We start from the raw sequence: 57160 nt of genomic DNA on the forward strand, positions 1-57160 counted from the left end.
TGCAGGATAAGGCTTGCGTGGGGGGCTTTAGCACCTTTTTTGTTACTTATGCCGAAAAATTAGAGGTGCTGATTTGTGGGCTGTGCAGAGATCGTGTGCATTACATTTTAAGGAGGCATAATGAAGAAGGTAATTTGTATGTTGGCGTTATTGGTAGTAAATGGTTTTGCTTGGGCGGATGGATGGATAAGTGAGGAGGTTTCAACAGCAAGCGGAAACTCGGGCGTGGTTATGTTGCAGCAACAGGCTGAGCGAAGCGATATGAATGCCCAATTTACTTTGGGTATGGCTTATGAGCATGGGTTGGGTGTGGAGCGGAATGCTGCGTTGGCGCGGAAATGGTATGAGGCAGCATCATCGCAGGGGCATATAGTTGCACCATATCATTTGGGGTTAATGTATTACCAGCCTGAATCTGGCAGGCCGGATTATGTTCGGGCTAGGCAGTGGTTTGAAAAGGCTGTCATGCGCGGGATGCCGCCAGCTATGATGTTTCTGGCAGGTATGTACCGGCATGGGTTGGGGGGAGAGCGGGATGATCGGCGTTCGGTAGAGCTGGATGAACAGGCGGCACTACGAGGTTATCCGGTGTCACAAAATAGTTTAGGTTTGATGTATTTGGAGGGAGTGGGGAAGCCTCAAAATTATGCACTGGCCAAACAATGGTTTGAGCGGGCGGAGGCGCAGGGTGAAAGTGCAGGGGCGTTTAATCTCGGCAGAATGTACCTCGAAGGATTGGGTGTGCGGTCGGATATCCATACAGCCATGCGCTGGTTCGAGCAAGCGGCGGCACAGGGGAACCAAGATGCACAAGTGATGTTAGGCAAGATTTATTATCGGGGAGTGGAGGGTGTGTTGCCTAACCGTGCGGTAGCTATTGGATGGTTTGAAAAAGCTGTGACCCAAGGAGATGATGAAGCAAGGCGGATCTTGCAAGATATTCGTGCTGGTGGGGAGTGAAAGATTTAGCTGAGGCAATCTGTTAGAGTTAAAGCAACTATTTCTTCCTGCTATCTTGGCTTGCCTTGCTGTGTTGCTTGCTGATGAAACGTTAAAGGCTACCTGAAAAATATTTTCAGGTAGCCTTCCGTCTCTAAGCAGGGAACTATTCGTCTTCCTCATCCTCGTCTTCTTCATCACCCAAATCCACTTCTTCCAGCGGAATCAGCCGAGTGCGATAGCGCAGTTTGTGATAGAGGTAGAAACCGAAGAACACGGGCAGGCCCATATAGGTTACTACAATTCGTTCCCAATCCACGTCGCCATGCATCACCAGCTGAGTATCCTGACCCAAAATCACCAACACACACAGCACCAGCGCAATCAGCGGACCGAAGGGGAACCATTTGGCACGGTAATCCAAGTCTTTCAACTCGAAGCCTTGGGCGATATAGGCGCGGCGGAAACGGTAGTGGCTGATGGCGATGCCCAACCAGGCAATGAAGCCAGTGAGGCCGGAGGCCGCCACAATATACTGATACGCGCCGTCGTTAAAAATCTCGATGAGAAACAGCGCCATCACCACCACCGCGGTGGCCAACACCGCCCGCATCGGCACGCCGAAACGGTTTACCTTGCGAAAACCTTTAAACGCCATACCGCTTTTGCCCATGGCATACAGCATACGAGCCGAAGCATACATGCCTGAATTGCCGGCAGAGAGAATAGAAGTGAGGATGACCGCATTCATCACCGCTGCCGCCATGGCCAAGCCGGCGCGTTCAAATACTAGTGTAAACGGCGATTTGGCAATTTCTTCCACGCTTTCCGCGCCCAACAACTCCGGGCTGGTATAGGGAATCAGCAGGCCGATCACCAAAATAGCCAGAATGTAGAAAATCAGGATACGCCAAAACACCTGCTTCACGGCTTTCGGGATGCTCTCTTTCGGGTTTTCCGATTCACCGGCAGTGATGCCGATCAGCTCGGTGCCCTGAAACGAGAAACCGGCAATCAGGAACACGCCCAGCATGGTTAAGAAGCTACCTGAAAAACCATCGCCCAAAAACGGCGCGTCGCCCACGGTAAAGTTGGTCACCCCCACATAGTCGCCACCAAGAATACCGAAAATCGTCAGCATGCCCACCCCGAGGAAGACGACAACCGTAATCACCTTAACCAGCGAAAACCAATATTCCGATTCGCCGAAAGCTTCTACTGATAATAAATTCAGCAGCACAATCAACCCGAAAAACAGCAGGCTCCAGCCCCAAGGCGGCATAAAGCGCATCGGTTCCCAATACGTGATTACCAAGGCTGAAATAGAAATGTCTACTGCTACGGTGATGACCCAGCTAAACCAATAATTCCAGCCCAAAGCATAACCCAACGAGGGATCAACAAACTTGGCGGCATAAGTGGAAAACGAGCCGGACACCGGCAGATGGGTCGCCATTTCGCCCAAGGAAGTCATCAGGAAATACACCATCAGGCCGATGGCGGCATAAGCCACCAATGCGCCGCCCGGGCCCGCCATATGGATGGCGCTGCCGCTGGCCATAAACAGGCCGGTGCCGATGCTGCCACCGATGGCGATCATCGAGAGATGACGGGTTTTCAGGTTGCGGCGGATTTTGTTTTTGTTGGCCTGCGTGGCAGCAGGAGTGGCCGCGGTTGAAGGGTTTGGATTCGGTGTACTCATGCTCTATTTCTCCCAACCAGGCTGCCTGGCGGCAACCAAACCGAAACGGAAACCTTAGCAAAACTGTAGAATTTGCGAAGATCTCAACCTTAATTTTTGGTGCATTATAGGCATAATCGCCACCTGGTAAAACCACTAAAACCAGCAGTTAAATCAAATGAGCAAAAGATACGTTTTTTTTAATAGAAACACTGCTCTAAATAAGATATTCCAATTTGTCTGAAAATGGCTTAATACAAAGCTTTCCGTGAAATTTTTGATCTGTCGAACTTGGCTGCAATAACGTGTCATAAACACCACATCCACAAGGTGTAGGAAATCGTCGCGTTGCTTACACTTTTTCTACGGCGGATAGCTTTTGTTTTTGCTTGAATGATTCTTAGGCAGATATCCGTCATTATCAAGAACAGAGCGGTTTTCCCGTGTCTATCGACATTCTTGACGATGCCGGATAGATGCTCAACCAGGTCTTCAAGCAAAAGCCGAAAGTGTAAACAACGCTGTTGATTTCCACATTTAGGCTACCTGAAAACTGTCTATTTTCGATATTTCGTTTTCAGGTAGCCTTTGGCTCTAGCGATTACGCCAATCCACGCCGCAGGCGGCAGCCATTTCGATGGCGGCTTCGGGAGCATGGCTGCCGGCGGAGTAGGACTGAGGCTCGGGCTGGCGTGTCGCCCAGTCGTCGAGCACGGGTTGGAGCCAGTGCCAGGCGGCTTCGAGTTCGTCGCTGCGCATGAAGAGGGCGAGTTTGCCGTCTATCGCGTCGAGCAGCAGGCGCTCATAAGCGTCGGCACGACGTTCGGGGAAGATTTTGAGCAAGTCCAAATCCAGTGCGGCTTCGTGCACGCACAGGCTGGTGCCGGGGGCTTTCATTTGCAGGAACAGCTTCACGGATTCCTGCGGCTGCAGACGCACGCTGATGCGGTTGGGCGAGCCGCCGCAGCCGAATACGGGATGGGCCTCCGGCCAGAAATGGAGCACGATTTCGGCCAGCCGCCCGGCCATGCGTTTGCCGCTGCGCAGTAGGAACGGCACGCCGCGCCAGCGCGGGTTGTCGATTTCGGCGCGCAGGGCGATGAAGGTTTCGGTAAGGCTTTGCGGGGATACATTGGCTTCTTCGCGGTAGCCGCACACGTTTTCGCCCCGGATTTGGCCGGCGGTGTATTGGCCGCGCACCACGTCGGCGCGCACGCTGTAGGCGTTGAAGGGCTTGAGTGCGCGCAAGACGTTGAGCTTGGCGTTGCGCACGTCGCTGTCGCCGAGTGAGAGCGGTGGCTCCATGGCGGTGAAACACAAAAGCTGCAACAGGTGGTTTTGCAGCATATCGCGCAGGGCGCCGGTTTGGTCGTAGAACTCGCCGCGTTTTTCCACGCCGAGCTCTTCGGCAATGGTGATTTCCACGGCGCGGATTTGGGCGGCACACCACAATGGCTCGAACAGGCGGTTGGCAAAGCGCAGGGCGAGCAGGTTTTGCACGGGCTCTTTGCCTAGATAATGATCGATGCGGTAGATCTGCTCTTCGCGGAAGAAGGCGGCCACGGCGGTGTTGATGCTTTGCGCGGAGGCCAGGTCGTGGCCGAGCGGTTTTTCCAGCACGATGCGGGTTGCGGGGCGGTTCAGCCCGGCGGCGGCCAGATGGCGGCAGATGGGCATGAAATAGTGCGGCGCGGTAGAAAGGTAAATCACCAGGACGCGGCTGTTTTGCCCGGCTTCGGCGCCGAGCAGGGCGGCGAGGTGGTGGAATTGTTCGGCGTTTTCGGCGTCTACGGGCAGATAGTTGATGCGTTGGCAGAAGGTGTGCCACGTTTCAGCTTCGAGGTTGGGAATATGCGGCCGGGCAGATTTCTCTACTTTTTTCAGGTAGCCTTCCCGCCCTAAATCGCGGCGGCCGAGGCCGATAATGCGGCCGCCCGGGTGCAGCGTGCCGGCGGCGTGGGCTTGATAGAGGGCGGGCAGCAGCTTGCGCATCACGAGGTCGCCGGTGCCGCCGAAGAAGACTATATCGAAAGGAGTGGGCATGGTTGGATAGGCCGTTAAGAAAAAACAGGCGCATTATAGCCCCGCCGTCAGGCTACCTGAAAATTTAGCATCGGCTCAGGTACAATACGGCGTTTTCATTTGATACGGGCACACCACCATGTTTAACCACAGCGAGCAAACCCTGCGCGATGTTTGCGCCCAAGCCATCGAGCTGGCCAAAGCCGGCGGCGCCACCGCGGCCGAAGCCGATGTGAGCGAATCCATCGGCCAATCCGTGCAGGTGCGGCTGCAGGAAATCGAGCACATCGAATACCAGCAAGACAAATCGCTCGACCTCACCGTGTATGTGGGCCGTCGCAAAGGCCGCGCCAGCACCGCCGATTTCTCCCCAGCCGCCATTGCCGATACCGTGCGCGCCGCGCTCGATATTGCCCGCTACACCGCCGAAGACCCCTGCGCCGGCCTGGCCGAAGCCTCCCTGATGGCTACCGAATTTCCCGATTTGCAAAGCTACCACGAATGGCCGCTGAGCACCGCCGAAGCCGCCGAGCTCGCCCGCCGCAGCGAAGCCGCCGCCCGCGCCGCCGATTCCCGCATCACCAATTCCGAAGGCGCCCACATCCAAACCGGCCATTATCAATATGTGTACGGCAACAGCCACGGCTTTATGCAACACCAACGCAGCAGCCGCCACAGCCTGTCTTGCAGCGTGGTAGCCGGCAGCGGCAGCGGCATGCAGCGCGATTATTGGTACGATCTCGCCCGCAGCAGCGCCGATTTGGACTCGCCCGAACACATCGGCCAAACCGCCGCCCGCCGCGCCGTGCAGCGCCTCGGTGCCAAAAGCCTGCCCACCGGCAGCTACCCCGTGCTGTTCGATGCCACCGTTTCAGGTAGCCTTATCGGCCACCTCGCCGGCGCACTCAGCGGCGGCGCGCTCTACCGCCAAACCAGCTTCCTGCAAGACAGCATCGGCCGCCAAATTCTCCCCGCCGCCCTCAGCCTGCGCGAAGAGCCGCACCTGCCCAAAGCGCTGGCCAGCACCGCCTTCGATGCCGAAGGTGTCGCTACCCGCCCCCGCTTCGTGATTGAAAACGGCATCATCCAAGGCTACTTCCTCAGCAGCTACAGCGCCCGCAAACTCGACCTGCCCACCACCGCCAACGCCGGCGGCGCCCACAACCTCATCCTCAGCCACACCCACCAAAGCCAGGCCGAGCTCCTGCGCGAAATGGGCAGCGGCCTGCTCGTTACCGAGCTCATGGGCCAAGGCGTCAACACCCTCACCGGCGACTACTCGCGCGGCGCTGCCGGCTTCTGGGTGGAAAACGGCCAAATCGCCTATCCCGTGCAGGAAATCACCATCGCCAGCCGCCTGCAAGACATGCTGCCCAACATCGCCGGCGCCGCCAACGACGCCCTCAAACGCAGCGCCCACAAAACCGGCTCCCTGCTGCTCGAACAGATGACCGTAGCTGGGCATTGAGCGGGCGTGTGCCGGATGCGGTGAAAGAGGCTACCTGAAAATACAAAACCCGATCTTCCAAGGCCGCGGGCGTGAGTATCCACCACAACGGTATAGACCCGTCCGTTGCGTTTCAGAATGCCGAAGACAACCACTTTTCCTGCCGCACCGCGACCACGTCTGCCTTTACGCCGTCCGCCGAAATAGCTTTCGTCCAACTCGACAGAGCCCTCAAAAACCTCATCGGCAGCCAAGGCCAAGTGATAGTTGATAACCGTGCGGATTTTACGGTAGAACAGTGCTGCCGAATTGGGATGGATACCCAAAATATCGGCAGCGGAACGGGCGGTAACTTGGAGCACAAAAAATTCAAGTAGTTTCTTTTGAACTCTCTTGCCTAATTTACAATTGGTTATCTGCATTTTCGTAGCCTAGCATAACTGCTAATCTAGTACAGCCCCTTTTGAATTATGTGATGGTGATGATACCGGAGTTTGTGGGGGTGAAATATACGTCGGCAGCCAGCGCCACCACGATTATCGGTTTGAGCCCGATTTTAACGGTGTTTATCGGCCACTTCTTTTTCCGCGACCGGGCGCATTGGTTTGTGTGGCTGTGCGGGGTGGCGGCGTTTGCCGGGGTGGCGCTGCTGATTGCGGGCGGCAAGAGCAGCGGGGAAATCAGCCTTTGGGGCTGCACGCTGGTGATGCTGGGCAATACGGTATTTTTTGCGGTATTGCGCCCTTCGCAGAAGATGATTGAAAAGGTGGGTGTGCAGGCGTTTACTTCGATAACGATGGCGGTAGCGCCGCTGCTGTGCCTGCCGGCCAGTTTGACGCTGGCCGACAGCCTGCATATCGATTGGAATTGGCGCGGCACGCTGGGGCTGGTGTATTTGGGGGTGTGCTGCAGCTGGCTGGCCTACAATTTGTGGAATATCGGGATGAAAACAGTATCGGCAAACTTTTCAGGCATTTTGTCGGCACTGGGGCCGATTTTCGGGGCGTGGCTGGCGGTGCTGATTTTGGGCGGGCAGATTTCGGCGCTGTCGTGGTTGGGGATTGTGCTGGTGGTGGCGGCTACTTTGGCGGCGGTGTTTGTGCCGAAGTGGTTGAGGCGTAGGGAAGCGGCGCAAGGGGTGCACTATGTGGAATAAATAGGCCAAGGAAAAGGCTACCTGAAAACGTGTGCGACAACGAAGTTTAAACGCAGCACAGCAAGCTCCAAGGTTTCAGGTAGCCTCATCCGCAAAACAGGCCGCTCCGATTAGGAGCGGCCTGTTTGTTTACAGCCTAAGGCTTAGTGATGGCAACCGCAAGCTTTCATGTCGATAACCATACGGCCTTGGATTTTGCCGTCGCGCATTTCTTGGAAAATGGTGTTGGCTTCGTCCAGTTGGCGCAGCTGCACCACGGGCACCACGATGCCTTCGGCGCCGAATTGGAAGGCTTCTTCCAAGTCTTTGCGTGTGCCCACCAGAGAGCCGACCACTTCGATGCCGTCCAGCACTAGGCGCGGAATCGACAAATCCATGGTTTCGGGCGGCAGGCCAACAGCTACCACGCGGCCGCAAGCGCGCACGCAATCCACGGCGGAATTGAATGCAGCGCGGGAAACGGCAGTTACCACGGCAGAGTGTGCGCCGCCGGTTTTCTCTTGAATGAACTTAGCGGCGTCTTCTTTGGCCGGATTCACGATCAAATCAGCGCCGGATTCTTTGGCCAGTGCCAGTTTGTCGTCGTTGATGTCCACGGCGATCACGTGTGCGCCGAATACTTTCTTGGCGTATTGCACGGCCAGGTTGCCCAAACCGCCGGCGCCGTAGATGGCAATCCACTGACCGGGCGCAGCGCCGGCCACTTTGATGGCTTTATAGGTGGTTACGCCGGCGCAGGTGATGCTACTGGCCTGGGCGGGATCGAGGCCTTCCGGCACTTTCACCGCATAATCGGCTTTCACCACGCAGTGGGTGGCCATGCCGCCGTCGGCAGTGTAGCCGGCGTTCAGCACGCTGCGGCAGAAGGTTTCGCGGCCGGTGATGCAGTATTCGCAGTGGCCGCAGCTGGCAAACAGCCAGGCAATGCTCACGCGGTCGCCCACTTTCAGGGTGGTTACATCGGGGGCAATCTGCTTCACGATGCCGATGCCTTCGTGGCCGAGCACGCGGCCGGGTTTTTTACCGTAGTCGCCGGCAGCCACGTGCAAGTCGGTGTGGCACACGCCGCAGTATTCCACTTCCACCAGCGCTTCGCCCGCGCCCACGGCAGGGATGTCGCGCTCAACGATTTCTACGTTACCGTCGCATTGGGGGGTAACAACTGCTGCTTTCATTTTCATGGCTATGATCCTTGTGCTAATTAGTTGATTAGGGGGACTACTCAATCGTGAGTGTGCACTTTTTTCAAGCTGGTAGTCAAGGCTTAAAGGCAAAATAACTTATTGATTTAAATAATATTACATTATAACTCTCACTTAGATTGGCTTGCTTAAACAGAGGCTACCTGAAAGCAGCGTGGGCAGGGTGGATGGCGTAGTTTGGCAGCGCCGGGTTTCGCTTGTTTTACGGCTGGCGGCTAGCAATTATTGCGATATTATTTTTGCCGAAGCATACGGTTTTTGACGGATGGCGAAGCTTGCGCTTTCAGGTAGCCTGCCTGCTGTTTCATTTGCTAGAATGCCCATTCCTCAACCACTTTGCCGCGATGCCCGCCATGTCTGTTTACACCAGCGTTTCCGATCAAGAAATCCGCCAGTTTTTAGAAGACTACGATTTAGGGAGCTTCGTGTCGCTGCAAGGCATTGCCCAAGGCGTGACCAACAGCAACTACTTCCTCGACACCGACCGCGGCCGCTATGTGCTCACCATCTTTGAAGTGCTCACCCGCGAAGAGCTGCCCTTTTTCATGGATCTGAGCCAGCACCTCAGCCGCAACGGCGTGGCCTGCCCTGCGCCCATTCCCCGCCGCGACGGGCGCTTCGACAGTACGCTTGCCGGCAAACCCGCCTGCCTCGCCACCTTCCTCAACGGCCGCGACACCGCCGTGCCCGAAGTCGCCCAATGCTTCCACACCGGCGCCATGCTCGCCAAGATGCACATTGCCGGGCAGAGTTTCGGCCAAAGCATGCCCAACCCGCGCCATGCCGCCTGGTGGGAAGCCGAAAGCCGCCGCCTGCTGCCTTGCCTGAGCAGCGAAGATGCCGCACTGCTGCAAGACGAAATCGCCTTTCTCGCCGCCCACCCCGACAGCCACCTGCCCCACGGCATCATCCATGCCGACCTGTTCAAAGACAACGTGTTGCTCGACGGCATTCAGGTAGCCGGCTTCATCGATTTCTACTACGCCTGCAACGGCAGCTTCATGTACGACCTCGCCATCGCCGTAAATGACTGGGCGCGCCTGGCCGACAACCGTATCGACCCGCAGTTGCAGCAAGCCTTTATGCGCGGCTATCAAAGCGTGCGCCCCCTCACTCCCGCCGAACAGGCCTACCTGCCCATCGCCCACCGCGCCGGCTGTATCCGTTTCTGGGTGTCCCGCCTGCTCGACTACCATTTTCCGCAGGGCGGCGAAATGACCTTCGTGAAAGACCCCGACGTTTTCCGCGACCTGCTGCTCTATTTCCGCCAAAGCCCCGCCCCCGCCGCTGCCGACCAAGCCCCGTTCAACCTCGACGGCAAAGCGTTCCAACCCGCCGAAGCAGGCCATGCAGGCGAAACGCCCGAACGCTGCCGCTTCCGCCAAGACGGCGACACCGTGTGGGCGGAATACCAAGGCGGCGGCATCCGCAAAGGTTTCCTGCTCGGCCGCTACACCGACCGCAGCAGCATCGCCTACACCCGCCAACACCTCACCCGCGCCGGAGCAGCCCACAGCAGCAGCGGCCGCCTGCGAATCGAAACCCTGCCCGATAGCCGCCTGCGCCTGCATTTGTTCGGCGAAGACGGCGAAGCGGTGTGGGAGGAGTGTGCATCGTAAGTCGGAAGGGATAGGGAAAGGCTACCTGAAAATTTTCAGGTAGCCTTTTTGATTGCTGCTAATACTATATCGCCACTGGCGCTTTGATGTGCGGGTACGGGTCGTAGTTCTGCAGTTCGAAGTCTTCAAAGCGGAAATCGAACAGGTTTCTCACTTCTTGGTTGAGCTGCATTTGCGGCAGGGCTCGCGGCTCGCGGGTGAGCTGGAGGCGGGCTTGCTCGAAGTGGTTGCTGTAGAGGTGGGCATCGCCGAAGGTGTGGATGAACTCGCCGGGCGCGAGGCCGCACACTTGCGCCGTCATCATGGTGAGCAGGGCATAGCTGGCGATGTTGAAGGGCACGCCGAGGAAGACGTCGGCGCTGCGCTGGTAGAGCTGGCAGGAGAGGCGGCCTTCGGCCACGTAAAATTGAAACAGGGCATGGCACGGGGGCAGCGCCATTTCGTCGACAAGGGCGGGGTTCCAGGCGGATACGATGAGGCGGCGGCTGTCGGGATTGCGTTTGATTTGCTCGACAACGTTGGCGATTTGGTCGATATGCCGGCCGTCGGGGGCGGGCCAGGAGCGCCATTGGTAGCCGTATACGGGGCCGAGGTCGCCGTTTTCGTCGGCCCATTCGTCCCAGATGGAGACGTTGTTTTCTTTCAGGTAGCGGATGTTGGTGTCGCCTTTGAGAAACCAGAGCAGCTCGTGGATGATGGAGCGCAGGTGGAGCTTTTTGGTGGTGAGCAGGGGAAAGCCTTGGGCGAGATCGAAGCGCATTTGGTGGCCGAATATGGAACGGGTGCCGGTGCCGGTGCGGTCGGATTTGTCGGTGCCGTGGCTGAGGATGTGCTGCATGAGGTGGAGGTAGGGTTGCATGGTGTGATTGGGTTGGGTGTCGAAATGGGGTGTATTGTACACGTTTGAGGGTGTGGGGAGGAAAGGGAAAGGCTACCTGAAAACGTAGCGCAGCGAAGTTTCTGCGTGGCTAAAACGTGGCGCATTGAGGTTTCTGCGCAGTTAAAGTTTCAGGTAGCCTTTTTATGGGAATGATCAGAATGCTGGTGCGTTGGCTCGCCGCCTTGCTTTATGCGCATTTTAGTCTGCTATAGCGGGTACGGAGGCTATTCCAAGTCGAAGCAGCCGACTGTTTCGACGTGGGCGGTTTGGGGGAACATGTTGACGATGCCGGCGTTTCGGAAGCGGTAGCCTTTGCTCACGAGTACGGCGGCATCGCGGGCGAAGGTGGCGGGGTTGCAGGAGACGTACACGATGCGGCGGGGGAGATAGGGGGCGTGCAGGGCTTGGACCAGGGCATAGGCGCCGCTTCGGGGCGGGTCAAGCAGGATTTTATCGAAATAGCCCCAGCCGGCAACGGTGTGTTCGGTGGTTTGGAAGAGGTCGGCGCTTTGGAACTGGGCGCGTTCGTCGAGGTGGTTGAGGCGGGCGTTTTGGCCGGCACGCTCGGTGAGCGCGGGCGAGCCTTCGATGCCGATCACTTGTGCGCCGGCGGCGGCAATGGGGAGGCTGAAGTTGCCGAGGCCGCAGAAAAGGTCGGCGATGCGTTCGCCGGGTTGTGGTTGCAGCAGCTGTATGGCGCGGGCAACGAGCAGGGCGTTGGCGGCGGGGTTGACTTGGGTGAAGTCGCCGGGGCGGTAGGGTAGGGTGAGGGCGTATTCGGGCAGGCTGTAGCTGAGTTGGGGGCTGTCTGGCAGGAGGGGTTGGGCGGGCTGGTGTGGGGTTTGCAGCCAGATGTGCCAGTTGGCGGGCAGGCTTTGGGCGTGTTGGATGAGGTGGACGCGGGCGGCTTTGGGAAGGTGTTCGATGTGTAGGGTAAGGCTGTTGGCGGCGGGGCTGTGGTGCAGTTCGATGGTGCGGATGGGGGTGTGCAGGCGGTTTAGCTGCTGCAGCAGGGCGCGGGTGTTGCCCAGTTGGCTGGCAAGCCGGGGGGCGAGGATGGGGCATTGTCGGATGTCGACAATGCGGTGGCTGCTGCGGCTTTGGAAGCCGAGGATGGTGCGGCCTTGGCTGTGGTGGGCGCTGAGGCGGGCGCGGTGGCGGTAGCCCCAGGCTTGTCCGTAGATGGGGGGCAGGAGGTATTGGGGGCGGACTTTGCCGAGGCGTTGGAGTTGGTCTTCGAGGATGCGTTGTTTGTAGGCTACCTGAACGTTGCTGTGGACGTGTTGGAGGGTACAGCCGCCGCATTGGCTGTAGTGGGGACAGGCGGGGGTGGTGCGGTAGGGGGAGGGGGTGAGGATGCGGGTGGCTTGGGCTTCGTCGAGGTGTTTTTTGCTGCGGGTGATTTGGTAGGCAACGGTTTCTTGGGGCAGGGCGCCGGTGATGAAGGTGGTTTTGCCGTGGATGCGGGCTACGCCGCGGCCTTCGTGGTCGATGCTGTGGATGGTGGCGGTGTTCATGGTGTGGGGTGTGGATATAGTGAATTAACAAAAACCAGTACAGCGTTGTCTCGCCTTGCCGTACTATGTGTACTGTCTGCGGCTCGCCGCCTTGTCCTGATTTTTGTTAATCCATTATAGATTGAGACTACCTGAAAGCGGGATTGGGGTTTCAGGTAGCCTCTGTTGATTATTCATGGTCGCCAATTTGGGGCGGAGCCTCTTCCTGGCTGGGAATGCGGTAGCTTTCGTCGGCCCAGGTGCCCAGGTCGATCATTTTGCAGCGTTGGCTGCAGAAGGGGCGGTAGGGGCTGTTTTCGTTCCAGGGTACGGGCTTCTGGCAGGTAGGGCAGGGTACGGTGGGCTGGGTCATGGTTTGTCGGTGATGGGGTCGAAGCTGCACATTTTGAGCTGGAAGGGGATGTCGGTGTCGATCTGTTTTCCGCGCGGACTGTCTTGGGTGGCTTGGGTGAAGCGGATGTGGGTGAAGTATTTGTTGGCGGAAATCTCGGGCAGGGTGTGATGGGATTGGGCCACATCTACGGTGAGCATGTGGATGTTGTTGCCGAGCTTGGTGTTTTGATAGTTGCCTTGGCGGGCGAGGCATTCGAGGCGGATGCTGTTGCGGCGCAGGATGCGCAGCAGCAGGGAGATGGCGTCGCCGGTGGGGGTGAGGGAGCGAATCCAGCAGCCGAGGTCGGCCACGCGCTGCTCAAAGGGTAGTTGCAGCCAGTAGTGATAAGAGGGGAGGTCGAAGGGGCTGGTGCCGCCGGATACGAGCATGCGCTGCTTTACGCCCATGAGCCATTCGTTTTCACGCAGGTGTTGGCCGAATTTTTGCTGTACTTCTTGCAGATTTTGGGTGGCTTGATAGAGGTCGTCTTGCTCGGGGGTGGAGTCGTATTGCTCGCGTTCGGCCTGGGAAATCTGCTGGCGTTGACGTTCGAGCTCTTGCAGGATGTCGAGCTTGAGTTCGGCGCGGGAGGCGCAATCCATGATTTCGAACAGGGTGCCGAGGGCGGCGTGGTGTGCCCAAGGCTCTGGGTGGCTGACGGTGGCGTTGAAGCGGGAAAAGAGGTGCTCGAGGCGCAGGAAGTTGCGGATGCGTTCGGACAGGGGGTGTTCGAAGGTGATGATGGCGGACATGGTTCAACTACCGAATAATTGTTGGTAAATAAGGTGTTGCCGCTCCACGGCGGCGGCAAGCTCGGGTAGGCCGGCTTCGTTGCTGATGAGGTCGTCGGCAATGCTGCGGCGCTGTTGGCGGCTGGCCTGGGCGGCGAGAATGCCGTTAATCATATCACGGGTAAGGCCGCTGCGTTCAATGGTGCGGCGGATTTGTGTTTCTTCGCTGCAATCGATAACGAGAATACGCTGGAGAATGCTTTGAAAAACAGGTTGCTCGGCAAGCAGGGGGATTTCGATGATGCCGTAGGTGGCTTGGGGGTATTGCTGTTGGCGCGCGCGAATTTCGGTGAGGATCAGCGGGTGGAGGATGCTTTCAAGCTTGGCTTTAGCTTCGGGGGATTGGAAAACGAGTTGGCGCAGAGCATCGCGCTTGAGGCTACCTGAAAAATCGAATACGGCCTCACCGAAGGCAGCACGGATGGCAGGGAGGGCAGCTCCGTCGTTTGCGGTGAGGACGCGGGAGACGGCATCGGCATCAATCAGCGGCACGCCGTGTTGGGCAAACAGGCGGGCAGCGGTGGATTTGCCGCTGCCGATGCCGCCGGTGAGGCCGACCCAGGCGGTCATATCAGATGAATCCGGATTTGTGCAGCCACCATTGGATGCCTTGTAGGATATAGCTGTTGGCAGCGAAAACCAGCCAGCCGGCAATGGCGAGCGCGGGGCCGAAGGCAATGGGCTGGCCTTTGGCGGCACGCATTATCAGGGCAGCAACGAGACCGACCAAGGCGGCCACGAAAACAATAACGGGTAGGGTACTAACGCCGAGCCAGGCACCCAGTGCGGCGAGCAGTTTGAAGTCGCCATAGCCCATGCCCTCCTTGCCGGTGATGAGTTTGAACAGGTGGAACAGCAGCCAAAGGCTCAAATAGCCAACCACGGCGCCGAGCAGTGCTGATGGCAAGCTGACGAAGCCGACTTGCCAGTTGAACAGCAGGCCGAGCCAAATCAGGGGCAGGGTGAGCTGGTCGGGCAAGAGCTGGGTGTCGGCATCGATAAAGGTGAGGGCAACCAGCACGGCGGTGAACACGAGGCCGCCAAGGGTGAGCCAAGTGTAGCCGTAGCGCCAGGCGACGATGCCAAAAAGGATGCCGGTGAGCAGCTCGACGGCGGGGTAACGCCAGCCGATGGGGGTGCGGCAGCTATGGCATCGACCACGCAGCAGCAGGTAGCTGATGATGGGGATGTTCTGCCACGGTTTTACCGGGCTGCCGCATTTGGGGCAGCGCGAGGGCGGGGTGCTGATGTTGAACTGTTTTTGGTCTTCTTCGTCCAGCGGCAGTTCGAGATGCTGTTTGGCCGCGATGCGCCATTGTTTCTCGAGCATGACCGGCAGGCGGTAGATAACTACGTTGAGAAAGCTGCCCACCAGCAGGCCGAGCAGGATGGCGAAGGGGATGTAGATTTCGGGATCAAGATTGGTCATAGGCGTGGTGTAGGTATGTTTTCAGGTAGCCTGTGGCAGGCTACCTGAAAGATAAGATGGATGGTTAATGGATATGGATAGGTTAGCCAACCACGTTACCCAAGTTGAACAAGGGCAGATACATGGCAACCAGAATCACACCGATGATACTACCTAATACCACCATAATAATCGGTTCCATCAGAGAAGATAGTGTGGCTACGGCATTGTCTACTTCTTCTTCATAGAACTCGGCAGCTTTATTGAGCATATCATCCAGTGCACCAGATTCTTCACCAATTGAGGTCATTTGCAAGACCATATTGGGGAATAGGTCGGTTGAGCTCATGGCGGTAGTTAACGAAGTACCTTGATTAACTTGATTTCTAATGCTTCTAGTGGCTTCTTCGTAAATGATGTTGCCGGAAGCACCACCTACAGAATCTAGTGCCTCTACCAACGGAACGCCGGCAGTAAACAAGGTAGCGGTGGTACGAGCCCAGCGAGCAATTGTACCTTTTTCTACAATATTACCGAAGATAGGCATTTTGAGCAGCATGCCATCAACCCGTTTTTGCAAGTCAGGGGAGCGTTTATGCCACTGAATAAATCCGGCAACAGCGGCAATCATGATGATAATAACTAACCAGCCCCAAGCTACCATGAAATCGGAAATACCCATCATGAATTGAGTTAGTGCCGGCATAGGGGCATTCATACCGTCATATACTTTTTTGAATTCGGGCAATACGAACATCATCATGATCATAACCAATACGATAGCTACCACTACTACGGCAATCGGATAGGTTAATGCACTTTTAATTTTTTTCTTGATGGCAAGGGTTTTCTCTTTATACACAGCCAGTTTGTCAAGCAAGCTTTCTAGTACACCACCTGCCTCACCCGCATCCACCAAGTTGCAATAAAAGGCATCAAAATATTTGGGGTGTTTGCGGAAGGCATTGGCCATGGATGTACCTTGCTCGATGTCGTTACGTACTTCCATTAAGAGCTTGGTCATGGCGGCATTAGAGTGGCCTTTTGCTACAATATCAAATGCCTGCATGACTGGTAGGCCAGCTTTCATCATGGTGGCCAACTGGCGGGTGAATACAGTAATGTCGCCCTGGGTAATTTTCTTTTCACGAACTTTTTTCTTTTTATGTAGGCTGATAACCTTAACGCGGCGGCGGGCAAGTTTGGCACGGGCATCCTGTTCGTCTTTGGCGACTACTTCGCCACGGACGATTTGCTCGGACTCCATGTGCCGGCCTTCAAATTCGTAGCTCACTCCCGCCACTTTTTTATTGGATTGGTTTCGTTTGTTTGTAGCCATGATGATTCCCTTTTAAATGAACGGACTTCACTAGTCGTTAGTGGTGGCAAGAATTTCTTCTAAGGTAGTAATGCCTTGCATTGCTTTCAAAATGCCGGCTCGGCGTAAGTCCACCAGCCCGTCGGCATAGGCTTGCTCGGCAATATCCACCTCGGTGCCGTTATTGATGATGATTTTCTGCATAGCATCAGTAACCGGCATGATTTCATATACACCGGCTCGGCCTTTGAAACCTTTGCCTTTGCAACGGTCGCAACCCACCTGACGGTATAGCTGCCAGTCGTCCTTGGCTAAGTCTTCTTCGGTGAAGCCGACTTTCAGCAAAGCCTCGGCTGGCGGACGCTCGATCGGTTGTTTGCAGGTGCACAGTCGACGCACCAAACGCTGAGCCATAATCAGATTAACCGAGCTGGCGATATTGAACGGTGCTACCCCCATGTTCAACATACGGGATAGCGTGGCTGGAGCATTATTTGTGTGTAGGGTAGAGAACACCATGTGACCGGTTTGCGCAGCTTTAATGGCGATATCGGCAGTTTCCAAGTCGCGAATCTCACCCACCATGATGATATCCGGGTCTTGACGCAGGAATGCTTTCAATGCTGCAGCAAATGTCATGCCCTGTTTATCGTTTACGTTTACCTGATTGATACCGGGCAAGTTAATCTCAGCTGGGTCTTCGGCGGTGGAGATGTTTACGCTATCGGTATTCAAAATGTTGAGGCAGGTATACAGCGACACGGTTTTACCCGAACCGGTCGGACCAGTTACCAGCACCATGCCGTACGGACGGTGGATGGCTTCCAACAGCAATTCTTTTTGGAAAGGTTCGAAACCCAGTTGGTTGATATTCAGCGTGGCGGCATCCGAGTTCAAAATACGCATTACAATTTTTTCGCCGAACAGTGTGGGCAACGTATTCACACGGAAGTCGATGGGTTTTTGGTTTTTATTGAACTGAAGCTGGATACGGCCGTCTTGCGGAACGCGCTTTTCGGAAATATCCATTTTGGACATCACCTTGATACGTGAGGCAATTTGTCCACGAATATTTAGTGGAGGTTGTACCACTTCGCGCAGCTGGCCATCGGTACGGAAACGGATACGCGCCATTTCTTCGTAGAATTCGAAATGAATATCGGATGCACCGGTGTTGAGGGCATCAGACAGCACTTTGTAGATGAATTTGGCAATTGGACCGTCTTCTTCATCATCATCTATTTTAAGCGCTGCTGGTGCGGTCAGACCGGTTGTGTCAGCAGAGATCTCATCCAAAATAGCCGTAGATGTTTGGCTGGCGAACTCCAGTAGGCGGTCTAGTTGTTCATCGTTTACCAAAATCAGGTCGACAATCAGGCCGCTGGGGAAAACAAGTTTTTGGTATGTTTGCAACAAAGTAGGGTCTGAGACACCTAAAAACAGTTTTTGCCCACGCTTGAATAAGGGGATACAGCGGTGCTCGGTCATCTGGCTGTCATTGAGCACGTCCGGCACCATCATACTGCGGGAGTAGAGGGACAAATCCAAAATCGGATAGTGGAACAGCTTGGCTAGAAGCAGTGCCAAATCTGCCTGCTTGATAATGCCAGCCTCAGCTAGCATGGGAATGATATTTTTGTTTTGATTAACTTTTTCTCGGTATTTTTCAACCTGATCCTGCTCAATCAGTTTGTTTTGAAACAGGATGCGCAATAGTCCGATGCTCATATATTTGCCTGAGTAAAGTAGAACGGATTTTAAAATTTCGGGCGGATATTTGCTTTTAGGATGTCGCCCGTAAAGCCCGCATTTGGTAAGAATGCTTTTACACTATTATAGTTAAGATGTGATTATAAGTTAAATCATGGTAAGAATGCATCGTTTATGGGAAAAGTAGTTATTTCCTGTGGCTAGCTGGATATGGTGGTGTGTGAAAGAGATATAGATAAGAATTTTGGCTGTGTGGAATGATTAGCCTGCTTCCCAGTGGTCGATGTGCAGTTGCAATTCATATTGGTTGCGCCATTGGTTGGCAATGGGGCGGTATACCGTGTGGATTTTGGCCGGGAGCTCTTCGGTACAGCGGAAGAACAGGGCTTCCACAGTGTGTCCATCGCAGTTTAGGCCGGCTTTTTTGTGACCGTTACCTACTACCCGTTGCCACAATACTTCAAATTGGTTGTGGAAACATGGCTGCTGAAAACCTTGCCCCCATACCTGGTTGGATAGTGTTTCGGCAGTGTGCAGGGAAATTTCTTCCGGGGTCAGGCTGCCGTCGGTGAGGAAGGTTCGGGTGAGTGCGTCTTGATCCAGCAGTTCGGTTAGTACACTTTCAAAAGCCTGCTGGAAGTGTGGGAAATCCTGCTCACGGATGCTGAGGCCGGCTGCCATGGCGTGGCCACCGAATTTTAGAATTAGCTCGGGATGGCGTTTGGCCACTAAGTCGATGGCATCGCGCAGATGCAATGAGGGAATAGAACGGCCGGAGCCGCGCAGTTCACCATTGCCTGTGGGGGCGAATACGATGGTGGGACGGTGGAAGCGATCTTTGAGCCGACCGGCCACGATGCCAACCACGCCTTGATGCCAATTGGGATGAAAAGCAGTAATGCTCAGGCTGTTGCCAACGATAATTTGATCGGCCAGGGCAAGGGCTTCCTGCAGCATGTTTTGTTCGATTTCCTGCCGCGCACGGTTCAGTTCGTTTAGCTGTTCGGCTAGTTCGGTGGCGGTGGCCAGGTCTTCGGCCAGCAGGCAGGCAATACCAATTTCCATGTTTTCTAAGCGGCCGGCAGCGTTGATGCGCGGGTCGATGGCAAAGCCCAAGTCAAACGGTTTGGCCTGCCGCATATCACGCTTGGCCACCTGAAAAAGAGCCCGAATACCAGGACGGGTTTTGCCAATCTGCATTCGTTTTAGCCCTTGGCTAACCAAGATTCGATTGTTGTAATCCAATGTCACCACATCGGCCACAGTGCCCAGTGCCACCAAGTCTAAAAGCTCAGCCAAATTGGGTTCAGGTAGCCTTTGCGGGTTGAACCATTGTTGGGTGCGCAGCAGGGCGCGCAGGGCAGTTAATACATAGAAGATTACGCCTACGCCGGCCAGATTCTTGCTGGCAAACGTGCATCCTGGTTGATTGGGGTTAACGATGATGCATTCAGGTAGCGTGTCGCCCGGCAAGTGGTGGTCGGTAATGATCACGTCCATGCCCAATGCTTGGGCACGGGCTACACCGGTAGTGCTGGAAATACCGTTATCTACGGTTAACAGCAGTTGAGTGCCTCGTTCGACAGCCAACTCGGCCAATTGCGGGGTGAGGCCGTAGCCGTGTTTAAAACGGTCTGGTACTAAAAACTCCACTCGTGCACCCATGCGGCGCAAGCCTAAAATGCCCACCGCACAGGCTGTGGCGCCGTCGGCATCGTAGTCAGCCACAATTAAAATTCGCTCTTGCTCCCGGATGGCGTGAGCCAACCGTTCGGCGGCGGCATCAATATTTTTCAGCGATTGATAGGGCAGCAAGCTGGCTAAATGGTTATGTAGTTCGGCGGGGGAGCGGACATTGCGGGCTGCAAACAAACGTGCCAACAAGGGCGGAGTGCCTGCGGCCAGAAGGGCTTGTTCGGCTTCGGGGTTGGCTTGTCGGGTACGGATAACGGCGTTCATAAAGCCATGGCGAGTAGTAAAGTAAACTATTTATTATAGCGCAAACTGCGCATGCTGAGAGATTTCTGACGGTTTGAGAGAGAAATTTATAAAAGTTTTTTCACTTTTATAACAGAGTGTTGATATTTTAACGTAAGTTTTTTGCAAGATAATGCTTGCAATGATGTGGAGAGTTTGGTTTAATTCGCATCTTCTAGTGCTGTGCACGAAACATGGGTGATTAGCTCAGTTGGTAGAGCGTCTGCCTTACAAGCAGAATGTCGGCGGTTCGACTCCGTCATCACCCACCATTTTTTTGCGCGCGGTGGTAGCTCAGTTGGTTAGAGTACCGGCCTGTCACGCCGGTGGTCGCGGGTTCGAGTCCCGTCCACCGCGCCATTTATAATTTAAACCCCTCTGCTGAAAGGCAGAGGGGTTTTAGCATTTCTGATTGTAATATTCCGTATATTGCCGCCGTGAAAAACTGCTTGGTTTTATGGTATATTCGCCGTGGCCGATAATAGGTTGGACTACTTTTTATATAGTATTTTCAAATTAATATGATGCAAAGGCTGCCCGCTTGGTTACGCTGCTATTGGAAGCAGCTATAGCCAGTTGGTTTTAACTTAGACATTTAACAAACTTCAGGAGTTGCATGATGGAATTTCGCATTGAAAAAGATACCATGGGGGAAGTAAAGGTGCCGGCCAACCGGTATTGGGGCGCACAAACCGAGCGCTCACGCAACAACTTCAAAATCGGCCCGGCTGCTTCTATGCCGCATGAAATTATTGAAGCCTTTGCCTATTTGAAAAAAGCAGCCGCTTTTGCCAATGCCGACTTGGGTGTCTTGCCTGCTGAGAAGCGCGACCTGATTGCCGCCGCCTGCGACGAAATTTTGGCGCACAAGCTGGATGAAGAGTTTCCGCTGGTGATTTGGCAAACCGGCTCCGGCACCCAATCCAACATGAATTTGAACGAAGTCATTTCCAACCGCGCCCACGTGTTGAACGGCGGCAAACTGGGTGAGAAAAGTGTTATCCACCCCAATGACGACGTAAACAAATCCCAGTCTTCCAACGACACCTATCCCACCGCCATGCACATTGCTGCTTACCAAAAAGTAGTGCAGCACACCCTGCCCGCCGTTAAACGACTGCAAAAAACCTTGGCTGCCAAAGCCGAGGCATTTGCCGATGTGGTGAAAATCGGCCGTACTCATCTGATGGATGCTACGCCGCTCACCCTTGGCCAAGAGTTTTCCGCCTATGCCGCCCAGCTTGCCTACGGCATTCGCGCCTTGGAGAACACCCTGCCGCATCTGGCCGAGCTCGCTTTAGGTGGCACCGCTGTGGGCACCGGCTTGAACACGCCCAAAGGCTACGATGTTCAGGTAGCCTCCTATATCGCCAAATTCACCGGTCTGCCTTTCGTTACCGCACCGAACAAATTCGAAGCATTGGCCACGCATGATGCCATTGTGGAAACCCACGGCGCATTGAAACAGTTGGCTGTGTCGCTGTATAAAATCGCCAACGATATTCGCTTGTTGGCTTCCGGTCCGCGCTCCGGTATCGGTGAAATTCTGATTCCCGAGAATGAGCCCGGCTCCTCCATCATGCCCGGCAAAGTTAACCCCACCCAATGTGAAGCCCTCACCATGGTGTGCGCCCAAGTGTTGGGTAACGATACCGCCATTTCCTTCTCCGGCACGCAGGGCCAGTTCCAGCTCAACGTGTTCAAGCCTGTGATGGCTGCCAACTTCCTGCAATCTGCGCAGCTCTTGGCTGATGCCTGCATCTCGTTTGACGAACACTGCGCAGCCGGCATTGAGCCCAACCTGCCGCGCATCAAACAGCAGCTCGACAACTCCCTGATGCTGGTTACCGCGCTGAACACCAAAATCGGCTACGAAAACGCTGCCAAAATCGCCAAAGCCGCTCACAAAAACGGCACCACCCTGCGTGAAGAAGCCGTGAAATCCGGTCTCTTGACCGCCGAACAGTTTGACGACTGGGTACGTCCTGCCGATATGGTAGGCAGTTTGAAATAAGTCTGGTAAGGAAGAAGCGCATATTGGAAACAGTATGCGCTTTATTTTGTTTGCTGTTTGCACGGCAGGAAGGCTACCTGAAAAGTGTTTGTTTGGATTTTCAGGTAGCCTGTTGATGATATTTGTATCGGTATGGCCATAGTTAAAGCGCTTATTTCTGCATACTGTATCGGCAAGCTTTGCCATACTACGGCGGCTCGCTGCTCGGTATGAAGCAATAAGTGCTTTAACTATGGGTGCCCGAGGGTAACTGTTGAGTGCAATCTAAAAGGCTACCTGAAAGCTTGGCTTCGCAGAAACTTCGCTGCGTTGCGCTTTCAGGTAGCCTTTGCTTGTGATTACTAACGGCTTAGTTTGTTAAAGGCGGCGGCCGTTGTTGTCGTACACCATTTTGGTGCCTTCAAAGATGTGGATGCTGGCGGCGCAGGTGGCGGTTGAGCATGCTTTCATAGGCAGGGTAACGCTGTAGCGGCCGCTGCGGGCGGGGCGGTAGCTGAACAGGGGCACGCTGTCGCCCAATACGTCTTGTTTTACCACGCGGCCATTGAGGCGTACGGTAAGGTCGATATCGGAGCAGTTGTCGTCGCAGTCGCCGTAGAAGGTGTAGGCTTTGCCGGCGGTGAGGTTAACTTGCTCGGTGTGGCTCTGGCCGGCGGCAAGGCGTTGCTGGCGCAGGAGGAATACGCGGGCGGCCGGGTCGTGGCTTTCTACGATCTCCACATTGCTTCGTTGCGCGCGCAGCAGGGAGGGATCGGTGTCGGTGCTGCTTTCAAACACTTGCACGGAGTAGGCGCAGGTGTCGTTGTCGCAGTCTTCCATGCTGATGTTGAGCTGGTGGCGGCCGCCTTGCTCTGCTTTGAAGTTCAGCAGGGGTTCGCCGTCGCCATCGGTGTCGGAGGCGATGGTTTTGCCGTTGGCTCTGAGGGTGAGGTCGAAGTCTTCGCAGGCTTGGTCACAGCGGCCGAATACGTTGTAGTATTTGCCGGCAGTGAGCTCAACGTCCACGCTGCGGTTTTGGCTGTCGGCGAGCTGGCCGCTAATCAGGGGCAGTTCGCGGACATTTTTATCGATACCTTGTTGTTCTTCTCGGATGATTTTTTGTAAGGCTGCCAAGGACGGGCCTGTGTTGTCGCTGTTGCCTACTTTGCCGCCGCTAAATACTTGCAGCATGGAGCGGCAGCGGTTGCGTGAGCATTCAGCCATTTCGGTGTTGAGTTCCACGCGGCCATCGCGCTCGGCTTGCCAGGTGAAGCGGGAGCCGTCGCCGCGGTTTTTACGGAATAGGGTGGTGCGGCCTTGGGTAACGCTGAATTTGATGTTAGAGCAGTTTACGGAGCAGTCGGCAAACACGGTGTATACCTGACCGGCTTTCACATCCAGTGTGGTGGTGTTGCTTTGGCCTTCTTCGAGGCGGATGCTGCGCTGAAACAGCTGCTGTGCGGCAGGGTCTTCATTTTTGATGGTTTCGGTGTGGCTGGATGCTTGGCCGGTGAGATAACTGTCGGCAGCAAAAGCGGGTAGGGAGAGGGCGGCCAAAATTGGCAGCAGAGCGAGTTTTTTCATGGGTTGTTTCCTTTTGTTGGAGGAGAAAGAAATTTTGCTAAAAGGCTGATAACGAAGGACTGCGCTTTCGCTACAAGGCGTGCTAACGCTGTAGCAGAAGAGTGTTCATCCGTTATATGCAAAATTTTGCGGCATTATGCCTAATTGCGTTAAATTTTCCAACTAATTTGCTCGGGTATGTGTATTTTGGCTAATGCATCAAAGGCTACCTGAAAGTTTGGTTTCTCAGCAACGCTGCTTTGCATCGTTTGGCTTAGCTTGAAGCTTCTCTTTCAGGTAGCCTTTTCCCTGCCTGCTGCAAACCATATGCACTTTGCGTTAAGTCAAACTGTGTGTTCGTAGCAGGAGCGGAAAAATTCGGTTTCCCCGAAGTGATGAGCGGGTGCAAACCCTTGTCGGTGCGAAAATCTTCCCGTGCGTTAAAGCCCATTTTCATTTAATAATCATTCGCAATTAACCTGATTTAACGGCAAAGCTGCTTGCGTTTTCCCCGGTAAAGCACGACAATTCACCACAACATATAGTGTTTGAAAATATTTTGTGCACTATATGTTGTATTTTTAAGGATAGGGCTATGGAAACGCTGAATTTTACCCGTGAGCAAATCGTTTGGCAGGAAGTGCCGGGCGAAGTGTCGCTGGCGTTTCTGTTTTCCGGCTGCCCGTTGCGCTGCAAAGGCTGCCATAGTGCCGACAGTTGGAAGGGCTGTTTGGGCAGCGAACTGACTACCGAATACTTGCAAAGCCGCTTGGAACGTTATCGCGGGCTAATTAGCTGCGTGCTGTTTATGGGCGGCGAGTGGCTACCTGAAAAACTGCTGCCGCTGCTGGCACAGGTGCGAGAAGCTGGGCTGAACACCTGCCTCTATACCGGCCTGGAGCAAGACGAACTGGAGCGCACTTCCATCGCCATCATCCCGCAGCTTACCTATCTCAAAACCGGCCGCTGGAAAATGGAACTCGGCGGTCTCGACAGCCCGCATACCAACCAGCGCTTTATCGACCTGCGCAGTGGAGCAGTGCTGAACCATCTGTTTGTGAAAGACACGCTCGCCTCCCGCCCCAAAATCATCCCCTTGGAGCCTGCCCCGCAACCGGCTGCCGAGGGCGCGCTTTTCCAACCGGCCTGAACGCAGGCTTATCACCGATAGTGGCATCCCACGCTAAACTTCACATCAAACCAGGAGAGTACACATGATTCGGCTGCATCCCGAACAGTTAAACGGCAAACTGCAATTCATGCAAGATTACATTGGTGCGCAAAACGCGGCGGACGGTTCGAAAATGGACGCCAACGCCAACGTAACGCAGAAAAATATTGCTACGATGGAAGCCGAGCTGATGAAAGACTTTTTCGTGCAGATTAACCGCGCCCAGGTGTCGCGCAAAATTGCCGAAGTGTTCGATCAATCCGTAGCCGACGAATACATCCGCCAAATCGAAGCACATGAAATCTATGTGCACGATGAAACCAGCCTGAAACCCTATTGCGTGTCGGCCACGCTGTATCCCTTCCTGCTTGACGGCTTAAGCAAACTCGGCGGCGAATCCAAAGCGCCGCAGCATCTGGCTTCGTTTTGCGGCTCGTTTATCAACCTGGTGTTTGCCATCAGCGCGCAGTTTGCCGGCGCGGTGGCGACGGTGGAATTTCTGACCTATTTCGACTACTTCGCCCGTAAAGACTACGGCGACGATTATTTGGAAACCCACGGCAAAGAAATCGCCAACCACATGCAGCAGGTGGTGTACAGCATCAACCAGCCCGCCGCCGCGCGCGGCTATCAGAGCGTATTCTGGAATATTTCCGTTTACGATCAATACTATTTTGATGCGATGTTCGGCGATTTCGTCTTCCCCGATTTCAGCAAACCGGTGTGGGCGAGCGTGGCGAAGCTGCAAAACTTCTTCCTCAAATGGTTCAATCAAGAGCGCACTAAAGCCGTTTTGACCTTTCCCGTCGTGACCGCTGCGATGTTGACCGACGGCGGCAAATGCAAAGATACCGTGTTCGCCGACGAAATGGCGAAAGAGTTGGCGGAAGGCAATTCCTTCTTCGTCTATCTTTCCGATAATCCCGACTCCTTGGCTTCCTGCTGCCGCCTGCGCAACGCCATCGAAGACCGCACCTTCAGCTACACCCTCGGCGCAGGTGGCGTGGCGACCGGTTCCATCAACGTCATCACCATCAATATGAACCGGCTGGAACAAGATGGGCGTGACCTTGCTGCCGAAGTCGCCAAAATCCACAAATACCAATACGCCTACCGCAAACTGATGGAAGAATACCAAGCCGCCGGAATGCTGCCCGTTTACGATGCAGGCTTCATCACTTTGGACAAACAGTTCCTCACCATCGGTATCAACGGCATGGCGGAAGCAGCCGAATCGCAAGGCATCAAAGTCGGCTATAACGACGATTACATCAACTTCGTCCAAGGCCGTCTGAAAACCATATTCGAAGCCAACCAAGCCGCCAGCAAGCACTACGGTGTGAAGTTCAACACCGAGTTTGTCCCCGCCGAAAACCTCGGCGTGAAAAACGCCAAATGGGACAAAGCCGACGGCTACAAAGTCAGCCGCGACTGCTACAACTCCTATTTCTACGTCGTCGAAGACGAAGAAATTAATGCGCTCGATAAATTCCTGCTGCACGGCAAAGAGCTGGTGGACTGGCTTGATGGCGGCTCCGCACTACACCTGAACCTCGACGAAGCCCTGCCCGAATCTGGCTACCGCTCGCTCTTGGACATTGCCGCACAAACCGGCTGCAACTACTTCTGCGTGAACGTACGCATCACCATCTGCAACGGCTGCGGCCACATCGACAAACGCACCCTGCACGCCTGTTCTACCTGTGGGTCGCACGACATCGACTACGGCACCCGTGTCATCGGCTACCTGAAACGCGTATCCGCATTCAGCAGCGGTCGTCGCAAAGAACACGCACTGCGGCACTACCACCGTGAGCAGCAACAGCAGAAATGGCGGCAAGTCGCCTAAGCTGTTTGCCATGAAGTCTGCCATTTTCAGGTAGCCTTTCCCCCATCTTAGGGCTACCTGAAAACTTCAAGCACACCGCCAAAGCGGTGTGCCTTTTTATGTGTTGGGCATCTAGTTTGTTAGGGTAGGGGAGGCCTTGCAGGAATGACGCAGCAAGCTAACTGGCACCAAACAAGTTATGCTGTGGCCTATCAATTTGGCCACTTCTCCTGCTGTGGGCACTGTTTCTTTTACCCTAATCAAAGGCTACCTGAAAATAGTCCCCACCAAATTGACGATCTTTTAGCAGCGGGTCTATAGTCAAGCCAACTATCTTAATACAACAAACAGGAGCGGAATCGTGGAAAAACTCACCCCCAAATCCTTCATGATGCACCTGCTCAACGGCTCGGCCTTAGGCATTGTGGTCGCCCTGGTGCCGGGTGCGCTGTTGGGCGAGCTGTTTAAGGCGCTCACGCCGTATTGCGAGCCGCTGGGCATGCTTACGCAGATGATCGGCGCCACCAACGCCATGGTCGGCATCGCCGTGGGCGTGGCCATCGGCTATATGTTTAAATTCACGCCGATTGAATCGATTTCGGTGGGGCTGGCCACCATGGCGGCCGGCGGAGCGGTGCGTTTTGCCGACGGCATTATCCAGCTCAAGGGCACGGGCGATATTTTCACCATGGTGTTCACTGCCGGCATTGCCGCCGGCCTGATTGTGCTGCTGCGCGGCAAGGTGCGCGGCTATGCGATTTTGGTGGTGCCTGTGGTGAGCCTGTTTGTGGCGGGCGCGCTGGGGCGGCTGGCGTTTCCGTATTTCATCGCCTTTTCGCAGCTGCTGGGCTCGTGGATTGCCCACCTGCTCACGCTGGAGCAAACGCTGATGGCGGTGTTGATTGCCATCGCGTTTGCCTGCCTGATTGTGTCGCCGGTGTCGTCTGTGGGCATTGCCACGGCAATCCACTTGGCCGGGGTGGGCTCGGGTGCGGCCAATTTGGGTATTTGCGCCTGTGCGTTTTCGTTGGCCGTGGCCGGGCGGCGGGTAAACCCATTGGGCACTTGCGCGGCGCATTTTGTGGGCTCGCCCAAGCTTTCGATGCCCAATATCGTGGCCAAACCCAAGCTCTTGCTGCCGATTATGCTCAATGCCGCATTGGCCGGGGTGCTGGCTTCGCTGTTTCGCATCCAAGGCACGGAATTTAGTGCGGGCTTTGGCATCAGCGGCCTCATCGGGCCGGTGAACCATTTGAAACTCGCCGGCTGGGGCGCGGGGCAGCTGGCGGTGTCGCTGCTGGTGTTTGTGATTGTGCCCGTGGCCGGGGCGTTTGCGGTGGATTGGCTGTTTGTGAATAAGCTTAAATGGATTGCGCCGGAAGATTACAAGATTGATGTGTCATGAAAAGAGGCTACCTGAAAAATGGGAAAGCAGTTTTAACTTCGTTGAAGCTGCGCTTTAGCTTTGCAGAAACTCGTCTTCCTACGGAACCCTCGTTTTCAGGTAGCCTTTGGTTTGTGTGTCGAAAGGCTGCCTGAAAAGCAAAATTACCTTGCCCTGCTATATAATCCGCCGCCATGAACACCATCGAATCCGCCCAAAACCCTGCGCTCAAACATCTGGCCAGACTGTTGCGCAGCGCCCGTGCGCGCCGCGAGAGCGGGCAGGCCGTGCTGGAAGGGGTGCATTTGCTCGCCGCCTATTTGCAGGCCGGCGGGCAGGTGCTGCAAGCTTATGTGCCGGCCAGCAAAATGCAGCAGCCGGAAACCGTGCAGTTGCTCTCGCAGCTGCCATCCGAACGGGTGGTGCAGACGGCGGGCGCGGCCTTGCAGAAAATCACCAGCCTCACCGATGCCGAAGAAATCACCGCGCTGATTGCGCTGCCGCCCACCGAACCGTTTGATGCCGAGGCCGATTGCGTGGTGCTGGAGCGTATTCAAGACCCGGGTAATATCGGCACGATTCTGCGCAGCGCGGCGGCAGCGGGCGTGGGGCAGGTGGTGCTTTCTGCCGATTGTGCCGATGCGTGGTCGCCCAAGGTGCTGCGTGCGGGCATGGGGGCACATTTCGCGCTGCGCTTATTTGTTGAGCCGGATTTGGCCTCGTGGCGGGAACGATGCTGCGTGCCACTGTTGGCCACCGCGCTGCACCGCAACAGCGTAAACCTGTACGATTGCGATTTGTGCGCATCCGCCGCTTGGTTGTTTGGCAACGAAGGCGCGGGCGTGAGCGAAACCATGCTGGCAGCAGCCAGCCGCCTCGTACATATTCCGATGGCGGCACAAACCGAATCGCTGAACGTGGCGATGGCGGCCACCGTTTGCTTGTTTGAGCAGATGCGGCAGCGGTTGTAGCGGAAGTTTGGTTTTTGCGCAAAAGGCTACCTGAAAACTCAGCTTTCTTTGGAAGCCTCGTTTTCAGGTAGCCTTTTGGTTGCACAGCGGCATCATCTTTAGTGCGATTTTGCCTATGCGGCTGTTTTTGACAGCGGTTTTGTGCCATAATCCGCGCCTGCCTGTTTTAGCAGGCATATAGGAGTTGGCGTGGGTCTTCCCGGCTCGGCCAGCTTGTCCGGCCGCAAGGCTATATTTTTGGAGTTTTATTATGGCATTAACCGTAGAACAAAAAGCGCAAATCATCAAAGATTTCCAGCGCAAAGAAGGCGATACTGGCTCTTCTGAAGTGCAAATCGCTCTCTTGACTTTCCGCATCAACGATCTGGCTCCGCACTTCAAAGCCAACCCGAAAGATTTCCACAGCCGCCGCGGCCTGTTGAAAATGGTGAGCGCCCGCCGCCGCCTGTTGGCCTACCTGCGCAACACCGATGTGGACACCTACCGTGATGTGATTACCCGCCTGAATCTGCGTAAGTAATCGTTGTCCAATAAAAACCGTGCCGCCGGAAAACTCCGGCGGCACGGTTTTTTGTTTGAACTGCGTTGCAGCTGCACTTTAGCTGGGCAGTAACTCAGCTTTCACTTTGTCAAACCGTGGTCCGCCTCTCAGAAACTCGGCCTCCTGAGGAACCCTCGTTTTAACTTCGTTGAAGCTGCGCTTTCAGGTAGCCTGCTGGATGGTGAGGCTACCTGAAAAGGGTATCGTTTAAGTGCTTATTTTGTGGTTGCAGCGTTGTGTTGCCTTTCCGCCTACAGACATGATTTGTGGCTCACCACCTATAAAAAATGTGTTTCAGTAGTAGGGCAGGCTTTCAGGTAGCCTTTCCCAGCAGCCGGGCAATTTCGGCCACGATGGCATCGGCGGTATCGCGTTTGCCCATTTCCGGCAGCGCGGTTTCGGCCGAGTCGCTGATGAGCGTTACTTGGTTGTTGCCGCTGCCCATGGCGCTGACGGCGTGGTTGGCCACGATCAGCGGCACGCCTTTGCGCAGCCGTTTGGCGCGGGCGTGTTCGAGCACGTTGTGGCTTTCGGCGGCGAAGCCCACGCAGAAGGGCGCGTTGGGCAGCCGAGCCATGGCGGCGAGGATGTCTGGGTTTTCGGCCAATTCGATAACGGGCGGCGTGCCGCTGCCGTCTTTTTTCAGCTTTTTGGCGCTGCGGTTGGCTACATGGTAGTCGGCCACGGCGGCTACGCTGATAAACACATCGCAGTTATCTACTTCCCTCATCACGGCTTCGTGCATTTCACGGGCGCTGTGGGCGTGGTGTACGGCTATGCCTGTAGGCGGGGCTACCTGAAGCTGCCCGGCCACCAGCACCACTTCCGCCCCGGCAGCACGGCAGGCCTGCGCTAGCGCCACGCCCATGCGGCCGCTGGACAAGTTGGTGATGCCGCGCACGGGGTCGATGGCTTCAAAGGTGGCGCCGGCCGTGAGCAATACGCGTTTGCCGGCGAACAGTTTGGGTGTCCACAAGTCGGGCAGCAGTTCGGCCAATTCAGCGGCTTCGAGCATGCGGCCTTCGCCGGTTTCGCCGCAGGCCTGGCTGCCGCTGGCGGGGCCGAACACGGTGATGCCGTCGGCTTGCAGTTGGTCGATGTTGCGCAGGTTGGCCGGGTTGCGCCACATTTCCACGTTCATGGCAGGGGCAACGGCCAGCGGACAGGCGCGGGCGGCAGCCAGGGTAGAGAGCAGGTTGTCGGCCATGCCGTGGGCGATTTTGGCCAGGGTGTTGGCGCTGGCGGGGGCGATAAGGAACACATCGGCCTCACGGCTGAGGCGGATGTGCGCCATGCCGTCGGCGGAGTCGGCAGTATCGTCCGTCCACACGGTGTGCCCGCTCAGGGCTTGGAAGGTTTGCGGAGAAACGAAACCGGCAGCGGCGCGGCTCATGGCCACGCTTACGGTGTGCCCCTGTTTTCTGAGCAGGCGCACAAGTTCGCAGGATTTATAGGCAGCAATGCCGCCGCTGATGCCGAGCAGGATGTGTTTGGTTGGCATGGTATATGGTGTGATGTGAAAAGATGGGCGTTATGGTAACACAGGGCTGGGCGGGGTGTTTCAGGTAGCCTTCGGATAGGGGAAGGCTACCTGAAACTAGTTGTTGTGCATCGATAATAGAGGAACAGTATCCATTTAGAGTAATTGTTTCAATGAGATGTGCTATATTGCTGTTTTGTAGCTTTTATCCATCAATTGCTGTTATTGGCGGTAAGTTTTCGTTAGTTCTCTTGCTTGCATATGCTAGAATCCGCCGTTTTTATTTTGCGGAACGGTATGCGGGCATTTGAAACCATGTTCAAATGCGTCAGCGTATTTGCACTTAATGAGTTAATTTAATAAATAAAATTTATAATATCGTGTACTCTGAAGAGCGTGGCACCTGGGTGGTGTGCTCAGAATTGGAGCGCGCTAGCCGGAAGAAGTCTTCCAGTAATTCTGCCGCCAAACTGCTTGCTTCTGCTGCAGTGGTTGGTCTTGGCGTATCTGCTTTGCCCGCAGCAGCTTCTACCTGTGGTAATGGTAGTGCTGTAGCCAGTGGCGGCAGCTGCGATATGGGTGTTTATACTGCAGCCGCAAACGACAATAAAGTCGGTCAGGCTTTGGTAACCGGTGGTGATACTGTTACCTTAACATCGCCTAATATCAACAACATTACCGGTAATAATAACGACCGCTCTATTAGAGGTGGTAAGTTAAGCGAGCTCTTTACTGACCCCGCCGTTATTGCAGAGCTGAATCAGCGCCAACGCCTGCTCGCTAACCAAAAGGGTCGTACAGTTAATGTGACGGATCCTGCTACTAACAGCAACCAAACAGTCAACGTTTACAATAATATTCGTTCCATATCTGCAGCAGATGTTCAAAGTACTGTATCAACGGGTAATGATATATACGTTGATATGCGTTTGGGTACCGCTAATGGTAACGGCAGCAAAATTATTGCCACCTTAGGTGATCCGGCTGCTGCTATGGCAGATGAGACTACTACTCCGAACACTGTAAAAACACTGATTGCTTTAAAAAACTCTCGTTTGGTACAGGCCGAAGCCGGCGGGTCGGCAGAATGGGTATCTAAAAACCACATTATATTTTGAAGAAACCCGTGTAGCTTCCCAAGAGATGGCGATTAGCCAGGTTTTGTTTAAGCCAAAATGCGAAAAACCAAATTGCTTACCACATCAATGGTGGCAATGCTGTTGCCAACGTAGCTGCCTTGGCCAACAGTACCGACATCACTACCGAGAACTCCACTATGTTCCGTGCAGATGCCGGTGGTACCGTTAATGCAACTGATCTCACCGTTACTGCATCCGGCAAAGATGCGGTGATTTTGGCTAGTGATGGCGCTGATGCAGCAGGTAAAGCTTCTGCTGTTAATGTGAATAATGGTACTTATAACCTGACTGGCAGCGGCTCTAAGGTGGCCTTGGTATCCGGCGGTGCCGCAGCTAGTTTAAAAGGCACGGCTAATGTTGCTGACACTGCCACCAATGCAACTATTGGTGTGGCAGATGGTAAAAACCACGGTTTGAACAACCAAGCAGTTGCCGGTAGTTCACCTAATAACAAAACCAAACTGGTTTCTGAACTGAACACCACTACCAACGCAGCTGGTGTAACCGGCTATACCGCGCAAAACAGCGGTACAGTGGACTATTCAGGCAACCTTGATCTGCAGGGGGCCAATAGCGTTGCCGTACAAACGCTGAATAACGGCACGGCCAACCTGAACAACGCAACAGTGAAAGCCAATGGTGATGTTTTGCGAGCCAATGCTGGCAACAATACCATCAACGTTAATGGCGGCACGGTAACCGGTACTACCAATGTATTTAACTCAGTTGCCGGCACCAACTCACTCGTTGCCACTAATGGCGCAGTGCTGAATGGTGTTATGTCGCTGGCGGCAGGTACTTCTTCCGTGGAGCTGGCTAACGGCACCACTTGGAATAATACCGGCAATTCCACTGTAACCAGCCTGGATAACGCCGGCACCGTAGCCTTTGCTACACCGACTACAGCTGCTGTGGGCAACTACAAAACCATCACCGTAAACGGTGACTACACCGGCAATAACGGTAAATTGGTGGTGAACACCCTGTGGAACAGCGATGCCGACAAAGATTCTGACCACCTGATCATTAAAGGCACCGCTAGCGGTACGACCGTGGTTAGCACGCCGAACGGCATCATCGGTAACATCAGCAAAACCAACGCCCAGCAATTCTCGTCTGACGTGGTTACTGTAGAAACCCCGAGTGCTAACGCCCCTAATCAGCAAGAAGGCCAGCCTGACGGCAATGCCATCTTCACCGGTACGGCTAACACCACCAATGCCGGCCAAGCTCAGCTTGTATTGAAGAGCACTGCCGGCGGTAAAAACGTGTACGCCTGGACGCTGTTTGCCGACCCCAATGCCGGCCCGTCGACCTATATCTATGCGCCTGCCGTAGCCGGCTATGTGCTGATGCCGCAAGTGAACCAAGAAATTGGCCACCACACCATCGGCACCCTGCACGAGCGTCGTGGCGAGAACCAAACCCTGGCTTGGGATGATTGCGCCCGTTGTGGCGAACAAGCCAAAGGCCAAACTTGGACTCGCCTCCTGGGCAGCCGCCTCGATAGCGATGGCAAAGAACGCTTCAATTTTGAAACCAAAATGGGCGGCTTCCAGATCGGCCACGATTTCGCTGTTCACCGCAACGATAAAGGCGGCCACCGTCTCACCGGCGGCTACCTGGCCTACACCCGAGCCAGTACCGATTTCTTCGACCGCTATCGTGCTGTAAACGGCAGCATCAGCCCTGACCACTACAGCGGTAAAGGCACTACCGATGTGGTTAGCCTCGGCTTGAGCAACACCTACTATGCCGCCAACGGCAGCTACTTCGACTTGGTTGGCCAGCTGAGCTGGTTGCGTAATAAATACCAAGATCGCGACAGCGCCAGCGTGAAACAAAACGGCTTGGGTGCTGCCCTTTCTGCCGAAGTTGGCCGTCCGTTTGCCTTAGGCAGCCATGCCGATAACCAAGGTGGCTGGCTGATTGAGCCGCAGGCACAACTGGTATACCAATACGTTGGTCTCAAAGATTTCAACGACGGTATCCGCCAAGTTAGCCAAGACAAGCAGCACAGCTTGCGCGGCCGCCTCGGTGCCCGCTTGGCCTACAACGGCCCCAGCCACAGCCTGCGTACCAACACCTTCTATGCCGTGGCCAACGTATGGCACGACTTTATCAAGCCGCATGGCGTAGATATCGGTGAAGACAACGTGCGCGAGAAACGCAATGCTACTTGGGGCGAAGTTGGCCTTGGTGCCCAGCTGCCCGTATCCAACAACGCCTATGTGTACGGCGATGCCCGCTACCAGCACAACTTTGGCAGCACCAGCCGCCATGGCTACCGTGGCAGCGTAGGCTTCAAATACACTTGGAAGTAAGCGTTTGATGCAGCAAAGGCTACCTGAAAATATTTGAACGAATAGTTTTCAGGTAGCCCCAACAAGGATTGAATACAATGAATCAGATTACAAAACCCTCCTCCTCACAGCCTTGGCCGCCGGTTTGAGCAGCCAAGCCGCCGCCCGCGACGTGCACCACCGCTGGTGTGCCGAAGAAGCGCCCGTTGCGCAATCCGTTGTGGCAGAGCCGCAAGTTGAGCGCATCAACCTTTCGGCTGATGCTCTGTTCCGCTTCAACCAATCGGATGCCGCCGATATGTTGCCCGAAGGCAAAGCCACCCTCGACCGCCTGGCCGAAAATTTCGTTAGCCGTCAAGACTATATCGACAGCATCGCCCTTACCGGCCACACCGACCGCCTCGGCAGCGAGCAATACAACTACAACCTCGGCCTACAGCGTGCCCAAACAGTGAAAAACTATCTGCAGGGCAAAGGCGTACAAGCCCCCATCAGCGTGGCCAGCGCCGGCGAAAGCCAGCCGGTTACCACGGCTTGTACCGGCACTCGCGCTACTGCGGCTCTGAAAGCCTGCCTGCAGCCCGATCGCCGCGTTACCGTGGATATTTCCGGCACAGCAGCGCAGTAGTAGTTAAGTCGGTTTAAATTAGAGGCTACCTGAAACGCAGCAGAGCGGAATTGCCGCGAAGCTGAAATTTCAGGTGGCCTTTTCTATGCTCGCACCGAAGCGTTATCTGGCTTGAGGTCTTTAACATGAGTTGAGGCTACCTGAAAGATATAGTGAATTAACAAAAACCAGTACAGCGTTGGCTCGCCTTGCCGTAACGTGTGTACTGTCTACGGCTCGCCGCCTTGTCCTGATTTAGATTTAATCCACTATAAAGGAAGGGCTTGCTGGCTCGGCCTAATAGCTTTCAGGTAGCCTTTTGCTGCACCGGTCTGCCCCAGCCGGCAATACTTTTCCTGCCGAATCGGCCAAAAGCGGGCGCATTTGGTTTTTTTCATTGCCCCTGCCGGTGCACTATCCTACAATTACGCTTTGCAGTCTGTGATTTATCGCTGCTTAAAATAGAAACGATACGGCCTTGGATTCGCCGCCTCTTTTCTGTTTTGCACCAGCAGACACAAACTGCCGCCTGCGGCTTCCCGTGCGGAAGCCGGTTTGCAACTGCTGCGGAGCCCTGTGCCCATGTCTGAAAAATATATTCCTCCCCAAAAGCCCTATCTGCAAATCAAAGACGTGGTGAAAACCTACGGCGAGAATTATGCGGTGGACCACATCGATTTGGATATCGACCGACACGAAATCTTCGCCCTGTTGGGCAGCTCCGGCTCGGGCAAATCCACGCTGCTGCGTATGCTGGCGGGTATGGAAACGCCGGATCAGGGCAAGATTATTTTGGACGGGCAAGACATCACCCGCCTGCCGCCCTATGATAGGCCGATTAACATGATGTTCCAAAGCTACGCCCTGTTCCCGCACATGACGGTGGAACAGAACATCGCCTTCGGCCTGAAGCAGGACAAAATGCCCAAAGACCAGATTGCCGAACGGGTAGAGGAAATGCTGCGCCTGGTGCAGATGAGCAAATACGCCAAACGCAAACCGCACCAGCTTTCCGGCGGGCAGCAGCAACGCATCGCGCTGGCCCGCGCTCTGGCCAAGCAGCCCAAACTTTTGCTGCTGGACGAGCCTTTGGGCGCGCTGGATAAAAACCTGCGCCAGCAAACCCAGCTGGAATTGGTGGATACGCTGGAGAAGGTGGGCGTAACCTGCATCATGGTAACGCACGACCAAGAAGAAGCCATGACCATGGCCACGCGCATCGCCATCATGTCGGAAGGCCAGTTGCAACAAGTAGGCACGCCGCGCGAGGTATACGACTTCCCCAATAGCCGCTTCACCGCCGAATTCATTGGCGAAACCAATATTTTTGAAGGCCATTTGGTGGTGGACGAGGCCGACCATGCCGAAATCGACTGCCCCGAGCTGGCGCAGAATATCCTCATCGACCACAGCGTGGCCGGACCGGAGGAGCAGACCATGTGGGTCAGCATCCGCCCGGAAGACATCAATATGCACAAGGAAAAGCCGGCCAATGTGGGCGAACACAACTGGACCATCGGCACGGTGAAGGAAGTTGCCTATTTGGGCAGCTTCGCCATCTATCATGTGCAGCTGCCCAGCGGGCGCATGGTGAAAAGCCAGGTGCTGTCGTCTTATTGGTATTTGGCCAACCTAGAGCCGCCCACTTGGGACGAAACCGTATATCTGAGCTGGCCGGCCAACCAGCCCGTGCCGCTCACCCGCTAAAGGCTACCTGAAAGCGAGGCTTCCGCAGGAAGACGAGTTTCTGCGGAGCGGACCGAGGTTCTCGTAGGAAGACGAGTTTCCGCGCAGCTAAAACGCAGCTGCAACACAGTGAACACCAACATACCGGTTCGGCAAGGCAGCCGAACATGAAAAGGTTACCTGAAACCTGAAACCGCACTTTCAGGCCAGGGCAAGCAAGAGAGGCTACCTGAAAAATGAAATGGCAGGCTTTAAAACGCAAACTCAGCCCCGGGCAGGGGCTGGTTATCGGCATACCCTATTTGTGGCTGCTGGTGCTCTTCCTGATTCCTTTCTTCTTCGTGTTGAAAATCAGCCTGGCCGAGCAAGCCACCTCGATTCCTCCCTACACCCCGCTCTACACGGTGGACGAAGCGGCCGGTCGCGTGAACATTTCCCTAAGCTACCTGAACTACACCGGCATTTTCGATAATTTCTGGTCGTCGCTGTGGCTCGGGCTCAACCCCTTTGCCGACAAATCCGGCAGCAACCTGTATGTGCACATCTACCTGCTCTCCATCAAAACCGCCATCACCACCACGCTGATTTGCCTCTTGGCCGGCTACCCCATCGCCTACGCCATCTCGCGCAGCCGCGAAAAATGGCGCAATCCGCTGCTCTTGGCCATTATGTTGCCGTTTTGGACCTCGCTGCTGTTGCGCGTGTATGCCTGGATGGGCCTACTTTCGCAAAACGGCATCATCAATAATCTGCTGCTGCGCTGGGGCTGGATTAATCAGCCACTGGATATGTTCTACAACGCCTTCTCGCTCAATATCGTGATGGTGTACACCTATCTGCCCTTTATGGTGCTGCCGCTGTACACCCAGCTCCTCAAGCTGGACAACCGCCTGCTGGAAGCCTCTGCCGATTTGGGCGCCGGGCCGGTGAAATCGTTTTTCTCCATCACCCTGCCGCTCTCCAAAAGCGGCATCATCGCCGGCTCCATGCTGGTGTTTATTCCGGCGGTGGGCGAATTTGTGATTCCCGATTTGGTGGGCGGGCCCGAACACCTGATGATCGGTAAAGCCCTGTGGCAGGCCTTCTTCACTCAAAACGACTGGCCGCTCGCCTCTGCCATGGCCGTGGTGATGGTGCTGCTGTTGGTGGTGCCCATCGGCCTGTTCCACCGTCATGAAGCCAAACAGCTGGAAGGAGCACGCCGTGGCTAGAAAATCTGCATCGTTCGCTTGGTTTCTGCGCATCTGCCTGTTTTTAGGGCTGGCCTTCCTCTATATCCCGCTGCTGGTGCTGGTGGTGTACTCCTTCAACCGCTCCGAGCTGGTTACGGTATGGGGCGGCTTCTCCACCAAATGGTATGGCGCACTGCTGAATAACAGCGAAATTTTGGAAGCCACCTGGCTCTCCATCCGCATCGCCCTTATTTCCTCCGCTGCCGCCGTGGTGCTTGGCACTATGGCCGCCTATGCCCTGGCGCGCATCAAGCGTTTCCGCGGCAGCACCTTGTTCACCGGCATGGTGTCTGCCCCTATGGTGATGCCCGACATCATCACCGGTATTTCGTTGGTGATGCTGATTTTGCAGGTGCAGGCCTTGCTGCGCGGTTCCAGCCTGAGCTGGCTGCAATTCGAGCGCGGGTGGTTCACCATCTGGCTCGGCCACACCACCCTGTGCATGGCCTACGTTACCGTGGTGATCCGCACCCGCCTGGGCGAGCTCGACCAATCCCTAGAAGAAGCTGCGCAGGATTTGGGCGCCAAGCCATGGAAGATTTTCTGGGTGATCACCCTGCCGCTGATTACCCCCGCCATCGCCTCCGGCTTCCTTCTCGCCATGACCCTTTCCATGGACGATTTGGTGATTACCTCTTTCCTCAGCGGCCCCAACTACACCTCCCTACCACAGCTGATTTTCGCCAAAGTGAAACGCGGCGTGAACCCGCAGATGAACGTGCTGGCCACCTTCCTGATCACCATCATCGGCACCCTCGTCATCACCGGCAACTACCTCATGATGCGCCGCGTCAACAAACGTGACCGAGAAGCTGCCTTGGCCTACAAACAAGCCCAAGAAGCCGCAGCTGCCGCCGCCACCCCGCCGCCCTCCGCACTGATTGAAGCCGAAGAGGCTGCGCAGGAGGCAGATGCGGCTGCCGAAACGGCCGATACCGGCAGCACCTCGCCAGAATAACAAGCTGGCCGCAGATTTGACTTGCTGCAAATAAATACCAATATTTACAGTTATCAAGCGGCCTATATTGAAGGCTACCTGAAACCTTTTTTCAGGTAGCCTTCAAACACATCTGCAGAAAGGGAAAGAATATGGCAACCATCCATGCAAATACCCAACTGAAAACCGGCGACATAGTAAACGGCCTGAGCGGCCTGAAAGACTGCGAAAGCGGGCGTTGTTTGAATTTGAGATTAGATGGCAAGGCAGTGGCGCCTGAAGGTTGGCCATCAGTATGCCAACCTCCGCATGTTCGCTATTTTTATGTGAATCTCAATTTACATGAGCACAATCCGTCTGTGCCTCCATATAAGAGCTTGCAGGTTGATGTAGCAACCAAGCAAGAGGCGGTGAATTTGCTCAAGCAATTTTATGCAGGATATTCAGATAGTAATTTCGGTTGTGCTGAGGAACCGATAACTAAATCGTTTGCAGAAGCATTGGAGCGGTATAGCGTTTGCCACACTCAACGGCAGCTTTGTACACCAGATCGTAAAAGTAAAGTTTGGTGCTCGGGAGGAGTTTTTGCCAGATTTTGTCCTAGAGAAAATGCACCTGATGTTTGTAAAGGTAAAACCACATGGCCGAAAGAGACTTGTTCCGAATTAATTTACTATGCCGCCTCCGGCCGCTTTAAGCCTGCCTGTGCGCAGCATGACCCGCATCTGCCGGACAGCCTGAAAAACGAACGCCGCTGCCTGAGCCTGTGTGATGCCGAAGGCAACTGCGTCATTATCCGCAAAACCGAACGCGGTATCGAGCTGTGGCAGGAAAAATACAAACAGCGCGCGCTGATTGATCCGGCTACGGGGAAGGTTTTGGGTGTAAAACAGGATAGCGAAACGGCTAAATTGAAGCTTACTTCTCTGACGGAAGCTACTTTACCAGCTAATAGACAGAGGACAACTATTGGTGTTGGCGAAGTGGTTACGGTTACAACCAATCAGCCTGTTACTTGGACAATAAGCGGGAGTCTTGTTTATAAACGACAAGAAACATCCACTTCTTTTACTTTTATGGCTCAGCATGAGGTGGGAAGTATTTTAATTACTGCTCAAACTGAATGTGAAATGCAGCAATTATCTTTCCAAGTTATTGGGCCATATGGGATAAATTATGAATTAGATAGCGTGAATAAACATGGTAGCTTAGTGCCCAGGATTTATCATAAAAAGGGAGGATATGAATTTGTAGTTGGGTTGAGGATGACTCTATTACCGACAAGTGTTAATTTTGGAAATCTATTTTTTAATGAGATAGATAGTGCAAGTATTGATACTGGTGTTTTCAATGATGGAAAAGTACACTGTCATATAAGTGGTTCACAACCAAGAGGTTCTATCTGTAAAGGGTTTCATGAGTTAAGAGTGCATGATGAAAATGGAAAACATAATATTATTGGAGCATTTGATGTTGTTGGTGGTGGAGAAAATGATCCCAGGAAGATAAGAAACCTTCCAGATATTAGCGAAATGAGGCTGAGAATTGAAACTCAGTGGAGGGTTATGACTAATTTGAGGAGGAAGACGATGGGAGATACAGTTGAACAGATGGTAAGATTACATAATAATGGTCAAATGTATGTAATGAAAGGTAATTTTTCTATGACTATCAATAAGGATGATTCATTTGAAGATAGGAGAGTTATTGAGGATATGGTTATAGATTAACAATATCAATTGTTTAGAATGAGTAAATAGTAATTAAAGGACTAGATATGTTAAGGGTTATTTTTTCTCTCTTTATTATTCTCTTGTTTCAAGAGTCGTATTCGGAGGTAGTTCTCTATAATAAGCATATCCCATCCCAGATTCCCATCTGCGGCAGCAGTGTAGAGGGAGCGGAATCAGTTGCCAAACAACAGGCGGCTTTGCAACAATTTTCCAGAAGCAGTTTGTTGCTGTTGAAAAACGAGGCTCCACCTTCGGCAGCAGGCAGGCAAAAATTATTGTCCGTCATGCCTGAAGAGCCGTTGAATCAGCGATACCCAAGCTGCTCTGCCTATCTGCAAGCGAGGTATCGGAATCTGGCGGATGCGGCGGCGCAAAATAAGCAGGGAGGAAACGGGCAACGGGATATTTTAACGTACTTTATGCTTTCCGTTTACCATTGGCGGGATTCGCAAACGAAGGCGATGAATCCGGCATTTAAGGCAATCATGGATGATGTGTTAAAGGATAACCGGCCTTTGAGAGATTATATTTTGCAGGAATTGGAAAGTTAGGTTGGGAGAAAGGCTACCTGAAAGTGCAGCTTCAACGGAGTTAAAACGCAGCACAGCGAAGTTTCGACGAAGCTAAATTTTAGGTAGCTTTTATTGCAGCGTTATTCCTGCACTTCAATCGCGCTGCCGTTATCCAGCTCGATGACTTCGCCGGCGAGGATTTTGGCAGTTTTGCGGGTTTCGGTTGCGCCGTTACGGCGTATGCGGCCTTCGGCGATCCAGGTTTTGGCTTGGCCACCGCTGTCGGCCAGGCCGGTGAGTTTGAGCAGGTCGCACAGGGCGATGTGTTCGTGGCCGTTGAGGGAGAAAGTTTGCATGGCTTTTGTTTCAAATGTTTGGGTTGGCGGGCGATAGAGGCTACCTGAAACCTATTTTTCAGGTAGCCTCTTTATTTGGCTATTTATAGCTTGCCGAGAATGTCTTCGCTCAGGGCGAGGTCGGCGTTTTTGCTGATGCCGATTTGGCGGGCGAGGATGTTGCGGGCGATTTCTTTCGCTTCTTCGAGGGAGTGCATGCGGTAGGTGCCGCATTGGTATTCGTTCAGCTCGGGGATTTGGCTTTGGTTCTGTACGTTTAAAATATCCTGCATGGCGGCTTGCCAGGCGGCGGCTACGGCTTCTTCACTGGGGGTGCCGATGAGGCTCATGTAGAAGCCGGTGCGGCAGCCCATGGGGGAAATGTCGATGATTTCCACGTTGGCGCCGTTGAGATGCTCGCGCATGAAGCCGGCAAACAGGTGTTCCAGCGTGTGGATGCCTTTTTCGGGCAGGATTTCTTGGTTGGGCACGCAGAAGCGCAGGTCGAACACGGTGATGTCGTCGCCTTTTGGGGTACGCATATTTTTGGCCACGCGCACGGCGGGGGCGTGCATACGGGTGTGGTCTACGGTGAAGCTGTCGAGCAGAGGCATGGCGGTTCCTTTGGTGTGTTGGGATTGCGAAGGCGGTATCATACCATTTTCGCTTGTGGCTTGAAAAAATGTATGCTTTGTGTAGAATTTCGCCTCTTTCTCAACCATACAACAAGGGGACAATCATGCAAAACATAGGCAGCACTTTGGCCATTTTGGGCATCCTGGCGATTTTTCTAGACTTCTTCAACCGTGTGCCGAAAGTATTGGCTTGGATTTACAACTGGGGCGACGGCGTGGCCTGGGGCATTAAGATTGCATTCGTTGTGGTGGGCGGCGTGTTGTGGCTGATCGGCCGCAATCAGGAAGCGGCGCATCCTGCCTTGGCAGATGAAGACGACGAATAATCCTCCCCCGAAGCGATAAAATCCGCCGGCAAACACGATGGTTTGCCGGCGGATTGTTTTGTTTGGATGGTGGTTTTAACTTCATTGCAGTTGTGCTTTCCAATTTTCAGGTAGCCTCCCGCGGCCGGCCGAAAGGCTACCTGAAACCTCCAGCTACATCTCCCGCCGCTTGAAGTGGCGCGGCCGGAAGCCCAGCAGCCCCAGCGTGGAAAAATACAGCACCATGCCGAAACCGATTAGCGCAAACAGCTGCCCCGTGCGCCGCAAGCCGCCCACATGCACCCATTCCAGCGCCACATAATGCTGCACCGCCCAAAGCCCGCCGGCCATCACGGCCAGCGCAATCGCCAGCTTCAGCAAAAATGCGCGCCAGCCCGCTTTGGGCTGATACATCTCTTTAATCCGCAACAATAAAAACAGGAACGCCGCATTGATACACGCGCCCAGGCTGATGGATAACGCCAGCCCCGCATGCTGCAGCTTCCACACAAACATCAGGTTCATCAGCTGCGTGCACACCAACGTCACAATCGCCACCTTCACCGGCGTTTTGATGTTTTTCTGCGCGTAAAAACCCGGTGCCAGCACCTTAATCAGAATCAGCCCCAGCAGACCCACCGCATAGGCAATCAGCGCCTGTTGCGTCATCTGTGCGTCGTGCACGCCGATTTTGTTATACATAAACAGCGTGGCCACCAGCGGGAAGGCCAGTACCGCCATGCCCACCGCCGCCGGAGCCGTAAGCAGCAGGCACAGGCGCAAGCCCCAATCCAGCAGCGCGGAAAATTCCCGTTTGTCGCCCGTGGCGGCGTGTTTAGACAGCCCCGGCAGCAGAATCGTGCCCAGCGCCACGCCCAACACACCGGTGGGCAGCTCCATCAGCCGGTCGGCAAAATACATCCACGACACGCTGCCGCTTTGCAAGTACGACGCGATATTCGTGTTGATCACCAACGACACCTGCGCCACCGACGTGCCCAAAATGGCCGGTGCCATCTGTTTGATCACGCGGTTCACCGCCGGATCGCCGAAACGCAGCTTCGGTATTTTCAAAAAGCCCAGCTTAAACAGCCAAGGCAGCTGGAAACCCAGTTGCAGTATCCCGCCGCAGAACACTCCCCAGCCCAAGGCCATTACCGGCTGCTCGAAATGCTTCGCCCCCAGCAGTGCAAAGCCGATGAGCGACACATTCAGCAACACCGGCGTGAAGGCCGGCACGGAAAACTTGCCGTAAGTGTTGAGGATGCTGCCCACTAAAGACGATAGTGAAATCAGCAAAATGTAGGGGAAAATAATCCGCAAGAGCTGAGAAGCCAACATAAACTTCTCCGGCTTGCCGCCCCAGCCGCTGGCCGTGGCCCAAATCACCGCCGGCGCCGCCAGCACGCCGATGGCGGTAACGATGAGCAGCGCAAACATCAGCATCCCCGCCACATGCTGCACAAATTCCTGCGTTTCTGCCGGCGATTTCTTCTGCCGGTATTCCGCCAAAATCGGCACAAAAGCCTGCGAAAACGCCCCTTCGGCAAAAATACGGCGCAGCAGGTTGGGCAGGCGGAAGGCCACCACGAATGCGTCCATCGCAATGCCCGCGCCGAAAATCCGCGCCAACACCGCATCGCGCACAAAACCGAGCACCCGCGACAGCATGGTCATGCTGCCGATTTTCGCCAACGCGCTAAGAAGGTTCATGCTTTCCTACCTATCGATAAAACGGGCGCAAGTGTACCGCAAGCAGCCGCTTTTGTGGGAGGGGCCGAAGAAAAGGCTACCTGAAAGCGCAGCTTCAACGCAGTTAAAACGGAGCGAAGCGAAGTTTCTGCGAAGCTAAAGCGCCGGCCGCAACGCAGGGCAAACGAGCGAAGATACGGTAGAATGCCGCGCGAAACGTTGAATAAGCTTTCAGGTAGCCTATTTTGCCAAGCAGGCTACCTGAAACTTACCTCCCACACCAAACACATCATGCCCAAACTCAGCCTCCCCCACTGGCACACCACCGAGCAAGTGTGCGACATCCTGCTCGCCCTGCCCGCAACCCAGCACAATCGCACCCTTTATGAGCTCGTCTGGCTGTTTGATCACGACAACCCGCAAGGCATACCGGAAAGCAAAGCCCAGCTCGACACCCTGCACCTGCTCTGGCACGATCCGCGTTTTCAAGGGCTGGAAAACATCAAATATTGGCTGGAAGAAGTGCTTAATTCAGGCGATGACAACGGCTCGTGGCTCGCCCTCCAGCCCGAAATCGAAACCCTGCTCGACGTGCTTCATCCCGAAACCTGCCGCACCTACGGCGACCACGGCGGCATGCGGCACAGCGCAGCAATGCTCGAACCCTTCGTTGCCCGCATGATTGCCCGCGACACCGAAGCCGCGCGCGGCATTGCAAGGGACTGTCTCTACTGGAACGAAGCCCTCCGCCGCCAGCGCCCCGACTGGGATGAATGGCTGAAAAACGAAATCCACCAGCTGCATGAAAAATAAGGCTAACATCCGTTGTCGAAAAACTGCTTTGCATTGTTTTTCAGGTAGCCTTTTATCAAACAGGCTACCTGAAAGCGCACTTCCACGAAGTTTCTGCGCAGCTAAAGCGCAGCCGAAAAGTTATAGTGGATTAAAATGAGAATGGGACAAGGCGGCGAGCCGCAGACAGTGCAGCTAGTACGGCAAGGCGAGCCAACGCCGTAGCGTTCTTATTTTAATTCACTATAAAAACCAACCCTTTCACACACCATCCGAACCAAACCATGCCACCCATCCGCCAACGTCTTTTCTCCTTCCTGCGCCAAGCTGCCGCCATGGCGGCCACCTTTATCGTGATCAGCCTGCTGCTCGACTGGTATCGCGCCCCCGCCGTGCCGCCGCAGGTTGACGCACTGCCGCTGCACACTCTGCAAGGGCGGCAAACCACTTTGCCCGAATTAGGCGGCAGTCGCACCACCGTGTTGTATTTTTGGGGCTCGTGGTGCGGCATCTGCCGGCATACATCTCCGGCGGTGGACAAACTCGCGCGCAGCGGCGTGCCTGTGGTGGGCGTGGCTTTGCAATCGGGCAGCGATGAAGAAGTGAGGGGCTACCTGAAAACGCACGACTGGCAGTTCGACACGGTAAACGATGCAGACGGCGGCTGGGCGCGGCAATGGCAGGTGCAGGTAACGCCCGCTATCGTGCTGGTGAAAAACGGCCGCGTGCGCCACAGCACCACCGGCCTGGCCAGCTATTGGGGCTTGCGCGCGCGGATTGCTTTACTGGATGCGTTGGATGGGTGAGGCTACCTGAAAAGTGGGATAGCGAGCCGACTGAATTGATGATACGGCGTTGGCTTGCCTGTTTGCCTGGCCTCGACTGTTATTCAGTCGGTTTTAACTCTGCTGCGCTCCGTTTTAACTGCGTTGAAGCTACACTTTAGCTTCGCAGAAACTTCGCTTCGCTCCGTTTTAACTACGTTGAAGCTGCGCTTTCAGGTAGCCATTGCTTGGCAATCCGTAGAAAAACCTCTATCCTTGCCGCCGCGTAACAGCAATCTTCATCAACATCAAGAAAAGGATAGCAAAATGGCAAACATCACCTTCCGCGGCACGCCCGCCAACACCGTAGGCAATCTGCCCGCCGTTGGCGCCGCCGCTCCCGCCTTCACTCTCACCGCCGCCGATTTGTCCGATAAAACCTTGGCCGACTTCGCCGGTAAACGCAAAGTGCTCAACATTTTCCCCAGTATCGACACCGGCGTGTGCGCCCAATCCGTGCGCACTTTCAACCAGCGCGCTGCCGCGCTGCAAAATGCCGTGGTGTTGTGCGTTTCCGCCGACCTGCCCTTTGCCCTTTCCCGCTTCTGCGGCGCGGAAGGCATTGAAAACGTGATAACGCTCTCCAGCTTCCGCAGCAGCTTCGGCGCCGACTACGGCATCACCCTGGCCGACACCCCGCTGCGCGGCCTCACCGCCCGTGCCGTGGTGGTACTGGATGAAAACAATAAAGTGTTACACGCCGAGCTTGTGCCCGAAATCGGCGAAGAGCCCAACTACGATGCTGCTTTGGCCGTGCTGTAACCCGGCGCCAAGCCAAAGCGAAACCGCCTGTACACGATGGATGCAGGCGGTTTTGTTTTTGGGTAGGGCAGGGGCTACCTGACAGCTTACAGCGGCAGTTTTTAAGCTAATCTGCTGCTAGATTAAAGGCTACCTGAAACTTTCAGGTAGCCTTAAGGATAATCAGCTTACAAACAGTCTGACGATTACAACCCAAACACCGATGTATCGCCCGCGCCTTGACGGATAAGCTCGGTGCCGTTGGTCATATCGATTACCGTGGTCGGCTCGGTGCCGCACCAGCCGCCGTCGATGATGAGGTCTACGGCGTGTTCGAGCAGGTTGCGGATTTCGTAGGGGTCGGTTTGCGGCTCGGTTTCTTCGGGCAGCATCAGGGTGCAGGAGAGCATGGGCTCGCCCAGCTCGGCCAAAAGAGCGAGGGCGATTTGGTTGTCGGGCACGCGCAGGCCGATGGTTTTGCGTTTGGGGTGCAGTGTGCGGTTGGGCACTTCTTTGGTGGCGGGCAGGATAAAGGTATAGGCGCCCGGAGTGGCGGCTTTGAGCTGGCGGAATTGGCTGTTGTCCACTTTGGCGTAAGTGCCCAGCTCGCTCAAATCGGCGCACATCAGGGTGAGGTGGTGTCTCAAATCGATTTGGCGGATGGCGAGGATGCGTTCCATGGCTTCCTTGTTGCCCATCTGGCAGCCGAGCGCGTAGCAGGAGTCGGTGGGATACACGATCACGCCGCCCTGGCGCACGATTTCGGCGGCTTGTTTCACCAGCCGCTCTTGGGGATTTTCGGGGTGGATGGCGAAGAATTGTGCCATGGCTCTCTCCTGCGGGGGAAAACGGGTATTTTAAGCCTTTATGCCGCGCCTTGTCCTGAATTAAATTGAATTCACGCTGCTTAAAGCCCGTTGCGTTTTTCAGGTAGCCTGTTTACCTGTTTAAACCTAAGCCAACAGCCTGCGTACTTGCCGCTTGATATAATGCTGTATCTATTCATAACACCGCGGATTAATTCGCCATAGCGCAAGCCAATGCCATACGGGGAATTAAACGCTTTAGCAATACACACCAAATCATGTTTGAAAAATTAGCCCATATTGTTCTGCCCAGCTTTTTGCTGCTGGCTTTCGGCATCAGTGCCGCCACCGAAACCCCCGCTGCCCGCAGTGAAACCGCTCCGGCCGAAATTTCCTATCTCTGCCAGCTCGCCGACGGGCGCAGTGTGCGCACCGCTCTGCCGCAAGGCCGTTGCCGCCCCGTGGCCAAATCTTTGGCCGATAAAGAAGCTGATTTATCTAAGCAGGCCGCTGCAACTCTCGCAGTTGCCGCCTCCGAGCCAGCTCAGCAGCCGACCGACAAAGCCGATGCCGACAGCAGCGAATTGCCCGCCGTGTGGCAAGAAGCCGTGGCGGCGGCTAGCGATGTGGAAATCAGCAAACCGGTGCCTATGCGCGTTACCCTGCGCCACCAGCCCGAGCCGGAACGCCGCATCCCCATCGTGCGCCCTGCGCCGGTGATTGCTGTTGCCAAACCGCTCACGCCCAAGGAAATCATCACCCGCGACATCCGCCGCGAAGAACGCGCTCTGGCGCAAGCCGAACGCGAACTGGCCACCGCCCGCCGCAACAATCAGTCTGATCGCGCCGGCAACCTGCAATTGCAAATCGCCGACCGCCGCTCCGGCTTGCAGTCGCTGCGCCAAGAGCTGCGCCGGCATCAGTAGGCTGCTGTTGTAAGCATGATAAAAGGCTACCTGAAAAGTTTCAGGTAGCCTTTTTATGTGAGTGTTGGACAAGCTGGTGATTTTTTATGGCCCGATAACGTTCATTCACTTGGCAGTTGCCACATCCATACTGTTACTGCCAAGCACACGATCACCATCCCCGCGCCTGCCCACCAGCGTTCGGGAAAGCGATACAGCATCCACACGCACGAGCAGGACATCATCAGTGCCGACAAGATCTTGCCTTTAAGCGGAATTGCCCGTTTGCGCTCCCAGTTGCGCACCATCGGGCCGAAATAGCGGTGTTCGCTCAGCCAACGGTGGAAACGTGGTGATGTGCGCGACCAACAGCCTGCTGCCAGCAGCACAAACGGCACAGTTGGCAAGCCCGGCAAAAAAATGCCGATAATGCCTAAGAGCAGAGCCAGCCAACCAGCCAGCCACACAAAAGGCCGCCACAGCGGCAGGTAGGAATCGCGGCCGGTTTGCCGGCGATGCCGTATCCATGCCACCCCCGCCACCAGCCCGACCACTAACACCACAATTATCCATTCTGTTTTGCCCATTATTTCTAAGTCTCTCGCACAATTTGACGTGATTGTATCATTTGGGAAGGGAATGCGACTTATTCACAGTTAGTGTGCTTAGGACTTGGTTTTTTGATGCAAGGCAAAACAGCGATTTGAAGGACTTGGGTTGTTTGCTGACTCAACTGGCAGGGATAAAGCCCACTCTACAAAGTTTCAGGTAGCCTGCAATAGCTAGGCTACCTGAAACAAAACTGCACACGTAAAAAAATCAGGTGCCCACATGCAAAAGGCTACCTGAAATTTTACTTTTCCCAATCACTCAATAATCTGGCAATAAAAACCTACTCTGCTTGTAAATGATCCAGAGGTAATACAGTAGAGTTTTTTACTTCCTGCAGCACAAAGCTGGAGCGTGCGTCCACCACGCCCGGGTGTACCAAGAGGGTGTCGAGGATGAATTGGGAGAAGCTTTCCATATCTGCGAAAAAAGCGTGCAGCATATAGTCGGTTTCGCCGGTGAGCGCGAAGCAGCGCAGCACCTGCGGCCAATCGCGTACGGAATCGGCAAAGCCGTCGCGCAGGTGGGTGCTCTTATCTACGGATACGCGGATAAACACCTGTAAGCCGAGTGCCACAGTGGAAGGGTGTACCAAGGCGGCATAGCCACGGATAATGCCGGTAGACTCCAACTGCTTGAGCCGTCGCAGGCAGGGGGAAGGGGAAAGGGCAACACGTTCGGACAGCTCAACGTTGCTTAGTCGCCCGTTGTGTTGCAGGGCCTGAAGGATTTTCAGGTCGATTTTGTCAAGCGAAACAGTGGTTGTCATGATTCGGTATCCAATCATACTACTGGGTTAGAGATTGTGCTGCACGCCGGTGAGCTGGTAGCCAAAACGGTCCGACTATAGTGTAAGCACAATTTAGCTAGAATTGCTATTCCAATCATAGAAAAGTGATTGAAAATGCCAAGAAATCCTGTTGGGGTGCTCACTTTCAGGCTCTAGTCAAGACTTTTGTAAGAGAGACCATTAATACAACAACATCGTGAAGATGAGAATTTCCTAAAATTACTAAAATGGAAGGATTTTGGGTCTGTTTCATTATTGTTAACTACTAGAATGGTTTCTGAGGAGATCTCATCGTTTATTGTGAAAAGGAGGCCAAAACAAAAGAATCAAGCCCGTTTCGCATATCAAGTTTACCTTGTAAAAAGATGCTGTTTTTCAAGTAACCTTGCGCTAGCGCAAACCCCGGACAGACCAAACCTGTTCAATATGAATGATTTTATGTCAGTCTACCTTACTAACCATTAAGCTTATTAATTGACTTGGAGGATCAATTATCAACTTTTAATGACGGGCTTCAGGCATTACTGATAAAACAGGCCCTGAGGCTCATAAAATTCTGGTAAATAATCTGGAGAGTTTCACAATGCAGTCACAACATACAAACCACCAGCAAGCGGTCTCCTCAAAGTTGAATAAATTTGACTTAGCGTGGGTACTAAATCTGTTCGGCACTGCCGTGGGCGCGGGCGTATTGTTCCTTCCGATTAATGCGGGCATGAGTGGGTTCTGGCCGCTCGTTGCCATGGCTGTTATTGTTGGCCCGATGACTTATTTTTCTCATCGGGGATTGGCGCGTTTTGTGCTTTCTTCTGCCAAGCCCGGCAGTGATATTATCGAAGTGCTAGAAGAGCACTTCGGTAAAACTGCTGGTAAATTGATTAACCTGCTCTACTTCTTTGCCATTTTCCCCATTTTGCTGATTTATGGTAACGGTATCACCAATACCGTAGATTCTTTTCTCGTTAACCAGCTCGGCATGGCTTCTCCTTCAAGGGCCTTGTTGTCATTTGTTCTGATTGCTTCGTTAATCGGTGTGTTGCTGCTGGGGGAATGCTTCGTTTTGAAAGTAACCGAATGCTGGTATATCCGCTGATTCTTATTCTGTTTGTTTTATCGGTATATCTGATTCCTGAATGGAATACTTCTTCGCTTACCACCATTCCGAGTGCGGGCGCGTTTTTAAGCACCTTATGGATTACGATACCCGTGTTGGTTTTCTCCTTCAACCATTCACCGGCCATCTCTTCCTTCGTTTTGTCCCAACAGCGAGAATATCAAGATGGCGAATTAACAGACCAGCATGCCAGCAAAACCCTGCGCAGTACTTCCGTTGCGTTATTGGTTTTTGTGATGATGTTCGTATTCAGTTGTGTCTTGACATTAACACCGTCCGAACTGGCCTTGGCAAAAGAGCAAAATATTTCGATTCTGTCGTTTCTTGCCAATAAATTCGACAACCCCTACATTTCCTACTTAGGTCCGTTGGTTGCATTTTTAGCCATTACCAGTTCTTTCTTCGGCCACTATATGGGTGCGCGCGAGGGTTTGGAAGGTTTGTTTATCAAACTCAAACGTGATTCTGGCTCGGATGTAGCCATCAATCATAAAAAACTGAACCTCTACTCCGCCCTGTTCTTCCTGATTACGTTGTGGGTTGTTGCCATCATCAATCCGAGCATCTTAGGTTTGATTGAATCGCTTGGCGGTCCCATTATTGCGATGATCCTGTTCATTATGCCGATGTACGCTATTAGAAAAGTACCGGCAATGAAACGGTTTCAAGGCAAATTTAGCAATATCTTTGTGGTGGTAATGGGGCTGATCGCAATATCCAATATCATCTATAACTTAATTTCTTAAATTAAGTTGTAATCATATTCAGGCCATCTGAAACCATCGGTTCAAATGTTTGAGAACATGCGAAGTAAGAGGTTTTCAGATGGCCTTTTAAACAAATATCATTCTATTTGTAGAGCCTGTATTGAAAGATAAGGGGGCAGAGCCATGATTAGTGTATTCGATATTTTTAAAGTTGGGGTTGGTCCTTCGAGCTCGCATACTGTTGGCCCGATGAAAGCAGGTAGACAATTTATTGATGATTTGTGTGCTCAAGGCAAATTAGAGCAGATAGGGCATATCCGCATCGATGCATATGGTTCATTATCCATGACTGGTTTGGGCCATGGGACGGATACCGCTATCATTATGGGGTTGGCTGGTTATTTGCCGTATAATGTCGATATTGATTCGATTCCGACTTTTGTTGAACAAGTTAAAGCAGGCGGCAAATTGCCTGTGGCATTAAACAAACACGAAGTGCGCTTTTAATATGCTGAAGATATGGTGTTTCATAACGATTTTTTACCTCTGCATGAAAACGGCATGACCATCACAGCTTTTGATAAAGACGAAAAAGAAAGTTACCGCCAAACTTATTATTCTATCGGCGGCGGTTTTATTGTTGATGAAACACATTTTGGTATTGAAGAGAAACAAACTATTGAAGTTCCCTTCCCTTATAAAAACGCCAAAGACATTATCAAATACTGTAATGATAATGGCCTGCCCATTTCCAATTTGATGTATCAAAATGAAGTGGCATTACATGGAAAAGAAGCAGTTGAAGAATACCTGCAATACATCTGGCAAACCATGTCTGATTGCATGAAGCATGGCTTGGTAACTGAAGGAGTGTTGCCAGGTCCGCTAAAAGTCGTCCGTCGCGCTGCAGGGCTTCACTGCTGGCTTTCTGCTAATAAAAGCCTCAGCAATGATCCGATGCAGATTATAGATTGGGTAAATATGTATGCTCTCGCGGTAAGCGAAGAAAATGCCGCCGGTGGCCGCGTAGTAACTGCCCCGACCAACGGTGCGTGCGGTGTCGTGCCTGCCGTTTTGATGTATTACGACAAATTTGTCGAACCGCTCACCCCCGAAATCATCAATCGATATTTGCTCACTGCAGGCATTATTGGCTCACTCTATAAAATGAATGCCTCTATTTCGGGAGCGGAAGTAGGCTGTCAAGGCGAAGTTGGTGTAGCTTGTTCAATGGCAGCGGCAGGGCTGGCGGAAATTTTAGGCGGTACCCCGGAGCGCGTTTGCAATGCAGCAGAAGTCGCCATGGAGCATAGCCTTGGCCTTACCTGCGACCCAGTAGGCGGCCAAGTGCAGGTTCCTTGCATCGAACGTAATGCCATCAGCTCGGTAAAAGCCATTAATGCCGCACGTATGGCCCTGCGCCGTGCCAGTACACCATGTGTCGACTTGGACGAAGTGATTGACACCATGTATGAAACTGGTAAAGATATGGATGCCAAATACCGCGAAACCTCACGAGGCGGCTTGGCAATCAAGATTGTCTGCAATTAATATTACGACCTGCTCTCATTCCAGAAGCCATCTCTAGATAACTGGGAGTTATTTATTAGAGCCCCTATGTCCCAGCGCAGGTACTCGGGATAGATAGGGAAGCTTCCCCATTTTCGCCCCACAGGAGACCCTTATGTCCGACATCAAAACCACCCCTTTCCATCAAGCACATAAAGACGCAGGCGCCAAGCTGGTTGATTTCGCCGGCTGGGAGCTGCCCATCCACTACGGCTCACAGATTGCCGAACACGAAGCCGTGCGCACCGATGCCGGTATGTTCGACGTGTCGCATATGCTCGTTACCGATGTAGCCGGCGAAAAAGCCAAAGCCTTCTTCCGCAAGCTTTTGGCCAACGATGTGGCCAAGCTCGGCTTTGTGGGCAAAGCCCTCTATTCCGCCATGCTCAACGACCAAGGCGGCGTTATCGACGACCTCATCGTTTATCGCGGCAACGAAGCTGAAACGCAATACCGCATCGTATCCAACGGTGCCACCCGCGAAAAAGACTCCGCCCAGTTCCAAAAAATCGGTGCCGAATTCGGCATCAAGCTCACCCCCCGCTACGATTTGGCCATGCTCGCCGTACAAGGCCCCAAAGCCATTGCCAAGCTGCTCACCGTGAAGCCTGAATGGACCGACACCATAAACGGCCTCAAGCCCTTCCAAGGTGCCGATTTGGGCAATGATTGGTTCGTAGCCCGCACCGGCTACACCGGTGAAGACGGCGTGGAAGTGATTCTGCCCGGCAGCGCAGCCGAAGCTTTCTTCAAAGCATTGCAACAGGCCGGCGTGAAACCCTGCGGTCTCGGTGCGCGCGACACCCTGCGCATGGAAGCCGGTATGAACCTCTACGGCAACGATATGGATGACGACACCAGCCCGCTCGAAGCCGGCATGGCCTGGACAGTAGATTTGAAAGACGAAGCCCGCAATTTCGTCGGCAAAGCTCCGCTGGTGGCTCTGAAAGAAAAAGGTGTGAGCGTGAAACAAGTCGGCCTGCTCTTGGCCAAAGGCGGCGTGCTGCGCGAACACATGGAAGTGATCACCCCCGAAGGCAAAGGCATCACCACCAGCGGCGTGTTCTCGCCCAGCCTCAAGCAATCCATCGCCATCGCCCGCGTGCCGAAAAACTTTGAAGGCGATACCGCCAAAGTGGTGGTTCGCGGTAAAGAAGTGGATGTGCGCGTATTGAAACTGCCCTTCGTGCGCAACGGCCAGAAGCAGTTTGATTAAGTGCGTTTAGGTTTTCAGGTAGCCTGTTGCATCAATCGGGCATGCAGGCTACCTGAAAACAAAGCTTTGATGTAGTTCAAAAGAAGTCTACATAAGGTGTGGGCAAAGTTTCTACAAAGCTAAAAAACTATTTTGCCCTTTTATCAAAGAATTCAATATGTACAAACTCCAGCTGACTCCCCTTCTGTTGGCAGCTATCGGTTTAAATGCTTGTTCGCCACAAGATAACCATCCTACTCCGACAGTTGCCTCTATTCCTGCTGCTTCTGTTGCCGAAGCACCTACCCAAGTGCAAACCGTTTCCGCACCCGTGGTGCTTGAGGGGTCGTGGCACGATGCCGTTCCCGTGTATTATCAAACTCCCGATCCCGGTTTAAAGCGCGCGCTGGCCATTCTCCATCAAGGTCTGAACGATCAAATGATGACCACGCCCGGAGCCAAGCCCGGTCCATTCAATAACCTATCTGTTTGGGCGGCGCAAATCTTGGCAACACATCCGGATCAAACCATGGCTTGGTGCCAAGAATTGCGGCAGCAGCATCCGAACAACCAACTTATTCTGATATTCCAACTCTCCGGCACGCCGGATAGCAGAAAGTGTCTCAGCCAGCTTGATCTTCCGCCTGAATATCAAGAAGTATTGTCCACTCCCACATTGACCGCAGAAAGCTTCTTACGCTTGAATCTCGCGCCGGTAACTCTCGACATCTACTGGGCAAGCTTCTATGCTACCGGCCAGCCTGAATACGTGTACCGCATCGTCGATTATGTGGCTGATAATGTTAAGCTGCTTGATGAAAAGCCAGCCAACCCCACCAAGCAAGATGCTGAAAAAATCCTAACCTATGGTGCCGCCCGCTGGTCGCTCGGCTCGAACATGAAGCAATATCCGCAGATTAAAGCGCTGGTGGAAAAATATACCGCCAGCTGGCCGTCCGAAAGGCAGCAAGCATTGCAAAGAGCGTTAACTCCGCCTCAGCAATAGTGCGGGCTACCTGAAAGCGAGGCTTCTGCAGGAAGTTGAGTGTCTGCGAAGCCGAAAAAACAACAAGCCATTTAGCACATGCCATGAATTTGCCCTGCGCAAGCTACCCAGTTTCAGGTAGCCTTGCGTCAGCGCAAACCCGATACAGGCAAAACCTGTATAATGTGAATGACCTTACGTCAGCCCACCTTCTAATTACGGAGAAAAAACCATGAGCAACAACATTCCCGCCGAACTCAAATATGTTTCCAGCCACGAATGGCTGCGCGCCGAAGCCGACGGTAGCGTAACCGTGGGCGTCACCCACCACGCACAAGAGCTTTTGGGCGACATCGTATTCGTTGAACTGCCCGAAGTAGGCGCCTCGCTTGCTGCCGAAGATCAAGCCGGTGCAGTGGAATCAGTGAAAGCCGCTTCCGATGTGTACGCCCCGATTGCCGGCGAAGTCGTGGCCGTAAACGAAGGCCTGCCCGACGCGCCCGAAACCGTAAACAGCGATCCCTACGGCGAAGGCTGGTTCTTCCGCATCAAGCCGGCCAATCCTGCCGACTTAGACGACCTGATGAACGCTGAACAATACGCCGCCGAAATCGCCTAATCCGCCAAACAACAGCCTGAAAGCTGCAATGCTTTCAGGCTGTTTCCATTTCCGCCTGCCAAAGGCTACCTGAAAACCGCACACTCATGAACAGACGCCAATTTCTCATCAGCAGCGCCATCCTCACCCTGGCCGCTTGCGGTAAACGTCGCAACCGTGCCCAAGCCCTCCCCAAAGGCAGCACCGTGCTCGCCTTGGGAGATTCCCTCACCTATGGCTACGGCGCCGCCCCTGCTGCTGCCTATCCCGTGCAGCTGGCCGGGCTCACCGGTTGGAAAGTCATCAACGGCGGCGTATCCGGCGACACCACCGCCGATGCCCTTGCCCGCCTGCCCGGGCTTATGCAGCAACAACCTAAGCTCGTCATCATCAGCATCGGCGGCAACGACTTTCTGCGCAAACTGCCTGAAAGCACCACCCGTGCCAACATCGGCAAAATCATCCAAACCGTGCAGGCCGCCAACGTCCCCGCTGTGCTGGTAGCCATCCCTCATTTCACCACTGGCGCGCTATTCGGCAATCTCAGCGACCACCCGCTCTACCAGGAAATAGCCGAGCAATACCGAATCCCCCTATTGGGCGGAGCATGGTCGGAAATCCTCGGCGATAAGGATTTGAAATCCGACCAAGTCCACGCCAACGACGAGGGCTACCGCAAATTTGCCGAATTGCTGAAAGCATTTTTGGAAGAGCAGGGGCTGGTGTAGCAACGAGGCTGATCCGTATTAAAGATTAAAGGCTACCTGAAAACAAAAGCGTCGAGCAGTAAAAGAACTACCTGACGCTTTTGTTGCATGAGAATTTTATGGTGCTACGTTTTAACTTTGTTGAGGTTGCGTTTTAGCTCTTCAGAAACTTGTCTTCCTTCAGATTTTCAAGCGGTGTCCGCTTCCTAGGTCTATCCCTTCGCCCGCTCCAGCAGCATCAACATCATCAGCGACAGCGTAACCAATTCATCATGCGCGGCCGTGTCGGTTTTGTGCAGACTGAAGCGCCGTTCCATCAGTGAAGGCTCTTTTTTCAGCAGATAGGCTTCCTGCCCGGCTGCATCGGTTACCCCAAAACTTGGGTTGAGAAAATAACCGCTCAGCATGCCCACAACCGGAATCTCGCCCACCAGCGAATCCCAAAAGGCCAGCCACGGGTTTTTCTCGCGCACTTCATACAGCAGTCGGTTATCGGCATCGTATATCTGGTAGGAAATACGCCACAGTGAGCGTATGCCGTTGCGCCGTATCGAGCCGAGCTCCTCGCCGTTTTCGTTCACAATCCGGTAGCAGGCATTGAAATCGATGATGCGGTCGGCCTGTATGCGGTATAGCCGCGTGCGGCGTGAGGCATCGCTAAAAATCTCCACGGCTTCCTTCAGCTTGAATATCTTCTGCCGCGTGTAGGCCACTTCTCTGCCTCGGGCATC

At 54.2% G+C, this 57160-nt stretch carries 51 protein-coding genes, 2 tRNA genes and 3 pseudogenes (1 of these 56 cut by a window edge); 34 read left to right on the top strand and 22 right to left on the bottom strand.

What is annotated here, in order from left to right; translation table 11 throughout:
• Together ACO6EE_RS07940 and ACO6EE_RS07945 are read left to right on the top strand one after the other, a co-directional pair.
• Positions 1 to 194 (top strand): hypothetical protein (locus ACO6EE_RS07940; protein ID WP_485960467.1); only part of this gene is annotated, 194 nt, incomplete at its 5' end.
• Positions 139 to 960 (top strand): tetratricopeptide repeat protein, encoded by an 822-nt coding sequence (locus ACO6EE_RS07945; protein WP_485960469.1) that lies wholly within the window; start codon positions 139 to 141, stop codon positions 958 to 960. The genes ACO6EE_RS07940 and ACO6EE_RS07945, both read left to right, overlap by 56 nt.
• Before the next feature lie 145 nt (positions 961 to 1105).
• Here the strand turns inward: ACO6EE_RS07945 and ACO6EE_RS07950 are convergent, their stop codons facing one another.
• Positions 1106 to 2641, bottom strand: coding sequence for an amino acid permease (locus ACO6EE_RS07950; protein ID WP_485960471.1), 1536 nt, complete (start codon positions 2639 to 2641; stop codon positions 1106 to 1108).
• Positions 2642 to 3214: 573 nt separating this feature from the next.
• Positions 3215 to 4663: a glucose-6-phosphate dehydrogenase gene (zwf, locus tag ACO6EE_RS07955; RefSeq protein ID WP_485960472.1), complete on the bottom strand. Its 1449-nt coding sequence runs from the start codon at positions 4661 to 4663 to the stop codon at positions 3215 to 3217.
• Between the two features lie 118 nt (positions 4664 to 4781).
• Between zwf and pmbA the strand changes: the two genes are divergently transcribed.
• A complete protein-coding gene (gene pmbA / locus ACO6EE_RS07960; protein WP_485960474.1) occupies positions 4782 to 6110 on the top strand; it encodes a metalloprotease PmbA in 1329 nt (442 codons plus the stop codon).
• 77 nt (positions 6111 to 6187) lie between these two features.
• On the opposite strand, the pseudogene ACO6EE_RS07965 reads toward pmbA, so the two are convergent.
• Positions 6188 to 6511 (bottom strand): annotated as a pseudogene (locus tag ACO6EE_RS07965) (transposase); the annotation flags it as partial.
• Between the two features lie 53 nt (positions 6512 to 6564).
• On the opposite strand from ACO6EE_RS07965, the gene ACO6EE_RS07970 reads away from it, so the two are divergent.
• Positions 6565 to 7245, top strand: coding sequence for a DMT family transporter (locus ACO6EE_RS07970; RefSeq protein ID WP_485960476.1), 681 nt, complete (start codon positions 6565 to 6567; stop codon positions 7243 to 7245).
• A 143-nt stretch (positions 7246 to 7388) separates the two neighbouring features.
• Here ACO6EE_RS07970 and adhP read toward each other — a convergent pair whose 3' ends face one another.
• Positions 7389 to 8426, bottom strand: a complete 1038-nt coding sequence (adhP, locus tag ACO6EE_RS07975) for an alcohol dehydrogenase AdhP (RefSeq protein WP_080984521.1) — start codon at positions 8424 to 8426, stop codon at positions 7389 to 7391.
• A 374-nt stretch (positions 8427 to 8800) separates the two neighbouring features.
• Between adhP and thrB the strand changes: the two are divergent.
• Positions 8801 to 9718: pseudogene (gene thrB, locus ACO6EE_RS07980) on the top strand (homoserine kinase); the annotation flags it as partial.
• Positions 9701 to 10066 (top strand): avidin-fold protein, encoded by a 366-nt coding sequence (locus tag ACO6EE_RS07985; RefSeq protein ID WP_485960653.1) that lies wholly within the window; start codon positions 9701 to 9703, stop codon positions 10064 to 10066. The pseudogene thrB and the gene ACO6EE_RS07985, both read left to right, overlap by 18 nt.
• Positions 10067 to 10130: 64 nt before the next feature.
• Here the strand turns inward: ACO6EE_RS07985 and ACO6EE_RS07990 are convergent, their stop codons facing one another.
• The 9 genes from ACO6EE_RS07990 to recJ all read right to left on the bottom strand — a co-directional run bounded on the left by ACO6EE_RS07990 (position 10131) and on the right by recJ (position 20022).
• Positions 10131 to 10925 carry a thymidylate synthase gene (locus ACO6EE_RS07990; protein ID WP_485960477.1) on the bottom strand — a complete coding sequence of 265 codons (795 nt, stop codon included), beginning with the start codon at positions 10923 to 10925 and terminating at the stop codon, positions 10131 to 10133.
• Between the two features lie 245 nt (positions 10926 to 11170).
• Positions 11171 to 12463 (bottom strand): 23S rRNA (uracil(1939)-C(5))-methyltransferase RlmD, encoded by a 1293-nt coding sequence (rlmD, locus tag ACO6EE_RS07995; protein ID WP_485960479.1) that lies wholly within the window; start codon positions 12461 to 12463, stop codon positions 11171 to 11173.
• A 169-nt stretch (positions 12464 to 12632) separates the two neighbouring features.
• Positions 12633 to 12815, bottom strand: coding sequence for a DNA gyrase inhibitor YacG (yacG, locus tag ACO6EE_RS08000; protein ID WP_070630173.1), 183 nt, complete (start codon positions 12813 to 12815; stop codon positions 12633 to 12635).
• Positions 12812 to 13588, bottom strand: coding sequence for a cell division protein ZapD (gene zapD, locus ACO6EE_RS08005; protein ID WP_485960481.1), 777 nt, complete (start codon positions 13586 to 13588; stop codon positions 12812 to 12814). The genes yacG and zapD overlap by 4 nt, the downstream gene beginning before the upstream one ends.
• Before the next feature lie 3 nt (positions 13589 to 13591).
• Entirely contained in the window at positions 13592 to 14197 is a 606-nt protein-coding gene (gene coaE / locus ACO6EE_RS08010) for a dephospho-CoA kinase (protein WP_485960482.1), read from the bottom strand.
• A 1-nt stretch (position 14198) separates the two neighbouring features.
• Complete coding sequence (locus ACO6EE_RS08015) at positions 14199 to 15056, bottom strand: prepilin peptidase (protein ID WP_485960484.1); 858 nt, start codon at positions 15054 to 15056, stop codon at positions 14199 to 14201.
• An 82-nt stretch (positions 15057 to 15138) separates the two neighbouring features.
• The gene (locus ACO6EE_RS08020) at positions 15139 to 16374 is read right to left on the bottom strand and encodes a type II secretion system F family protein (RefSeq protein WP_485960485.1); all 1236 of its coding nucleotides are present in this window, start codon (positions 16372 to 16374) and stop codon (positions 15139 to 15141) included.
• A gap of 30 nt (positions 16375 to 16404) precedes the next feature.
• Positions 16405 to 18081, bottom strand: coding sequence for a type IV-A pilus assembly ATPase PilB (pilB, locus tag ACO6EE_RS08025; protein WP_485960486.1), 1677 nt, complete (start codon positions 18079 to 18081; stop codon positions 16405 to 16407).
• A gap of 243 nt (positions 18082 to 18324) precedes the next feature.
• On the bottom strand, positions 18325 to 20022 hold the full coding sequence (gene recJ, locus ACO6EE_RS08030) for a single-stranded-DNA-specific exonuclease RecJ (protein WP_485960488.1): 1698 nt from the start codon (positions 20020 to 20022) through the stop codon (positions 18325 to 18327).
• Between the two features lie 214 nt (positions 20023 to 20236).
• Here recJ and ACO6EE_RS08035 point away from each other — a divergent pair.
• The 3 genes from ACO6EE_RS08035 to fumC all read left to right on the top strand — a co-directional run bounded on the left by ACO6EE_RS08035 (position 20237) and on the right by fumC (position 22054).
• A tRNA-Val gene (locus ACO6EE_RS08035) sits at positions 20237 to 20312 on the top strand.
• Positions 20313 to 20323: 11 nt separating this feature from the next.
• Positions 20324 to 20400: transfer RNA gene (locus ACO6EE_RS08040), tRNA-Asp, on the top strand.
• A gap of 259 nt (positions 20401 to 20659) precedes the next feature.
• Entirely contained in the window at positions 20660 to 22054 is a 1395-nt protein-coding gene (fumC, locus tag ACO6EE_RS08045) for a class II fumarate hydratase (RefSeq protein ID WP_049259087.1), read from the top strand.
• 357 nt (positions 22055 to 22411) lie between these two features.
• Here the strand turns inward: fumC and ACO6EE_RS08050 are convergent, their stop codons facing one another.
• The gene (locus tag ACO6EE_RS08050; protein WP_485960490.1) at positions 22412 to 23617 is read right to left on the bottom strand and encodes a hypothetical protein; all 1206 of its coding nucleotides are present in this window, start codon (positions 23615 to 23617) and stop codon (positions 22412 to 22414) included.
• Positions 23618 to 24191: 574 nt separating this feature from the next.
• On the opposite strand from ACO6EE_RS08050, the gene nrdG reads away from it, so the two are divergent.
• The 5 genes from nrdG (at position 24192) to rpsO (ending at position 29470) form a co-directional block, all read left to right on the top strand.
• On the top strand, positions 24192 to 24746 hold the full coding sequence (gene nrdG / locus ACO6EE_RS08055) for an anaerobic ribonucleoside-triphosphate reductase activating protein (protein ID WP_485960491.1): 555 nt from the start codon (positions 24192 to 24194) through the stop codon (positions 24744 to 24746).
• Positions 24747 to 24810: 64 nt separating this feature from the next.
• The gene (gene nrdD, locus ACO6EE_RS08060; RefSeq protein WP_485960493.1) at positions 24811 to 26616 is read left to right on the top strand and encodes an anaerobic ribonucleoside-triphosphate reductase; all 1806 of its coding nucleotides are present in this window, start codon (positions 24811 to 24813) and stop codon (positions 26614 to 26616) included.
• Between the two features lie 340 nt (positions 26617 to 26956).
• Positions 26957 to 28000 carry a PTS sugar transporter subunit IIC gene (locus tag ACO6EE_RS08065; protein ID WP_485960494.1) on the top strand — a complete coding sequence of 348 codons (1044 nt, stop codon included), beginning with the start codon at positions 26957 to 26959 and terminating at the stop codon, positions 27998 to 28000.
• A gap of 173 nt (positions 28001 to 28173) precedes the next feature.
• The gene (locus tag ACO6EE_RS08070) at positions 28174 to 28950 is read left to right on the top strand and encodes a TrmH family RNA methyltransferase (protein ID WP_485960496.1); all 777 of its coding nucleotides are present in this window, start codon (positions 28174 to 28176) and stop codon (positions 28948 to 28950) included.
• 250 nt (positions 28951 to 29200) lie between these two features.
• Positions 29201 to 29470, top strand: coding sequence for a 30S ribosomal protein S15 (gene rpsO, locus ACO6EE_RS08075; protein ID WP_003823508.1), 270 nt, complete (start codon positions 29201 to 29203; stop codon positions 29468 to 29470).
• Positions 29471 to 29804: 334 nt separating this feature from the next.
• Here the strand turns inward: rpsO and coaBC are convergent, their stop codons facing one another.
• On the bottom strand, positions 29805 to 30992 hold the full coding sequence (gene coaBC, locus ACO6EE_RS08080; RefSeq protein ID WP_485960498.1) for a bifunctional phosphopantothenoylcysteine decarboxylase/phosphopantothenate--cysteine ligase CoaBC: 1188 nt from the start codon (positions 30990 to 30992) through the stop codon (positions 29805 to 29807).
• A 347-nt stretch (positions 30993 to 31339) separates the two neighbouring features.
• Here coaBC and ACO6EE_RS08085 point away from each other — a divergent pair, with 347 nt between their 5' ends.
• From ACO6EE_RS08085 to ACO6EE_RS08120, 8 genes are all read left to right on the top strand, one after another.
• On the top strand, positions 31340 to 32089 hold the full coding sequence (locus ACO6EE_RS08085) for an ESPR-type extended signal peptide-containing protein (protein WP_485960654.1): 750 nt from the start codon (positions 31340 to 31342) through the stop codon (positions 32087 to 32089).
• Between the two features lie 119 nt (positions 32090 to 32208).
• On the top strand, positions 32209 to 34434 hold the full coding sequence (locus ACO6EE_RS08090; RefSeq protein WP_485960500.1) for an autotransporter family protein: 2226 nt from the start codon (positions 32209 to 32211) through the stop codon (positions 34432 to 34434).
• Positions 34435 to 34558: 124 nt separating this feature from the next.
• A complete protein-coding gene (locus ACO6EE_RS08095) occupies positions 34559 to 35041 on the top strand; it encodes an OmpA family protein (RefSeq protein ID WP_485960502.1) in 483 nt (160 codons plus the stop codon).
• Positions 35042 to 35602: 561 nt separating this feature from the next.
• Positions 35603 to 36727, top strand: a complete 1125-nt coding sequence (locus ACO6EE_RS08100) for an ABC transporter ATP-binding protein (RefSeq protein WP_485960503.1) — start codon at positions 35603 to 35605, stop codon at positions 36725 to 36727.
• Positions 36728 to 36942: 215 nt separating this feature from the next.
• Complete coding sequence (locus ACO6EE_RS08105) at positions 36943 to 37917, top strand: ABC transporter permease subunit (protein WP_485960505.1); 975 nt, start codon at positions 36943 to 36945, stop codon at positions 37915 to 37917.
• Entirely contained in the window at positions 37880 to 38896 is a 1017-nt protein-coding gene (locus ACO6EE_RS08110; protein WP_485960506.1) for an ABC transporter permease, read from the top strand. The genes ACO6EE_RS08105 and ACO6EE_RS08110 overlap by 38 nt, the downstream gene beginning before the upstream one ends.
• Before the next feature lie 131 nt (positions 38897 to 39027).
• The gene (locus tag ACO6EE_RS08115; protein ID WP_485960508.1) at positions 39028 to 40605 is read left to right on the top strand and encodes a hypothetical protein; all 1578 of its coding nucleotides are present in this window, start codon (positions 39028 to 39030) and stop codon (positions 40603 to 40605) included.
• A 47-nt stretch (positions 40606 to 40652) separates the two neighbouring features.
• Positions 40653 to 41159, top strand: a complete 507-nt coding sequence (locus tag ACO6EE_RS08120) for a hypothetical protein (protein WP_485960510.1) — start codon at positions 40653 to 40655, stop codon at positions 41157 to 41159.
• 101 nt (positions 41160 to 41260) lie between these two features.
• Here the strand turns inward: ACO6EE_RS08120 and ACO6EE_RS08125 are convergent, their stop codons facing one another.
• Both ACO6EE_RS08125 and luxS read right to left on the bottom strand, forming a co-directional pair.
• On the bottom strand, positions 41261 to 41476 hold the full coding sequence (locus ACO6EE_RS08125; protein WP_485960512.1) for an RNA-binding S4 domain-containing protein: 216 nt from the start codon (positions 41474 to 41476) through the stop codon (positions 41261 to 41263).
• Between the two features lie 83 nt (positions 41477 to 41559).
• Positions 41560 to 42069: an S-ribosylhomocysteine lyase gene (luxS, locus tag ACO6EE_RS08130; protein WP_485960514.1), complete on the bottom strand. Its 510-nt coding sequence runs from the start codon at positions 42067 to 42069 to the stop codon at positions 41560 to 41562.
• A gap of 125 nt (positions 42070 to 42194) precedes the next feature.
• Here luxS and ACO6EE_RS08135 point away from each other — a divergent pair, with 125 nt between their 5' ends.
• Positions 42195 to 42416 carry a hypothetical protein gene (locus ACO6EE_RS08135; protein ID WP_485960516.1) on the top strand — a complete coding sequence of 74 codons (222 nt, stop codon included), beginning with the start codon at positions 42195 to 42197 and terminating at the stop codon, positions 42414 to 42416.
• A 153-nt stretch (positions 42417 to 42569) separates the two neighbouring features.
• Here ACO6EE_RS08135 and murJ read toward each other — a convergent pair whose 3' ends face one another.
• Positions 42570 to 44108, bottom strand: coding sequence for a murein biosynthesis integral membrane protein MurJ (gene murJ, locus ACO6EE_RS08140; RefSeq protein ID WP_485960518.1), 1539 nt, complete (start codon positions 44106 to 44108; stop codon positions 42570 to 42572).
• A 183-nt stretch (positions 44109 to 44291) separates the two neighbouring features.
• On the opposite strand from murJ, the gene ACO6EE_RS08145 reads away from it, so the two are divergent.
• From ACO6EE_RS08145 to tpx, 3 genes are all read left to right on the top strand, one after another.
• On the top strand, positions 44292 to 44900 hold the full coding sequence (locus tag ACO6EE_RS08145) for a hypothetical protein (RefSeq protein ID WP_485960520.1): 609 nt from the start codon (positions 44292 to 44294) through the stop codon (positions 44898 to 44900).
• A gap of 272 nt (positions 44901 to 45172) precedes the next feature.
• On the top strand, positions 45173 to 45685 hold the full coding sequence (locus ACO6EE_RS08150; RefSeq protein ID WP_485960655.1) for a protein disulfide oxidoreductase: 513 nt from the start codon (positions 45173 to 45175) through the stop codon (positions 45683 to 45685).
• A gap of 285 nt (positions 45686 to 45970) precedes the next feature.
• Positions 45971 to 46465, top strand: a complete 495-nt coding sequence (tpx, locus tag ACO6EE_RS08155; protein WP_485960521.1) for a thiol peroxidase — start codon at positions 45971 to 45973, stop codon at positions 46463 to 46465.
• Positions 46466 to 46650: 185 nt separating this feature from the next.
• On the opposite strand, the gene ACO6EE_RS08160 is transcribed toward tpx, so the two are convergent.
• Positions 46651 to 47271: an L-threonylcarbamoyladenylate synthase gene (locus ACO6EE_RS08160; protein WP_153708703.1), complete on the bottom strand. Its 621-nt coding sequence runs from the start codon at positions 47269 to 47271 to the stop codon at positions 46651 to 46653.
• Positions 47272 to 47528: 257 nt separating this feature from the next.
• Between ACO6EE_RS08160 and ACO6EE_RS08165 the strand changes: the two genes are divergently transcribed.
• Complete coding sequence (locus ACO6EE_RS08165) at positions 47529 to 48176, top strand: hypothetical protein (RefSeq protein WP_485960524.1); 648 nt, start codon at positions 47529 to 47531, stop codon at positions 48174 to 48176.
• A 101-nt stretch (positions 48177 to 48277) separates the two neighbouring features.
• On the opposite strand, the gene ACO6EE_RS08170 is transcribed toward ACO6EE_RS08165, so the two are convergent.
• Both ACO6EE_RS08170 and ACO6EE_RS08175 read right to left on the bottom strand, forming a co-directional pair.
• Positions 48278 to 48637, bottom strand: coding sequence for a YbaN family protein (locus tag ACO6EE_RS08170; protein WP_070630200.1), 360 nt, complete (start codon positions 48635 to 48637; stop codon positions 48278 to 48280).
• Positions 48638 to 49047: 410 nt separating this feature from the next.
• The gene (locus ACO6EE_RS08175) at positions 49048 to 49533 is read right to left on the bottom strand and encodes an Lrp/AsnC family transcriptional regulator (RefSeq protein WP_485960526.1); all 486 of its coding nucleotides are present in this window, start codon (positions 49531 to 49533) and stop codon (positions 49048 to 49050) included.
• A 604-nt stretch (positions 49534 to 50137) separates the two neighbouring features.
• Here ACO6EE_RS08175 and ACO6EE_RS08180 point away from each other — a divergent pair.
• From ACO6EE_RS08180 to ACO6EE_RS08210, 7 genes and pseudogenes are all read left to right on the top strand, one after another.
• Positions 50138 to 50647 (top strand): aromatic amino acid transport family protein, encoded by a 510-nt coding sequence (locus ACO6EE_RS08180; RefSeq protein ID WP_485960528.1) that lies wholly within the window; start codon positions 50138 to 50140, stop codon positions 50645 to 50647.
• Positions 50629 to 51414 (top strand): SLC5/6 family protein, encoded by a 786-nt coding sequence (locus ACO6EE_RS08185; protein WP_485960530.1) that lies wholly within the window; start codon positions 50629 to 50631, stop codon positions 51412 to 51414. Before ACO6EE_RS08180 ends, ACO6EE_RS08185 begins: the two co-directional genes overlap by 19 nt.
• 144 nt (positions 51415 to 51558) lie before the next feature.
• Positions 51559 to 52926: pseudogene (locus ACO6EE_RS08190) on the top strand (L-serine ammonia-lyase).
• Between the two features lie 133 nt (positions 52927 to 53059).
• The gene (gene gcvT / locus ACO6EE_RS08195) at positions 53060 to 54160 is read left to right on the top strand and encodes a glycine cleavage system aminomethyltransferase GcvT (RefSeq protein ID WP_485960532.1); all 1101 of its coding nucleotides are present in this window, start codon (positions 53060 to 53062) and stop codon (positions 54158 to 54160) included.
• Positions 54161 to 54317: 157 nt separating this feature from the next.
• The gene (locus ACO6EE_RS08200; protein ID WP_485960533.1) at positions 54318 to 55145 is read left to right on the top strand and encodes a hypothetical protein; all 828 of its coding nucleotides are present in this window, start codon (positions 54318 to 54320) and stop codon (positions 55143 to 55145) included.
• A gap of 211 nt (positions 55146 to 55356) precedes the next feature.
• On the top strand, positions 55357 to 55743 hold the full coding sequence (gene gcvH, locus ACO6EE_RS08205; protein ID WP_485960535.1) for a glycine cleavage system protein GcvH: 387 nt from the start codon (positions 55357 to 55359) through the stop codon (positions 55741 to 55743).
• An 86-nt stretch (positions 55744 to 55829) separates the two neighbouring features.
• Entirely contained in the window at positions 55830 to 56450 is a 621-nt protein-coding gene (locus tag ACO6EE_RS08210) for a GDSL-type esterase/lipase family protein (protein ID WP_485960537.1), read from the top strand.
• 191 nt (positions 56451 to 56641) lie between these two features.
• On the opposite strand, the gene ACO6EE_RS08215 is transcribed toward ACO6EE_RS08210, so the two are convergent.
• Positions 56642 to 57160 carry the 3' portion of an LURP-one-related family protein gene (locus ACO6EE_RS08215; RefSeq protein WP_485960538.1) on the bottom strand. Its footprint extends 78 nt past the window's final position, so the window shows 519 of its 597 coding nt (coding positions 79–597); the start codon falls outside the window, past its right edge — the gene reads right to left on this strand; the stop codon is at positions 56642 to 56644.

Source organism: Eikenella sp., from assembly GCF_057315495.1.

Excerpts from the sequence above, each read along its gene's own strand:
- ACO6EE_RS07945 (WP_485960469.1), top strand. The coding sequence starts at position 139 with ATGTTGGCGTTATTGGTAGTAAATGGTTTTGCTTGGGCGGATGGATGG.
- ACO6EE_RS07950 (WP_485960471.1), bottom strand. The coding sequence starts at position 2,641 with ATGAGTACACCGAATCCAAACCCTTCAACCGCGGCCACTCCTGCTGCC.
- zwf (WP_485960472.1), bottom strand. The coding sequence starts at position 4,663 with ATGCCCACTCCTTTCGATATAGTCTTCTTCGGCGGCACCGGCGACCTC.
- pmbA (WP_485960474.1), top strand. The coding sequence starts at position 4,782 with ATGTTTAACCACAGCGAGCAAACCCTGCGCGATGTTTGCGCCCAAGCC.
- ACO6EE_RS07970 (WP_485960476.1), top strand. The coding sequence starts at position 6,565 with ATGGTGATGATACCGGAGTTTGTGGGGGTGAAATATACGTCGGCAGCC.
- adhP (WP_080984521.1), bottom strand. The coding sequence starts at position 8,426 with ATGAAAATGAAAGCAGCAGTTGTTACCCCCCAATGCGACGGTAACGTA.
- ACO6EE_RS07990 (WP_485960477.1), bottom strand. The coding sequence starts at position 10,925 with ATGCAACCCTACCTCCACCTCATGCAGCACATCCTCAGCCACGGCACC.
- rlmD (WP_485960479.1), bottom strand. The coding sequence starts at position 12,463 with ATGAACACCGCCACCATCCACAGCATCGACCACGAAGGCCGCGGCGTA.
- yacG (WP_070630173.1), bottom strand. The coding sequence starts at position 12,815 with ATGACCCAGCCCACCGTACCCTGCCCTACCTGCCAGAAGCCCGTACCC.
- zapD (WP_485960481.1), bottom strand. The coding sequence starts at position 13,588 with ATGTCCGCCATCATCACCTTCGAACACCCCCTGTCCGAACGCATCCGC.
- coaE (WP_485960482.1), bottom strand. The coding sequence starts at position 14,197 with ATGACCGCCTGGGTCGGCCTCACCGGCGGCATCGGCAGCGGCAAATCC.
- ACO6EE_RS08015 (WP_485960484.1), bottom strand. The coding sequence starts at position 15,056 with ATGACCAATCTTGATCCCGAAATCTACATCCCCTTCGCCATCCTGCTC.
- ACO6EE_RS08020 (WP_485960485.1), bottom strand. The coding sequence starts at position 16,374 with ATGGCTACAAACAAACGAAACCAATCCAATAAAAAAGTGGCGGGAGTG.
- pilB (WP_485960486.1), bottom strand. The coding sequence starts at position 18,081 with ATGAGCATCGGACTATTGCGCATCCTGTTTCAAAACAAACTGATTGAG.
- recJ (WP_485960488.1), bottom strand. The coding sequence starts at position 20,022 with ATGAACGCCGTTATCCGTACCCGACAAGCCAACCCCGAAGCCGAACAA.
- fumC (WP_049259087.1), top strand. The coding sequence starts at position 20,660 with ATGGAATTTCGCATTGAAAAAGATACCATGGGGGAAGTAAAGGTGCCG.
- ACO6EE_RS08050 (WP_485960490.1), bottom strand. The coding sequence starts at position 23,617 with ATGAAAAAACTCGCTCTGCTGCCAATTTTGGCCGCCCTCTCCCTACCC.
- nrdG (WP_485960491.1), top strand. The coding sequence starts at position 24,192 with ATGGAAACGCTGAATTTTACCCGTGAGCAAATCGTTTGGCAGGAAGTG.
- nrdD (WP_485960493.1), top strand. The coding sequence starts at position 24,811 with ATGATTCGGCTGCATCCCGAACAGTTAAACGGCAAACTGCAATTCATG.
- ACO6EE_RS08070 (WP_485960496.1), top strand. The coding sequence starts at position 28,174 with ATGAACACCATCGAATCCGCCCAAAACCCTGCGCTCAAACATCTGGCC.
- rpsO (WP_003823508.1), top strand. The coding sequence starts at position 29,201 with ATGGCATTAACCGTAGAACAAAAAGCGCAAATCATCAAAGATTTCCAG.
- coaBC (WP_485960498.1), bottom strand. The coding sequence starts at position 30,992 with ATGCCAACCAAACACATCCTGCTCGGCATCAGCGGCGGCATTGCTGCC.
- ACO6EE_RS08100 (WP_485960503.1), top strand. The coding sequence starts at position 35,603 with ATGTCTGAAAAATATATTCCTCCCCAAAAGCCCTATCTGCAAATCAAA.
- ACO6EE_RS08105 (WP_485960505.1), top strand. The coding sequence starts at position 36,943 with ATGAAATGGCAGGCTTTAAAACGCAAACTCAGCCCCGGGCAGGGGCTG.
- ACO6EE_RS08110 (WP_485960506.1), top strand. The coding sequence starts at position 37,880 with ATGAAGCCAAACAGCTGGAAGGAGCACGCCGTGGCTAGAAAATCTGCA.
- ACO6EE_RS08115 (WP_485960508.1), top strand. The coding sequence starts at position 39,028 with ATGGCAACCATCCATGCAAATACCCAACTGAAAACCGGCGACATAGTA.
- ACO6EE_RS08120 (WP_485960510.1), top strand. The coding sequence starts at position 40,653 with ATGTTAAGGGTTATTTTTTCTCTCTTTATTATTCTCTTGTTTCAAGAG.
- ACO6EE_RS08125 (WP_485960512.1), bottom strand. The coding sequence starts at position 41,476 with ATGCAAACTTTCTCCCTCAACGGCCACGAACACATCGCCCTGTGCGAC.
- luxS (WP_485960514.1), bottom strand. The coding sequence starts at position 42,069 with ATGCCTCTGCTCGACAGCTTCACCGTAGACCACACCCGTATGCACGCC.
- ACO6EE_RS08135 (WP_485960516.1), top strand. The coding sequence starts at position 42,195 with ATGCAAAACATAGGCAGCACTTTGGCCATTTTGGGCATCCTGGCGATT.
- murJ (WP_485960518.1), bottom strand. The coding sequence starts at position 44,108 with ATGAACCTTCTTAGCGCGTTGGCGAAAATCGGCAGCATGACCATGCTG.
- ACO6EE_RS08145 (WP_485960520.1), top strand. The coding sequence starts at position 44,292 with ATGCCGCGCGAAACGTTGAATAAGCTTTCAGGTAGCCTATTTTGCCAA.
- tpx (WP_485960521.1), top strand. The coding sequence starts at position 45,971 with ATGGCAAACATCACCTTCCGCGGCACGCCCGCCAACACCGTAGGCAAT.
- ACO6EE_RS08160 (WP_153708703.1), bottom strand. The coding sequence starts at position 47,271 with ATGGCACAATTCTTCGCCATCCACCCCGAAAATCCCCAAGAGCGGCTG.
- ACO6EE_RS08165 (WP_485960524.1), top strand. The coding sequence starts at position 47,529 with ATGTTTGAAAAATTAGCCCATATTGTTCTGCCCAGCTTTTTGCTGCTG.
- ACO6EE_RS08175 (WP_485960526.1), bottom strand. The coding sequence starts at position 49,533 with ATGACAACCACTGTTTCGCTTGACAAAATCGACCTGAAAATCCTTCAG.
- ACO6EE_RS08180 (WP_485960528.1), top strand. The coding sequence starts at position 50,138 with ATGCAGTCACAACATACAAACCACCAGCAAGCGGTCTCCTCAAAGTTG.
- ACO6EE_RS08185 (WP_485960530.1), top strand. The coding sequence starts at position 50,629 with ATGCTGGTATATCCGCTGATTCTTATTCTGTTTGTTTTATCGGTATAT.
- gcvT (WP_485960532.1), top strand. The coding sequence starts at position 53,060 with ATGTCCGACATCAAAACCACCCCTTTCCATCAAGCACATAAAGACGCA.
- ACO6EE_RS08200 (WP_485960533.1), top strand. The coding sequence starts at position 54,318 with ATGTACAAACTCCAGCTGACTCCCCTTCTGTTGGCAGCTATCGGTTTA.
- gcvH (WP_485960535.1), top strand. The coding sequence starts at position 55,357 with ATGAGCAACAACATTCCCGCCGAACTCAAATATGTTTCCAGCCACGAA.
- ACO6EE_RS08210 (WP_485960537.1), top strand. The coding sequence starts at position 55,830 with ATGAACAGACGCCAATTTCTCATCAGCAGCGCCATCCTCACCCTGGCC.